This window comes from Micromonospora andamanensis, from assembly GCF_016863495.1.
GTDB classification, from domain to species: Bacteria; Actinomycetota; Actinomycetes; order Mycobacteriales; family Micromonosporaceae; genus Micromonospora; species Micromonospora andamanensis.
The window spans coordinates 1-52,648 of record NZ_BOOZ01000050.1; the positions used below are offsets into that span (position 1 = coordinate 1).

Consider the following 52,648-nt stretch of genomic DNA (forward strand, 5'->3'; position numbering starts at 1 on the left):
CCTTCTGGTCGCCGAGAAGTGACTTATGCCCGATTCGCGGGGTCAGGAAGTGCAAGATCGCGGGTTCAGGCGAGAGCGCGCCAGAGGAGGTAGGTGCCGATGACGGTGCCGAAGACGACGATGATGGTCTTCAGGACCGCCGAGGGGAGCCGGCGGACCAGGCGGGCACCGACGTACCCACCGATCAGCGTGGCCGGGGCGACCACCGCGACGCCGGCCCAGTTCACCGGGCCGGCGATGGCGAAGACGACAACCGTGGTCAGGCCGATCACGGCGGAGAGCAGATTCTTGATCGCGCTGACCCGGGCCAGTGTCGCGTCCAGCACCAGGGCCAGGCCGGCGACCAGCATCACCCCGACGGCGGCACCGAAGTAACCGCCGTACACCGCAGCCAACGCCACCACCACCTGGACCGTCACGGCCCGGCGGCGCGGCCCCAGATCACGCGGATGGCCGACCAGCCGGCGCAGCGGATCCTGGAACGCCAGCAGCGCGGTCGCCCCCAGCACCAGGAAGGGTACGACCAACTCGAACGCCCGCGCCGGGGTGACCAGCAGCAGCCCGGCACCGGCCAACGCGCCGACCACTGTGGTGGGCACCAACGCGGCGAGCAACCGTGACCGGGGCAGATCCATCCGACTGCCCGCCACGGCGGCGAGGTACCCCGGGGCGACCGACAGCGAGTTGGTGACGTTCGCCGGCACCGGCGGCAACCCGATCGCGAGCAACGCCGGAAACGTGATGAGCGAACCACCGCCGGCCACCGCGTTCACCGTGCCGGCGGCGAGACCGGCGGCGAGCAGCAACGCGGCTTCGGCGATTTCCACGATCCGCAGGCTAGCCGTCCGCGACACGCGCCGCCGTCCGACCCCGGTGCGATGTCCCGCACACCGCTCCGGTCGGAGCTATTCCCCGACCGGGCCGCCGGCCAGCTCAGCCACGATGTCGAGGTGCCCGAGGTGCCGGGCGTACTCCTGCACCAGGTGGAACATGACCCGTTCCAGCGTCGCCGGATCCGCGCCCTCCCACCGTGGCCCCGGCGCCCCGCGCGCGGCCAGGTCGGCACCCTCGACCACCGCCCGGGTGTGGGCACCCTGCGCCCGCAGCGCGGCCGTCAGCTCCGCGAAGCTCTCCTCCGGCGCGACGTACCACCGACCGTCCCGCCAGTCGCCCCACGGGTCGGCGACGGCGCGCCCCTGGAAACCCCACTCGATCCAGCGCAACTCCACATGGCGCAGGTGCTTGAGCAACTCCAGCGGGGTCCAGCCGGACGGCAGCCGACTGGCCCGCCGCTCCTGCTCCGCCAACCCGTCGACCTTCACCAGGACGCTCTCCCGAAAATAATCGAGATAGCGCAGAAACACCTCGGCCCGCCCGTCGGCCGGCGCTGTCGGTTCGGGAAATGGCGGCATCGTCACCGCGCCATTATCCGTACCCCCGCCTTCACGCCGGCCAACCGCCCACACCCACCCCTGCAAGGTGTGCCGCGCTCGCCCCTGCATGGTGTGCCGCGTGATCCGTGGCAGTGCAGGTGGCCGACACGCCGGCCAGCTCCCACCTTTACTGCCACGGTTCACCGGCCGCCGGTCGACCCGGCCAGTCGGCGGGGTCAGGGCCGCCAGCAGATGACCCGCGCGAGCCAGGTACCCGCCCGCACTGGTTGCGGGCGCGGCAATAGGCGCGGCCCCGGTGTCGTTAGGATGGGTGCGCGACGGACGAGTCGACCGGGCGGTCGCGTCGGTGGGCTCCGGCCCGCCGCCGAGGAACGTCCGGACTCCACAGGGCAGGGTGGTTGCTAACGGCAACCCGGGGCGACCCGCGGGACAGTGCCACAGAAAACAGACCGCCGGCCCCATCGGGGACGGTAAGGGTGAAACGGTGGGGTAAGAGCCCACCAGCATCCCGGGTGACCGGGATGGCTCGGTAAACCCCACCCGGAGCAAGGCCAAGAAAGGGCCGTCATCGCAGGATGACGCCCGCGCAGACGCTTGAGGGCGGCCCGCCCGATGTCTGCGGGTAGGCCGCATGAGCCTGCCGGCAACGGCAGGCCGAGATGGATGGCCGCCGCCGGCCCGCGCCCCAGGCGCGCGCCGCGCACAGAATCCGGCGTACAGGTCGACTCGTCCGTCGCCCACCAGCTCAGAGCTTGGATCACGGCTCTGAGCTGGTCCTATGTCCGGGTGTCGATGGTCGTTCATGGTCAACCTTGGTCGGCGTTTGACGCCCCGACGACGCCCTGACGCCCTGGAGACGCCCTGAGCGCGGGCTCAGTTGACCTTGCGTCGGGCAAGCGGGCCGTCCCGCCGTGAGGGTCTTTGCGGGGTTGCGGTGGGGTTCCAGTGCGCGGAGCCGCCGGCGGCTGAGGGTCGGGCACGTCCTGGCGGTGGAGCTGGTGCGGTGGCCCAGTGACCCGGTGGCAAGCCAGTCCCGGTTTTGGACTGGCGCGGCAGCCGGAAGCCCCGGCGACGACGGAGGCCCGGGCGACGGCTTCCGTCGTGGCCTCTGTGGTCCAATCCGTGGATGGGGTGGGACGAGCGCGTGCCGGAGCTGCTGGCGCATCTGGGGGATCTGGGACTGATCGGGCTCGTCAAGATTGACGGCGAGCGGGAGCACAAGCCCTGGACGGTGGTGATCTCGGGCCAGCGGCTCGGTGTCGCGGCGATCAGGGTCGACGGCAACAGTCTGGACTACTGCCTGGGCCATGTGGTCGCCGCGCTTCGTGAACGTCTTCCGGGTGAGTTCGTTCTGGAGTGATGTCACTGCGGTGTGTGGGGCGGGTCCCGGCGGCTGTCGGTGGCTCACCGCCCCGGCGCCGTAGGCGGCCGGGGCGGCTTGCCGCCGGCCGGGCTTGCCGCCCCGCACCGCGCGGAGCGCGGTGCCTTGATCCTAGAAAGACCTATTCGGCAGTCGTTCGTCTAGGTTCCTTGAGCTACGACACATGACTGTCGCCAATCCGACGCATTGCGACGCGGGCTTAGGTCGATGTCGCTCGCGTTCCTCGCTACGGTCTTGCGAACATGTTTCTCGGGGACGCCGTAGTCACCGAGAGCGAAGGTCTACGTCTAGATGGACACGTGCCCCCGTGGAGGCGAAGATCAATACTGCAGATCGCGCTGCTCCTAAGTTCACGTCAGCTGATGTCGAGCGTGCTCGACGTGATGGATATGTGCGCTTCTCCGGGTGGGGATTGAAGAGCCTTCCCGCAGCCATCAGTGAGCTTGGTGACCTCGAAAGGCTGTATCTTATCCATAACCGGCTAGAGTCGTTGCCCTCCGGCATCGGGCACCTCATCAACCTTACGGAACTAGACGTCAGAAGCAACATGCTGACGTCTCTACCCAAAGAGATTGGTGAGCTGCGTAAGCTGGAAGAACTCTACCTGGACGATAACAAGATCAGCGTGCTTCCGCCTGAAATCGGGCTTCTCTCGGAGCTTCGTGAACTTGACCTAGACGGTAACCAAATAGAGGTATTACCTGAAGAGTTGTTTCGGTTGCGCAACTTGGAACAGTTGGACCTGCGCAACAACCGACTAAGACACCTTCCCCCGCAGATTGGTCAACTGACCAACTTGCGACGCCTGTACCTCAGTAACAACGCTTTACGGGAATTGCCGGCAGAGATCGGTCTTCTAGCGAAGCTTGACAAGCTTGAGTTGGACGGAAACCTACTAACTGAGTTACCGCGCGAAATCTCGCAACTACTCGGTCGATCGATCTCTTTCTCGATAGCAAGGAATCCACTCGTTGACCCTTTGCCAGATTTGGTGTCGCGTGGGTTGGACGCGCTAGATGCGTATCTTCGCAGCCTCGAAGACGCGGTTCCGCACTACGAGGCGAAAGTGCTTATCGTGGGCGAAGGGGAGGTTGGTAAAACCTCACTCGTGGCTGCTCTGAAGGATGAGGAATTCATTCGGAACCGCAGCACCACGCATGGCCTAGAGATCCATCCGTTCCTTCTCGGTCATCCGGATCTTGATTGCGAGATGATCGTGCGCGCGTGGGATTTTGGTGGGCAAGAGGTTTACCGGATAACCCACCAGTTCTTTTTTAGTCGCCGTGCTTTGTATATCTTGGTGTGGAATGCCCGCAAGGGGCAGGAGCAGAGTGAGGTTGAGGGCTGGCTAAGCCGCGTTCGACTACGTGTTGGTCGTGAGGCGCGCGCAATCTTGGTGCCCACTCACTGCGATGAACGGAACCCGGAGATCGATTTAGAACAACTCAAGCAGATGTTCCCAAACATGATATCCGCTCAAATTCCAGTGGACAATGAAAGCGGGCTAGGGATTTCAGACCTGCGGGCTGAAATTGCTAAGGAGGCTGCTGCGCTTCCCCAGATGGGGAGAATGCTCAGTCCACGTTGGATTGCCGCCCGTGACGACGTTCTCGCACGCTATAAGAGTGAACCACAAATTGCATGGACCGATTTTGTTGAAGCATGTGAGGCGCAGCAGCTCGATGGAGAGGAGACAATTACTCTTGCGGAGCTTCTGCACGATCTGGGCCACATTATCTACTACGGTGATGATGAAGGGCTTCGGGATATCGTCGTTCTGAACCCGGAATGGCTCACGAAAGCGATTGCTTACGTACTAGAGGATGCGCCTACGAGATCCGCTAACGGAGTGCTAGACCATGCTCGTCTCCGGACGATATGGCAGGATCGCAGTGAGGGAGACGTCTATCCTGCGAAGCATCACCCGTACTTTTTGCGCCTAATGGAGAAGTTCGATATCTCCTACCGTCTCGACGATCGTGAAAAGAAGAGCCTGATTGCCCAGCTTGTTCCTCACTCGCGGCCAGTGTTGCCTTGGACATTCCGAACGCCGACGTCGCCAACGGTCCGAGTTGTGACATTGATCTGCAAGCTACAAGATTCAGCCCCAGGGATTGTGGCTTGGCTTACTGTGCGGCATCACTCGGCCTCGGTTGATAAGCATTGGCGAAACGGGGTTTTCCTTCGACACCCGATACAGGCGTATGCCTCTGAAGCGCTTATTGAGCTTCAGCAAGAAGGACGTCTGGTTATGCAAGTTCGTGCCCCGTCGCCGGACCTGTTTTTTAACGTATTAAGAGACAGTCTTGAACACCTGCTGCGGAGTCGATGGCCGGGTCTTCATTACCAGTTCCTAGTCCCCTGCCCGACACCTGGCTGTACAGGTGAGTTTCCACTGACTGGGCTGCTCAGGCGAAGGGAGCAGGGCCGAGTAAGTCGTGACTGCTTGGAATGTGACCACGATCATGACATTTCGGTACTGCTAACTGGTTTCAATTCCGGTCAAGTGGAGATCCGGTCTCATTTGGAGGCATTGCACGAGGAGTTGGGTGCGATCCATGCGAGTGTCGGGAGAATGGAGGGAACCGTTCAGCGAGTAGAGGCGTTCGCGGCACAGAGTGCCGACTCTTTGAGGAGAGTTCTCAAGGTTGTTTCGGCTGAAGTGATCGATTGCCCTCGGATGTTTACGCTGGCGCTGCCCCCTCGGAAAGCAGGACCCGTCACTCCGGCCGCCATACTTCGGGAGCGAGCATTTGCGTTCCAGCTGGTTTACCTGACTCTGTGGTGTGAGCATCCAGGGGAGTGGCATCCGTGGAAACCCGCCACGTATGAACTCAAGCAGGAAAGAGATTGGCTCGTCAAGATCGCCCCGTATGCCAACTTTGTGCTGAAGACGCTGCGCCTAGCGGTTCCAATTGTCGGAGCTGTTGCGGGAGTCACCCTTTCTAAGCAGGCGGTAGATGACATTGCAAAGCGGGTTGAGTTGATGAAAGTGCTTGCCGAGAAACTGCCGGCTGCGGTGGAGCGGCAAGAGCGCTTCGAAGAATTGCCAAAGAACGAGCTAACGAAGCCTGAGGGGCAGGCGCTTCGGGGGCTGAGATCATTGCTTTTCAAGTACGATGAAAATCGGTCTTTCGGGGATTTGCGCCGGGTCCAGGCGCCCTCAGGCGAGCTGCTCTGGGTCTGCCCTGACCACTACCATGAGTATGATCCGGGCCTTCCGGAATTGCCTGTCCCGTCTGTGCATCCGGAGGAATCGATGGCCGTGGTTATTGAGGGCGAAGCGTCGAGGCTATCGAAGGAAATGTTGCACCAGCGAGTATCTGCTGAATCTGAAGAACTGCCTCCGGCAGGTCTTGCACTTCGTCCAGCAGTGCCTGAAGATGCTTAGCTCCTAGCGGATGCGAATGGGCTCCAACAGGACTTGTGATTACTGCGAATGATCGCTAAGCGCTACAGCCTGATCTTTGTCGAGACGTGATAGGTGCTTTAGCCTGTTTGCGGTATCGCCTTAATAAGTTTGGGAGGCGTGTCGTGCCGATTAGGGAGTGGCGGGAAGTATTCGGTAGGCTCTAATGACCATGTCGACTTGGTCTCCGCGCTGAACCACTGTCTCCCGCTCAATCAGCGTTGTTCCAACCTTGATTTGAAACAGGGTTGCTAGCTGCTCATCGGCAGGAATTCTTCGGAGTCTAACTGTCGGCCCCTGCGTAAGGTGCAGGCTCTTTTGGGTGGCATACGTGCCTCTCCCATGCTCTGTGGCGGCGTAACCCGCGTCTCGCAGGGCGGCAATTGCCTTGCGGATCGTGCCGCGGGCTACCTGAAACTCGGCGGTGAGGACGCTCTCAGTTGGTAGTAGGGCACCGAGCGGGATGACACCGTTTTCGATGCGTTCCTTCAGTTCATCGGCGATGACGCGGTAGCGGGGCTGTCCGTAGTGCGGGGTGGGCACTCGTTCACCGTACCTGGCACTTGTCTTACCAAGTGTCAACCAGGTGCGTCGTTTTGGTGTGTAGACAACTCGTCCACTTGTAGGTACGTTTCCGAGTGTGCGGCCGCGATGACGGCTTGTATCAAGGGTGGTGCGGCGTCAGCCTGGTCGTGCGTGAGGCGCGGCGTCCTGGTGGGCCGGTTGCGGTGGCCGCGCGTTCAAGGTGGCTCGGTGTTACCCGACCCGTCCGGTGTCGGACGGTGCGCCGTGCCCTCTGTCGGGCCGGTGGCCGGCTGATTCCCCCTGGTCGGCCGCCGGCTCTCCTATCCCTGGAGGTGCGATGCCTGGCTCTCATCGTCGACGTCCCTGGTTCAAGTTCTGGCGGTCTCGCAGACAGTCGGACCAGGCAGGACCCGCAGCCGGGAGCCGATCCGGCGATTCCGTCCCTGCACGCAACGCTGTTCCGTTGCGCTGGTCGTTGGAGCGGACTCGTGAGTTGCCGGCGCTGCCTCATGCGCCGCTGTTGACCCGGGGCCAAATCTTCCGGGGCAACGGTGGGCGGTGGCCCCGATGAGTCAGACGAGCAGCCGTCCCGCCGTCGCGAGCCATCCTGCGTGGTGCGCTCCGGATCGTTGCGGTCATCTGGTGCCGCCGGTGCTGGCGCACATGGCGCGACGCCATCGGGGCGTGTTGCTGCGGGTGGGTGAGGTCCGGTCGTCCGGGCTGGTCGTGTCGTACCTGATTGGCTCCGACGACGAATCGCCGACGGTCGTGGTGCACGCCTCCTGCCGGGCCGGCGCCGGCTGGGCCGAACTCACCCTCCCGCAAACGAAGCACCTGGTCGACCAGCTCGGCTCGCTTCTGACGCAAGCCGCCGGCTCAGGGGAGGGTGAGCATGGGCGACAGTGACGAGCCGACCAACATCCACACGGCCAACACTGCCGATGAGGCGTCGTGTCCTGACTGGTGTCGGGGCTGCGGGCCGAATGATCCGATGCATCGCCGGCTGCTGGCCACGATCGGCAGCGAGGGCGGTGGCTGGGTGAGCGTGCAACTGCTCCTGGACCGGCTCCGGCGCCGCGACCCGGTCGTGAAGGTCGACGCGACCCGCTCCGGGGCGACGCAGTCGGTGCTGTTGTCGCGGGTGCAGGTCGATCGGCTGATCTACGAACTGACCTACGCCCGGTGGCGGGTGATGACCAAGGGACAACCGTTGGAGGGACACTATGACCGCCACTGACCGCAGCTCCCGCCGTACTCCGGTTCCCGCGCATCGACCGCGACGGCCGGTGGTGGCGGTGGATCCGGTGCCGGAGCGGCCGGCGGGTGGGACCACCTGGCAGTCGTTGGAACGTCTAGGGGGTACGGTGACCGGTGTGCATGGCCGGGACTGGCGCCCTCGTTACCTGCAACTCGCTGAAGAGTTGCGGGTCAAGATCACGAGCGGGGAACTCGCCCCCGGCACGCTGATGCCGTCCGAGACGGAGTTGGCCGACACGTCAGGCCTGTCACGCACCAGCGTCCGCAACGCCATCCGTCAGCTCCGTGAATGGGGCCTGGTCCGCGCGGAGCAGGGGCGCGGTACCTACGTGCGGGCACCCCGCCAGCGGGTACGGCGCCGTAACGCGGAGCGGTACCAGTGGGAGAAGGACCGCGTCCTGCTCGACCAGGACGAGCGGCTCAAGACCGGCGCGACCGAGCATGACACCGGCCTGACCGTCGATGATCTCAAGTTCCACGCCGAGTACGCCCGCGTGGAAGCCGATGCAGACATGGCGGCGGCGCTGCACGTTGAGCCGGGTACGCCGCTGCTGCGCCGGGTCTACTGGACCTCGTCGCGACATGAGAATGCGCCATTGACCATGTCGTACTCGTACCTGCCCTATGACCTGGTGGCCGCGAACCCGGACCTGCTCGACCAGAACAATGAGCCCTGGCCCGGCGGCTCACAGCACCAGCTCTATACGGTCGGCGTCGAGCTGGACCGCATCGACGAAGAGGTTCGGGCGCGTCCGCCGTCGCCGGATGAGGCCGAACTGCTCGACATCGACCCTGGCGTCTCGGTGCTGACCGTGCGCAAGACCTCCATCGACACCGCCGGCCGGGTCGTCGAGGTGGCCGACGTGGTGATGCCGGGGGACCGGACGGAACTGGTCTACTCCCACAAACTGCAACGGTGGAAAACGTGACGCAGCTTGTCTCGGTCATCACCCCGGTCCACGCCCCGAGTGTCGAGTACCTGGCCGGCGCGTACGACTCGTTGGTCAAGCAGGACATGCCCGACGGGTGGGGCTGGCAATGGCTCGTCCAGGAAGACGGGCAGACCGGAACACTGGCCCAGGTGCTGCCGGACGACCCTCGCATCAGCATCGGTGGCGGTCGTCCCGGCGGCCCCGGTGTCGCCCGCACCCTCGCCCTGTCCCGCGTCACCGGCGACCTGGTGAAGGTGCTCGACGCGGACGACCAACTCATGGCCGGCGCTCTCGCCCGGGACATCGCCGCCTTTGACGCCCACCCGCAGATCGGATGGACGACTTCGCGGGTCCTGGACCTGATGCCCGACGGGTCAACCGTCGGATGGGACATGGACCCGGACGGCGGACCCATTAGCCGCGGTGCTGTCCTGGCCTTCTGGCAAGCCAACGGCTACCGCGCCCAGGTCCACCCCGCCACCCTCTGCATTCGCCGCAATCTGCTCCTGGCCCTCGGCGGCTGGATGGCCCTGCCCGCCTCCGAGGACACCGGCCTACTCCTGGCCGCCAGCGCGGTCAGCGAGGGCTACTTCACCCGTGAGCACGGATTGCTCTACCGCAAATGGCCCGGCCAGGTCACCAGCCAAGCCGCCCACCGCGAACCCGTCGAGTACGAAGGCCGCATGAAGATCATCGAGGCCAGAGCCGTAGCCCTGGCCGCGATGCTTCCGAACGGACTGCCGGTCACTCCTGCGGCGTAGCCTCATGCCCCGGCATCCCATGGGTACGCCGCCGCTCCTTCATCTCCGCCTCATAGATGTGCCGCCGACCGCCAGCCAACGTCTCCCGCGCGTAACGCTCGACCTCCTGAAACGCGGCGTAGTAGCCATCATCGAACTCCTCCATGATCTGGAAGGTCCACCGGCCTGGTAGGACGTTCCGGCCCAGCAACTCCCGCTCCACCCGGTCGGCTACCTCGTCGTGCCCTGCCTGTCGCAACAGCTCGACCACCCGATCAAGGGCAAGGTCCGCGCCACCGACGAGTTGGTGGGCGGAGTAGAAGTGACCGCGTACGCGGTGGATAGTCTCTAGCGCCTTGCTCAACTCGCCCAGGGCCTCAACGGTCCTGTCATCGACGCCGGCTGGACGAGCGTGGGTTGGGTCTACGCCTGATTGGTCTGTCTGCATGCTATGCCACTCCTCGTGCTAACGAATCTCGGCACCAAGATCAACATGTCTTGCCTTGTTGAAGGCTATTGCCCGGAGAGTCAAGGACCGACACGCCCAGCAAAGAAAGCGAGTCCTTCTCGGTGATAGGTAATCCAGGGTGGCTGTTGCAATTTATGACGCCTCTGCGAGTATGATTCTTTCCGGTTGGACTCCGGCCGACTTTCCGATGCGCAACCAGTTCCACCACCTCCGGGTGGCGGATGACATGTGTCGCGAGAGGAAGGTGGAGTGTGGCCAGACATCCCAAGAGGCCGAAGCCGCGTAGGCGGGGAGATCGGGGCCGAGAAAGCGACGCGCGCCGACGTCGCCGGGTGGTGGAGCGGTTGGGCTGGCTCTTCAAGCTCGCCGCGCCGACTCTGGCGTCGCTGGTCTTGGCGTTGCTGAGGGATGGGGACGGGGGCCAACCTACCTGACTCAGGTGGGCCAGCCCCCCCACGGGCTCCCGCCTTCGCTTCCGACGGCACGGCGGGGGCCCGTTCCTCCATGACGGTCAACTAGCTGTTGCTGTTGACCGTCAAGTCATCCAAACGGTTCCCTGCGCTAGGCACCTAGCGCAGCTCAAGCAGTCCTGCGCTCGGTGCTCGACCAACCTCAACGTTACAAACCTTAGTTCGCACTTTACACGGCCTGCTGAACTTGCAGTATCTACTGAACCTCTTTTGCGGAATTCTTCTGTAGGACCTTCTTACGGGACTTCTTCACCGGGCTCTTCACCGGGCTCTTCTACGGGACTCTTCTACGGGACTCTTCTGCGGAACTCTTCGGGGAATTCTCTGGACCTCTTCCGGCGCTCGACTGAGGTTCCGCCCTTCCGGTCTAGGCCCTCCAAGTTGACGCAAATGCTGACAAGCCGGATCAAAAATGATGTCCTGGCCCGGGTGGTGGCCCTGTCTGGCTTGGTCTTTTCGAAAGCCGCTGGCGAACTTGTTGACTTGTCTGCCAAGTGCCGTCTACCTTGGACCGCAACTTGGCAGACAAGTCAACAAGTTGGAGGGTGAGCGATGGCTCTGCGTGGCGGTACGAGGTTCGCCGTGCGGTTCGAGGACGTGTTCCCGGCGGGGTGCGCGTTGGTGCCCGAGTCGCTGGGTGAGGTTGAGGACTACGACGAGAAGACGGGTCGGCGGTCCCCGGCGAAGGACAAGGTGACCGGTCAGCGGGTGTGGCAGGTCCGGGTGATGGACCTTGACCCTGAGCTGGGCAAGCGGTCCCGGGAGACGACGGTGAAGATCTCGGCTGACTATCAGCCGGTGCCGCCGTCGGGTGCGCCGTTCGAGGCGGTGGAGTTCGACGGGATGACCGTGACGCCGTACGTGGCGAACAACGGTCGGATGGCGTATTCGCTGCGGGCGACCGGGCTGCGCGCTCCGGTGGTCGGCGGCAAGAAGGCGGCGACGTAGCCGCATCTGGTGGGGGCGGGGCTGTCTGGTCTTGGCGGACGGCAGCCCCGCCCCCTGGTGTCTCTTCCCCTGCTCTGTCGAGAGAGGTCGTGACGTGTCCAAGGGTATGCCCGCGTCTACGCGGGGGCTGGTAGCGGTCGTGCGGGGTGTTCGATGATCCGCCGGCCGCGTGGTGAGGTCGTGATGACCACGGCCGGGGACCTGATGGTGATCCGTCCTCGGCGGCTTGAGCTGCCGCTGTGGCTGATCGCGCTCGGGATGCTGCTGCGATGGCTGTTCCGGGCTGCTGTCTGGTGTGTGCGGCATCCGGTGATCGTGGGCCTGGTCGTGGCCGGCGGGTGGCTCTACGCCGAGTTCGGCCGGGCCGGGCTGATCGTGCCGCTGGTCCTGGCTGGCCTGGTGTCGGCGGTGTGGCGGTGGAAGCACGAAAAATCGTGGTGGACCTGGTTGGCGGGGCCGGTGCTGGGCTGGTTCCGTCAGGTGTTCGTCTACCGGCGGGCGTGGCGGGAAGCCATGACGCTGTGCGGCCTGACCCGTACGTATGACCATCGGCCGGTCATGCCGCAGCTGCTGCGGGTGCGCTCGGATCAGGCGTTGGACGTGCTGACGGTTCGCATGGTGCGCGGGCAGACGCCGGAGGAGTTCCAGAAGGTCACGGCCAATTTGGCGTACGCCTTCGGTCGCCGCCACGCCCGCGTCTACTCCGAGCGTCCCGGCGATCCGCCGCCCCGGACCGGCTATTGGGCGCTCGTCCTCGGCGCCATCGACCGGGTGCGGTACCGGGATCGGCCGTCGCTGGTGTACCTGGTCGTAGTCCGTACCGATGCGCTGCGCACAGTGGTCAAGCCGTTCGACGTACCTGCGGTGCCGGACCTCACCGCGCTGCCCCTGGCCCGGCGGGAAGACCTGCGGCACTGGTCGCTGCACCTGCTCGCCACCCATGTCCTGATCGGTGGGGCGACCCGCTCCGGTAAGGGCTCGGTGCTGTGGTCCCTGGTCCGCTCCCTGGCAGGTGGGATCTCGTCGGGGCTGGTGCGGCTGTGGGTGATCGACCCCAAGGGCGGCATGGAGTTCGCCATGGGCCGACCGCTGTTCGCCCGGTTCGCCGGCAAGTCCTTCGAGGCCATGGCCGACCTCCTCGACGAGGCCGTCACCGTGCTGCGCGAGCGGCAGACCCGGCTTGCCGGCACGGTTCGGGTGCACACGCCGACCGAGGCTGACCCCCTGGTCGTGGTCGTCATCGACGAGATGGCCGCCCTCACCGCCTACCTGCAAGACGTCGAGCTGCGCAAGCGCATCGCCTCGTCGCTGGGGCTGCTGCTGTCTCAGGGGGCCGGCGTCGGCGTTCTCGTGGTGGCGGCGTTGCAGGATCCGCGCAAGGAGGTGCTGCCGTTTCGGGATCTGTTCCCGACCCGCATCGCGCTCGGCCTGACCGAGGCCGCTCAGGTCGACCTCGTCCTTGGCGACGGTGCCCGCAACCGGGGTGCCCTGGCCGATCAGATGCCCCGCTGGGCCAAGGGCGTCGGGTACGTGATCCTCGACGGCACCCCCGAACCCGCCCGGGTCCGCTTCTCCCACATCACCGACGACGACATCCGCCAGCTCGCCGCCGACTATCCGGCGCCGGCTGACGCGGCGGACATCCTCGCCCAGGTTGGCCGGGAAACCGCCCCCGAACCCACCCACCGTCCGCCGCTGCCCCGCCCACGCGGGCCGCTGCTGCCGGACTCCCTGCTCAACATCCTGCGCGACACCGACGGGGGTGAGCCGCGGTGACCACCCCGACCTTCTATCGGCTCCGCGCCCCGCACCCCGACGGCACGGCCAGCACCGCCGTGTCCGTCCGCGTCGACCGCGAGCGGCCCGACCCGTACCCGGTCTATCTCGCCGTCGGTGGCGGCCGGCGTCGCATGCACCTCACCCCTGACGAGGCGTGGGCGCTGTGGCGCTGCCTGTCCGAAGCCGTCGCCTCCCTCGGCGAACCGCCCGAGCACATCCGTACCCGCGTCGCCCCGGCCCGGAGGTAACCGATGTCCCTCAAACGCTTCTTCCTCGGCACCCACCGGATCAAGCCGCTGCACATCGAACTGGACGGCAGCCCGGACCGGCTCGCCGCCGCCCTGCACGGCCTCGCGCACATGGTCAACCGCCGCCGCGACCTCGACGGCCAGAGCATCCGCATCACCCTCACCGTCCGCGACACCGGGGGCCGCCGGTGACCCGCGACCGCATCGAATCCGCCGTACGCCTGCTCATCCTGCTCGCCATCGGCACCATGGCCGGCGCCGCCGCGTTCACCCACGTCCATGACCTGTCCGTCGCCCACGGCCAACCACACTGGATCGGCTGGGCCAACGCCGTAGCCGTCGAACTCATGGCCATCTACCTCGGCCTCGAAATCCGCGCCCGCCGCCGCAACGGTCGACCCGTCGGCTTCGTCGGCGTCCTCCTGATCGCCTTCGCCCTGCTCTCTCTCGCCGCCCAGGTCGCGGAGGCCGAACCGTCCGTGTGGGGCTGGATCGTCGCCGCCGTGCCGTCGCTGGCCTTCCTCGCCCTGGTCAAGGTCGTCCTGTCCAGCGCACCCGCCACCGCGCCGGCACCGGAGCCGAACCAACCGCAAGCCGACCGGTACGGCGAACCCGAGCGGGCCGAGCCTGTTCCGCCTGCTGACGTGATGCCGCCGGCATCAGTCTCGGTGCTGCCACCGCGCGGCGTAGTCCAGCCCGACCGGCGTCAGGTGGTGGGGATCATCCGATGACCGCCCCCACCCTGCCCGGACTCGAACCCGCCCCGACCCCGGCTGCCACTCCTCGGCCGGGGTCGCGGGCGGCCCGCATGGCACTACCGCGCTCGGTCGACGTGCTCAAGGAAATCGCCGCCGAGTACGGCGTCTGCGTCCGGCCCCTGGCCATGCGCCGCACCGACTTGAACACCGGCCTGACCGAGGTCATCGACCTGCCCTGCGGCGCGACCCGGGAGGACAAGTGCGGGCCGTGCGCGAAGAAGAACCGCCGGCTGCGACAGGCGCAGATCCGCGAGGGCTGGCACCGCGACGACGAACCGCTACCGCCACCCGAGCCGGCGACCGAGGAACAGAAGGCGCTGATCCTGCTACGCGGGCATCTGGAGTTCTCCCGCGATGAGGCATCTCGGGCCAGCCAGTGGGACCAGGTCGCCGACCTCGACGAGGCGATCCGTGAAGTGGAAGAGGCGATCACGGCCGAAGGGCTCCGGGGCCGGGTCGCGCCGCCGCACTCGACCGGCGACGAGGACCAGGGCGACGACGACACCGGCCGGCGGCGCAAGCGCTCGACCCGCCGTCGCCAGGATGCCCCGGACCTACCTCGGCGCAAGGTCGAGCGGCGCACGGTCGGCAAGACCTACACCGCTCCCGACGGCGCCACCTACCGGCCGTCGATGTGGCTCACGCTCACCCTCGACTCCTACGGCCCGGTCCGCCCCGACGGCACGCCGCTCAACTCCGACCGGTACGACTATCGCCGGGCGGCGTGGGACGCGGTGCATTTCCCTCGGCTGCTCGATCGGTTCTGGCAGAACCTGCGTCGCTGTGAGGGTTGGAACGTCCAGTACGCCGGCTGCGTCGAGCCGCAACGCCGTCTCGCTCCTCACGCGCACTTCGCCATCCGGGGCACCATCCCCCGCGACGTGCTCCGCACCGTGGCAGCGGCCACCTATCACCAGGTGTGGTGGCCGGCGGTCGACGTCCAGCGGTACACCCTCGACCGGCTCCCGGTCTGGGACGAGCAGGCTTCGGCATGGGCCGACCCGGACACCCGCGCGCCGTTGACCACCTGGACGGAAGCGCTCGACGCCATCGACGACGACCCCGACGCGGAACCGGTGCACGTCGTGCGCTTCGGCTCCCAGGTCGACGCACGCGGCGTCATGCCCGGCACCGAAGACGCCGAACGGACCATCCGCTACGTCACGAAGTACATCACCAAGCACACGGGAGACGTCCACAAGGCGACCACCGACCGGCAACGCAAGCACCTCGACCGGCTCTGGCACGAACTCCAGATCACCCCCTGCACCGACCGGTGCGCGAACTGGCTGCTCTACGGCATCCAACCGAAGCGGGCGCACGCGAAACTCAAGCCCGGCCGCTGCAAGGGCAAGGTCCACCAGCGGGACACCCTCGGCATCGGCGGGCGGCGCATCCTCATCTCCCGCGACTGGTCCGGCAAGACCCTTTCCGACCACAAGCACGATGTCCGGGCGTGGGTGCGGGCGCTGCTCGGCGTGAGCGTCGGCCTGGAGGGCGTCGACGACCAGGGCGCCGCCGTCGAACCGGTCCGCTACGCCTGGGAACTCGCCCGACCCGACGATCCCGATGTCGGCCCCATGGCGCATCGGCTGCTGCGGGCTATCGGCGAACGTGCCCGCTGGCGCTCCGAACTCCTAGCCGCCAAGGATCGCGCCGCGCAGCTCCCTGACTCCTCATCGACGACGGAGACCGATGGCACGACGGGGGAGGGGCAGTAATGGCGGCGAACGATGGGCTCTGGACGATCCGGGACGTGGCGGCGTACCTGCGGGTGCCGCCCGAGACGCTGTACCGCTGGCGCAAAGTCAAGTACGGTCCGCCGGCGGCTCGGGTCGGCCGACACCTGCGGTACGAGCCGGAAGCGGTCCGCTCCTGGGTACGTGAGCAGGCGGCGGCCTGATGGGACACGTGGAGGATCGCTGGTACAAGACGCTGCGTCACCCGGGCGGGCAACGGGAGCGGGTCAAGACGGACCTGTTCGGCAAGGGTCTGCGTTACCGGGTTCGCTACATCGGGCCGGACGGCAAGGAGCGCAAGAAGTCGTTCCCGGACCGGGCCAAGCGAGAGGCTGAGGCGTTCCTTGTCTCGACCGAGTCGGACAAGCTGCGCGGCTCGTATGTCGACCCGGTCGCCGGTCGGATGGCCTTCGCGGAGTACGCGGAGACCTGGCTTCGCACGCGCTCGTTCGACGAGTCGACCCGGGAGAGCACGGAGTTTCGGGTACGCAAGCACCTGCTGCCGTTCTTCGGTTCCAAGAAGCTGGCCGAGATCAAGCCGGGGCACATCCGGGCATGGGATGCGGACATGGTCGGCAAGCTGGCCCCGGCGACCCGGGCCGTGGTCTTCGCCCACCTACGGACCATCCTCGGCGCGGCCGTCGACGACGAACGGATTGCCAAGAATCCGTGTTCGGCAAAGTCGGTCAAGCCTCCGCGACCGGTGCAGCGGCGGGTGGTGCCGTGGCGGTACGAACAGGTTTCGGCAATCCGCGGTGGCCTCGCCCAGCGGTACCGCCCGATGGTCGACTTGGGGGCCGGCTGCGGTCTGCGGCAGGGGGAGATCCTCGGCCTCGGGGTCGACGACATCGACTTTGACGGCGGTTGGGTGCACGTCTGCCGTCAGGTCAAGCTCGTCCGGTCCCGGCTCGTCTTCGGGCTGCCCAAGAACGACCGGGACCGCCGGATACCGCTGCCCGACTCCGTCGCCCAGGTGCTGAAGCAGCACGTCGACGACTTCGCCCCGGTGTCGCTCACCCTGCCGTGGGAAGACCCGGCCACCGACGAGCGGGTCACGGTCCCGCTGCTGTTCACCACCACCCGGCGCGGCGCGATCAACCGGCGCACCTTCGACAACAAGAGCTGGCGCCCCGCTGTCGTGGTGGCCGGCATCACGCCGACCCGCGCCACCGGGATGCACGCCCTACGCCACTTCTACGCCTCGTCGCTGCTCGACGCGGGGGAGAGCATCAAGGCCCTCGCGTCGTACCTCGGCCACGCCGACCCCGGTTTCACCCTCCGCGTCTACACGCACCTGATGCCGGCGAGCGAGGAACGCACCCGCAACGCGATCGACAACCTGTTTAGCCCCGACGAAAAGCCCTGACGCCCTGGCGACGCCCTGAGCGGGTGCCAGTCGAACGAAACGCCTGCTCAGGGCGCGAGTGAACTTCACAATCCGGCGTACAGGTCGACTCGTCCGTCGCCCACCAGCTCAGAGCCACGATCAGGGCTCTGACCTGGTCCTATGTTCGGGTGTCGATGGTCGTTCATGGTCAACATTGGGCGGCGTTTGACGCCCTGACGACGCCCTGACGCCCTGAGCGCCCGGCTCAGTTGACCTCTTCTCGGGTCGGGCTCGCTTTACCGCCGTGGCCCGTCTCCAGGCCTGTGTTCGATGGTTCCGGGGTGGGGCCGGCGGCTGTGGGGGAGGGGCGGGCACGTCCTGGCGGTGGAGCTGATGCCGTGACTCTGCGACACGGTGGCAAGCCAGTCCCGGGGTTGGACTGGCGCGGCAGCCGGAAGCCCCGACGCACGACCAGGCCGACCCGCTGGCTTCCGTAGCGGCCTCGATGATCCCATTCGTGGATGAGGTGGGATGAGTGCGTGCCGGCTCGGGCGAACCATGGCTGCGCGCGTGACCGCGCTGCCGGATCTTGCCCCGACCGCCGAACGGTGCCAGGCTCCTCAGATGACCTTGCTCAAGCTGATCGAGACGACTTCGGGGCAGTATTCGCTGCTGCTGGAGGCGGGGACCACGCCGGTCGACGACCTGATCGGGGAGCTTGGTCACGAGCCCAACGGGTACTTCTGGGAGGGCGTCGCACAGGTTCTCGTGAGCACCGAGGTTCCGACGCTCGAAGGCAGGTTCGCATACGACCCCGAGGCTGGCATGTTCTGTGCCTACGGGACCGATCTGAGCGCGCTGGAAGATCTGGCAGCCCGGATGAACGTGGTCGCGACCGACGGCGAACGCTTGCGGCGGCTGGTCTCGGAGGCCGAGGCGAGCGGCTTTGAGTTCGACGACTGACAGACAGCTCAGCCGGCGGCGTGCCACGCATCCGCAGAGCCCGAACACCCTGGCGACGCCCTGAGCCTGATGATCCGGGGTACATGTCGACTCGTGCAGGTGGCGGCATGACCGACAACCGTGCTGTCCGGGAACACCCTAGGGTGGCACCATGTCGGCGGAGCGTGAAGTGATCGACCTGGATGGGCACGACCGGCAGCCGACGGCGGCCGGCCGGGCTGCTCCCGACCGCCTCCTGTCCAGACGGCAGATGACTGTCCGGCTCGTAGCTGCCTTCGTGGTTGGCGCGGTGCTTGGTGGCTTGGGTGTGAGCGAACTACGGGATTCGCGGGAGGAGCGGGAGCGACATGCTTCGGTCGCGCTCGTGGCGGTCCCCCTGTCCATGTCCGGCGGGGGTTCGGACGTCTCGGGTGTTCTTCAGCTGGACGGGCAACTGGCAGTGACAAACGCCGGCCAGGCGCCGATCACGGTTCGTGCGGCGACCGGGCAGGGACCGGGTGCCCAGGTCCGTGACACCGGCGCGTCCCGGTTGCTGGGCCCCGGTGACACCGGCCCGATCGATGTCGAGCTGCGCTTCGAGTGCGCGACCGCGTTCGACAGTGGGCTCCTGCCCATGCGGTTCTCGGTTGAGACCGACGACCGCCAGGTCATCGAGATCGACTACCCCGTGGCTCTGGGGGGCGGCGTATGGCAGGTCAGGGCTGAGCAGGCGTGCGCGCGCACGTCCGTGGGATGAGAAGGCGCGGCTGAGCCGCGTCGGCATCCTCGACCGAGGCCAGGCGGGACGCCGCGGGCGATGGCGACTCACGTGCCGGGTGGGAACCATTGTCGAGACGATGCGGGCAGCAGCAACAGGCCGACAACGGCAGCGAAGGCCAGCATCCGTACCACCGACAGTGGGCGGATGTCGGGGAGTTCCACGAGGCCGTACGCGATGTTGAAGGCGGCGAAGCCGGCCGTCAGGACGCGGGCCCGTCCGACCTGGTGCCACAGACCGTACGCGAAGGCCAGGGAGAGAAGGATCAGTCCCACGGCGAAGATTGTCGCCCTCGGCTCGGTGGCACTGGGCGCGGTGCTCGCCTTGATCTGGGCGGCCTGGATGCCCATGCCCAGCAGGAAGCTGATCGCGGCGGCGACGACCGGGACGGGAACGGGTCGTCGATCCTGATCGATCATCGGCACATGGTAGGTGTGGTCTGCTCGGGTCGACCACGTGTGATCGACGGATCGGGTGGCGCTGCTGACGACCGGCGGCCGGACGCGCAGGTGACGGCGTACGGGGCAGCGGTGCCGGGCGGGCTGCCGATAGGGTCCGGGCATGGTGGAGAGCCGCCCCGACCATGTGGTCACTGCGATGATGGCGAGCACCGGCGACGAACGCACAGTGCTGGACGCGTTTCTCGATTTTCACCGCGCCGTGATGCTGGGGAAGCTGCGGGGCGTCTCCGACGCCGACGCCGCCCGCCGGCTGGTGCCGTCGGCGACCACCCTTGCCGGCCTGGTGAAGCACTTGACGGTTGTGGAGCGGAACTGGTTCCGGTGTCTGTTCGCGCCGGGACCGGAGGACGTCTATCTCACCTCCGAGGAGGACGCGGAGGCCAGCTTCGCGTTGACCGAAGGGGACACCGTCGAGCGGTTGTCGGCGGCGTACGAGGCGGAGTGCGCCAGGTCCCGGGAGGTGGCGGCCCGGTTCGGGCTCGACCACGTGGTGCCCCACCCGCAGCTCGGGGAGGTTTCCTTGCGCTGGGTCCTGGTGCATCTGATCGAGGAGACGGCCCGGCACGCCGGCCACGCCGATATCCTTCGGGAGTTGACCGACGGCTCGACCGGCGCCATCTGACCGAGGTTCACCTGTGACCCGCGATCAGGCGGGTGCGAGGAGCTTGGCGAGGCGTTCGGCTACCGGTGGGGCGTGCAGGTGCAGGCGGGCCACGTTTATCGCGTCGGCGCCGACCACCGAGAGCAGCGCGCGCGGGCCGACGGCGTACACGGCGAAGTAGCCGGCCTCGTTGCGGACGGTGGACTGACGGAATTCGCCCTGGCCGAGGCGGAGGCTGACCTGGCGGCCGAGGCCGAAGGTCGCCGCCGCCATCGCGGCCAGGTCGTCGGGGTCCAGGCCGTCGGGTACGTCGTGGGTGATGAGCAGGCCGTCGACTCCGCCGAGGACACTTCCCTGCACCCCGGGGATCTGGAGGCGCAACTCGTGCAGTTCGGTGCCGATCGCCGGGTACGGCAGCGACGGGTCACCGGCCAGCGACGGTGGGAGCCGCACCGGGGGCGGGAGGGTCGGCTGCTGTGCCGTACGGCGGGGGAGGAAGGTGTCGCCGGTGCTCACAGTTCCAGTTGCTCCTCGATGGTGCGCAGCTGGTGCCGGGCGAGCGCCAGGTTGGACCGGGTCTTGCTGAGCATCAGGTAGAGGAACAGGCCCTTGCCGTTGGGGCCGGTGAGCGGCCTGATGATGTGGTACTGGCCGCCGAGGGTGATGAGCATGTCCTCGATGTCGTCGTTCAGCTTGAGCATCTCGATGGTGCGCATCTTGGCGCGTACCACGTCGGTGTTGCCGGCGGCGGCGACGCTGAGGTCGATCTCCGGAGTGCCACCGGCGACGCCGAGTGTCATGCCGCTTGTGTAGTCGACGAGCGCGGCGCCGATCGCGCCGTCTATCGTCATGGCGTCCTTCAGGGCGGTGTCGAGGTTTGCCATCTGCCTCTCCAGGTTCTGCTGACGGAGCTGTATGTCCGTGCCCGGGCCCGAGCGCCCGGTGAGGAAATCTCGGATGAGACTCGCACACGCCACCTCCGATCCGCATCTTGTGCAGCGCGAACGGGCTGAGCGGGCCACGGTGGGTGACCAGCGGGGCGGCCGAGAATCGCCGCAGCGGCTGATGCCAGCGGCACGAGTTCGTCTGCTACCTGGGCGGATGCTTGTCCGACTCCGCACCAAAGGCGGGCGTGTCGGCGAGGTCGGCGAGGATGCGTCGCTGGAAGGCGCGGGCCGCCGCCCCGGTGGGTGGCGGCCCGCCGTCTCGGGCGGCGATCGACAGCTCGACCAACTCGATTGTGCCGGTGTCGGCCAACGGGCCGGCCTCGTCCAACAGCCGCCGGCCGGCGGCCACCTTGGGCAGCCACACCCCGGTGCGCAGCCGCACCCAGGAGCGGCAGGCGCCGAGCACGGCGTCCTCCGCCCCGGGCGCGGGCACCTCGCCGGCGGGCGCCGGTCGCGCCAACCACCAGCGCAGCGCATCCAGGATCAGCCGGCGCAGGTCGTCGTGGGCAAGGTCGGCGAAGGCGTCGGCGGCGGGCGGACCGAGCAGGGCCTGCCCGCTCTGGTGCAGGATGCTGCGGTCCAGGCCGTACCAGAACAGACCGTCCGCGCTCGGACGCTGCGCGGGGCCGTACGACACCCGGAAATCCATGCGTGCGCCGGTGTTCAGCTCGACCTCGAAACCCGGCTCCGGGGTGCCGGACCGGGCCACCTCCCGTCGGTACACGACAAGTTCCAGGCCGCGCGCCGGGCAGGGCAGTGCCTCGTGCCGCAGGCGGGCCACCAACTCCTCGGCGACCCCGTGCCCCAGCGGGGCGGCGCAGATAAGCGCCACGTCCACGTCGCTGCGTCCGGGTTGGTACGCGGCCAGACCCACCGAGCCCGCCGCGTAGGCGCCGCACAACTCGGCACCGAGCACCTCGTCGGCGACCGAGACCAGGTCGGCCAGGTACCGCCGCAGCGGGTCAGGTGTACTCCAGCTCACCGGGCTCGCCCCACAGCGTCCCGGCCGGTAGGAAGAACGCCGGGGTCTCCCCACCGAGGGCGTGCCGGATGACCAACCGGGCGTGCTCGTCGAGCTGCGGGAGCTGCCCCGGCGGGAACCACCGGACGTCAAGCGACTCGTCGTCGTTGACCCGTGCCTCGCCGCCCAGGAGCCGACAGTGGAAACCGAGGTTGAGGTACTCGCATCGGTCGCCGTTCGGGTACGTGCGCGGGTGCGACACCGCGCTGCTGAGCCGCAGCGGTTCGACAGCCAGGCCGGTCTCCTCGAGCACCTCGCGCACGACTGCGGTGGCCGGCTGCTCGCCGGGCTCGACGAAGCCGCTCACCACCGACCAGCGACCGTCGTCAGCCCGCTGGACGAGCAGTAGCTCGCCCGCGTCATTGCGGACGATCGCGCTCACGCTCGGTAGCCAGAGCAGGTCGTGGCCAACGTGCTTGCGCATCCGCAGGATGTAGTCCGGTACGCCCATCCGGTGACCTTAGCCAATCTGCTGATCCGAGCCGGCACCCGGGCCGGCGACGTCGATTTTCGCAGTTCAGGCCCGCAGGCCAGGGAGCACGTCTACTGTGGAAGGGCCTGGTGACTTGCCGTGTTCCGGTGGCGGTCGGTCGTTTCCCGGTGCACAGTGATGCCATGAGCGACAGCGGACGTGGACGTTACTACTGGTGTACGCGACACCACCGGGTCGAGTCCGGTGCCGACGTGTGCCCCGCGCGGCACGTTCTCGGGCCGTACGACTCGGCCGCCGACGCGGAGAACGCCCTGCAACAGGTGCGGGAACGCAACGAGGCGTGGGAGGCCGAGGACGCTCGCTGGACCGGGGAGGACAGGTAGACGGCGTGGGATGCCTCCCGCGCCGAGGCACTGCGTGCGCCGCGAGGGCGGCAGCACGTCCCCATGAAGGGAACCGAGATGGCCGAAGCGCAACAGGCCACCCGCCCGGCCGCGAAGCGTACTCCCGCGAGGAAGACCGCCGCGACGGAACGCACCGCGGGCCTCGCCCGTACCCCGTCCACCCGACGCGCGTCCGGCACCGCGCCGGCCGCCGGTAGGGCGACCGGGCGGACTCCGGCGGCGAAGAGCGCCGCCACCGCGTCCCCGACCAGGGCGGCCTCGTTGGCGCGGAAGACCGCCGCGGCCAAGAAGGCGGCCCCCGCGAAGAAGACGGTGTCGGCGAAGGCCGCACCGACGAAGACGCCCGCCCCGAGGAGCACCTCGACGTCGGCGCGTACCGCGACCGGCCCCGGCAGGACCGCCACCGCGACGAAGCGGGCCACCGCGAAGAAGGCGACGTCCGCCGCCCGCAGCACGACGGCGAAGGCCGCCACGAAGAAGGCAGCCGCGAAGAAGGTGGCCCCGGCGCGCAAGACGGCGCCCGCGAAGAAGACGGCCTCGGCGCGGACCACAGCGGCGAAGAAGGCGGCTCCGGCGCGCAGGACGGCGCCCGCGAAGAAGACCGCGTCGGCGAGGAAGGTGACGTCCGCGCGCACCACGGCGGCGAAGGCGCCCGCGAAGAAGGCGACGTCGGCGAGAAAGGCGGCACCGGCGCGCAAGACCGCGCCCGCGAAGAAGGCGACGGGTACCCGGAGCACCTCGGCGGCGCGGAAGGCGCCGGCGAAGACCGCGACGTCGGCGGTGAAGAAGGCGACGGCGCGCAAGAGCACGTCGACGACGGCGCGTAGGACGGCGGCGAAGAAGTCGCCCGCGAAGACGGTCGCCGCCAAGAAGGCACCGGCCCGGAAGACCACGACTGCGGCGACCCGCACGGCGGCGGCGAAGAAAGCGCCGGCCAAGAAGGCTCCCGCGACGAGGACCGCCGCGAAGAACGCACCTGCGAAGAAGGCAGCCGCGAAGAGGGCTCCCGCGACGAAGACCGCCGCGAAGAAGGCACCCGCGAGGACGGCAGCGGCGAAGAAGGGCGGGCGCGCCACGTCCGGCGGGCGGAGCGGCACCGCGCGCAAGGCGGCCGGCTGACCCGGCGTACGCCGACGACCCGTCGCTCGGAGGAGGGCGCCGCGTGTCCGGCGCTGTCAGGATTGGCACATGGTCATCCGACGTGTCCTGGCACCGCGCATCGACTTCGGGGCGCTGCGCCGAGAACTGGGCCTGCCCGAGGTCTACCCGGAGGCGGCGCAGCGGGAGGCCGACGAGGCAGCCGCAGCGCCGCCCCGACCGGCCGCCGACCACACGGACGTTCCGCTGGTCACGATCGACCCGCCCGGCTCCCGGGACCTGGACCAGGCGATGCACCTCAGCCGCCGCCCCGGCGGCGGCTACCGGGTGCGGTACGCGATAGCCGATGTCGCCGCCCACGTACGCCCGGGCGGGGTGCTGGAGGACGAGACCTGGCGTCGGGGGCAGACGGTCTACCTGCCCGACGGCAACGTGCCGCTGCACCCGCCCTCCCTCGGCGAGGGCGCGGCCAGCCTGCTGCCCGACGTGGACCGGGCGGCGGTGCTGTGGACCATCGACCTGGACGCCGACGGTGGCACCACAGCCGTGGTGGTGCAGCGCGCCCTGGTCCGCAGCCGGGCCCAACTGGCATACCCGCAGGTGCAGGCCGACGCCGACGCGGGCCGGCTACCCGAGCCGATCGCCCTGCTGCCGGAGATCGGGGCGCTGCTCACCGCCGGAGGGCTGCGCCGGGGAGCGGTGAACCTGCCGATCCCCGAACAGGACGTCGAGGCCGACGGTGACGGGTGGCGGCTCGTCCTGCGGGCACCGGTGCCGATGGAGGAGCACAACGCGCAGATCTCCCTGCTCACCGGGATGGCCGCCGCCGACCTGATGCTGGCCGGTGGGATCGGCCTGCTGCGCACCATGCCCGCGCCGAAGCCCGAGGCGGTGCAGCGGCTGCGGGCCGCCGCCACCCCGCTGGGCGTGCACTGGCCGGACGACATGAGCGTGGGCGAGCTGCTGCTCCGGCTGGATCCGGCCCAGCCCCGAGCCGCCGCGTTCATCGACCAGGCGGCCGAGCTGATGCGGTCGGCCGCGTACACCCCGTTCGACGGCGAGCAGCCCGAGCAGCCGGCGCACGGCGGGGTCGCGGCCGCGTACGCCCATGTCACGGCGCCGCTGCGACGACTCGCCGACAGGTACGCGACGGAGATCTGCCTGGCCCTGCACGACGGCCGTGAGGTGCCCGACTGGGCCCGCGCGGCGCTGCCCCGGCTGCCCTCGGTGATGGCGGCCACCGACCGTGCCGCGTCCGCCGCGAGCCGGGGCGCCATCGACCTGGCCGAGGCGGTGCTGCTGGCCCACCGGGTGGGCGAGACCTTCGACGCCGCCGTGCTCGACGTCGACGCGCCGTCGAACGGCAAGGCCCGCCCGGGCCGCCCGCCCGGCGGCACCGTCGCCCTGGACGACCCGCCGGTACGCGCCCGCTGCCTCGGTGAGCTGCCGCTCGGCACCCGGGTCCGGGTCCGACTGGTCGCCGCTGATCCGGCCACCCGCTCGGTCGCCTTCGAACTGGCCTGACAGTTCGGCGTCCCGTCCCGGTTGCGACGGCGCTGCCGGTTCACGTGACGACCGTGCTGCCGCTGCGACGTCCCGTCGTGACCGCCGCAGCGGGCATTGTCACAGCGTCGGGCGCTGCTGCCGGGCCAGCGGATTTGCGAGGATGACGACCATGGCATACGACCCGAGCACCCTGCCCGACGTTTCCGGGCTCACCATCGGCATCATCGGTGGCACCGGCGACCAGGGCCGTGGGCTCGCCTACCGGTTCGCCCGGGCCGGCCTGACGGTGCTCATCGGTTCCCGTTCCGCGCAGCGGGCCGCCGAGTCGGCCGCCGAGATCGCCGCGCTGCCCGGCGTGCCGGCCGGTGGCAGCGTCACCGGCGCCGACAACGACGAGGTGGCACGGCGCAGCGACGTGGTGATCATCGCGGTGCCGTGGGACGGGCACGCCGCCACCGTCGGCGCGCTCGCCGAACCTCTCGCCGGCAAGATCGTCGTGGACTGCGTCAACCCGCTCGGCTTCGACAAGCAGGGCCCGTACGCGCTGCCGGTGCCGGAGGGCAGCGCCGTCCAGCAGGCCGCCGCGTTGCTGCCCGACTCCCGGGTCTGCGCCGCGTTCAACCACGTAAGCGCTCCGCTGCTGGCCGACCCCGAGATCGACCGCATCGAGCTGGACGTGCTGATCTGCACCGAGGAGCGGGAGCTGGTCGGCATCGTCGGCGCGCTCGCCGCCCACATCCCCGGCATGCGTGGGATCTACGCCGGACGGCTGCGCAACGCCCACCAGATCGAGGCGTTCACCGCCAACCTGATCGCCATCAACAAGCGCTACAAGGCGCACGCGGGAGTCCGCGTCACCGACCTCTGAGCCCGCGTACCCCGCTCGTCGCCGTCGACGCAACGCCACCGGGCCTGCCGGCCATAGTGTGATGTGACGATCCAGATGGAGCCGACCGACCAGGAGTTGTGGTCGGCGACGGTGGCCGGCGACGAGGTGCGGTTCGCGCAGCTGTTCGACAGATACGCGCGGACCGTCTACAACCATGCGTTCCGGCTCACCGGGTCCTGGTCGCTGGCCGAGGACGTCACCCAGTCGGCCTTCCTGGTCGCCTGGCGCCGTCGCGACGACGCCCGCCTGGTCGACGGCTCGATACTGCCCTGGCTGCTCGTCATCACCACGAACACCGCGCGCGGTGAGACCCGCTCGGCGCGGCGGTGGCGCGCGCTGCTGCGGCGGATACCGCTTGAGCGCGGTACGGAACGAGACGTCGCTGAGGACGCGGCCGGGCGGGTGGACGACGAGCGGCGGATGCGGCTGATCCTGGCGGCGGTGCGCCGGCTGCCCCGCGCCGAGCGGGAAGCCGTCGCCCTGTGCCTGTGGTCCGGTGTGTCCTACGCCGACGCGGCGGTCGCGCTCGACATCAGCGAAGGCTCGGTTCGCTCCCGGGTCAGCCGGGCGCGTGCCCGGTTGGCCAGCCAACTTCTCGACAACCCGGAGGACCGATGAACGAGCTGCTCGACCCGCCCGCCGAACGTGACCTGCCGGCCGGGCGGGCGGTCCGGATGCGGGCCCGACTCATGACGGAGATGCGGGCGGTGCCCGGCCCTGCGCCGGTCCGTCGCCGCATCGCCGTCGCGCTCGTCGCCGCCGCGATGGTCGTCACGGTCGCAGTGGTCACCTGGCCCGATCCGGATCGGGGGACCCAGCTTCTGGCCTTCGGGCCGGACGAACTGTCACCCACGCTGCGGCAGTCCGCCGAGCGGTGCCTGGCCCTCGGTGACGAGCCGGGCCGGGCATCGGCGACCGTCGCCGACCTGGCGGTCGCCGTGGAACAGGGCGACCACGCCGCGTTGATGTTCCTCACCGACGACCACTACGTCGCATGTGATCTGTGGGATCCGGCCCACCAGTCGTGGTCCGGTGGCACGGCGACCTCCGTCGACGATCCGACCTGGCGGAAGGCGTGGCTGCCCGGTCCCGTCCAACGGCTCCTGCTCACCTCGACCGACCCCGACGGCGGCGAGGTGGTGGCGATCGGGCGGGTGAGCGCCCGGGTGCACCGGGTGGTGTTGCAGCAGGCCGACGGGACGATCACGCCGGCCCGGGTCGCGGGTGGCGCGTTCGGCCTCGTCGGCGCGGGCGTCAGCGAGGACGGGGGGGCGGAGCTGGTCGCCTACGACAGGGCCGGCGTCGAGATCGACAGGCGACCACTGTTCACCCCGTTCGACAAGCTCGGTCGTTGCTACGTCGACCCGGCCGGCGCGGTCGTCTACGGCGACCCCGGCCCCACCTGCCAGCCCGCCGAGCCGTGGCACCGTCGGTGACGGCACCAACCAGGAGCGGATCGGTGGCAGAAAAGGTGTTAGCCGGCCGGCGTGTCCGCTACCGCAACTGCCACTGATCCTTCGTGAGGGCGTCCAGGCGGTCAGAAGGTGACGTTGACGCCTGCCGACTTGCAGGCCGTGCTCAGGGAAGCGCCGGCCTTCTCGAAGGCCGGGTTGTCCGCGGCGGTCGCCGGATCCGCGGCGTTGGCGGCCTTGCCGGCCTCCGCACCGAACTTCTCCAACGCGGCAACCACCTTGCTGTCGGTGGCGCCAGTGGCCGCCACCCGGGTCACCTCGTTCTGCAACCCGGACAGGATCTTCTGGAACAGTGCCGGCGACGGCTCGCTCCCGGAACCCAGCGCGGACACGAGATTCCGCTTCATTTCCTCACTCGCCTTCTTCGCCGACTGGCAGAGCTGCTTGTCGCTCACCGCGTCCGCCGCGTCGGCGCTGGGCGGTGCCGGGGTGGGCGAGGCGGAGGTGGCGGTGGCGGACGGTACGACGGCCGACGGTGAAGCTCCGGCGCTCGGGGTCGCCTCCTCGCCACCGCAGGCGGTAAGCGTCAGCAACGAGGCGCAGGCCAGGACAAAAAAAGAAGCACGAACTCGGTTCACGAGCGTGAACCGTAGCGGCTTTCGGGAAAACTCGCTCGCCCTGTCCGGCGTCCAGCCGCAGCGCGACGCGTACCCGCCGCCGCGCGGGTTGCTCGCGGCGGCGGGTACGAGGTGGGGTCAGAAGGTGTGTTCCGGGGCGGGGAACTGGCCGGAGCGGACCTCGTCGGCGAAGCGGCGGGTGGCCTCGTCGAGCGTGTCGGCCAGCGCGGCGTAGCGCTTCACGAAGCGTGGCGCCTTGCCGGTGCGCAGGCCCGCCATGTCCTGCCAGACGAGCACCTGGGCGTCGGTTTCCGGGCCGGCGCCGATGCCCACGGTGGGGATCGGCAACTCGGCTGTGACCCGCTTGGCGACCTCGCCGGGCACCATTTCGAGCACCACCGCGAAGGCGCCCGCCGCGGCGACCGCCCGCGCGTCGGCAAGTACCTCGTCGGCGGTCTCCCCACGGCCCTGCACCCGGTAGCCACCGATCGTGTGCTCACGCTGCGGGGTGAAGCCGATGTGCGCCATCACCGGGATGCCGGCACCGACGATCGCCTCGATCTGCGCGGCGTAGCGCTGGCCGCCCTCCAGTTTCACCGCGTGGCAACCGCCCTCCTTCATGAACCGGACGGCCGTCCGCAGCGCCTGGGTCGGACCCTCCTCGTACGACCCGAAGGGCAGGTCACCGACGACAAGGGTCTGGCGGGTGGCCCGGACGACCGCCCGGACCAGCGGCAGCAGGTCCTCGGCGGTCACCGGCAGGGTCGTCTCGTAGCCGAACACGTTGTTCGCCGCCGAATCGCCCACCAGCAGCACCGGGATCCCGGCGGCGTCGAAGATCGAGGCCGTGTACTGGTCGTACGAGGTGAGCATCGACCATTTCTCGCCGCGCTCCTTGGCGGCGAGCAGGTCGCGGGTACGGACGCGACGGGTGGCCGGGCCGCCGTAGAGGGCTGTCACCTCGGCCGGAGTGGATTCCACCATGACGTTCTCCTTCCTCGAGGCCGCGTACGCGGTCCCCGGGTTCTGCCGCGATCGTCGCACCGTGCGGGCGGTCGGCGGCAGGGCGCAGTGGAGGATGTCACTCCGGCCCGACGTCACGAGCCAGCAGCTCGTGACGCCCGGTCAGCCGTCCTCGCGCCACCGGTTGGTGATCGGCAGCCGCCGGTCCCGCCCGAACGCCTTCATCGAGATCTTCGTACCCGGCGCGGACTGGCGGCGCTTGTACTCGGCGGTATCCACCAACCGCAGCACCTTGTCCACCACTGCCGGGTCATGGCCGTCGGCGACGAGGCCGTCGCGGCCCAGGTCGCCGTCGATGTAGCCGATGAGGATCGGATCGAGTACGTCGTAGTCGGGCAGCGAGTCGCTGTCGAGCTGACCCGGGCTCAGCTCGGCGCTCGGCGGCTTGCCTATCGAGTTCTCCGGGATCGGCGGCGTCAGGCCCAGCCGGGCCGCCTCGGCGTTGCGCCACTTGGCCAGCCGCCAGACCAGGGTCTTCCACACGTCCTTGATCGGGTTGAAGCCGCCTACCGAGTCGCCGTACAGGGTCGAGTAGCCGACCGCCAGCTCGCTCTTGTTGCCGGTGGTCAGCACCAGGTGGCCCTCCTGGTTCGACAACGCCATCAGGATGACGCCGCGCACCCGGGCCTGAAGGTTCTCCACCGCCACCCCGGACAGCGACAGGTTCGCCAGGAAGGTGTCCACCATCGGCTGGATCGGTTCCACCCGGTAGTCAAGGCCGGTCCGCTTGGCCAGATCGGCCGCGTCGGAGCGGCTGTGCTCCGAGGAGTGCTGACTGGGCAGGGAGACCCCGACCACCCGGTCGCCGCCGAGGGCGTCCACCGCGATGGCCGCCACCACCGCCGAGTCGATGCCGCCGGAGAGCCCGAGGACCACCGAGGGGAAGCGGTTCTTCTCGACGTAGTCCCGCAGGCCGAGCACCAGCGCCTGCCACACCTCGGCCTCGTCGGCCACCGGCTCGATGAGCCCGCCGGTCGCCGCCGGGCCGGTGGGCGAGGGCGGGATCCCGTCGACGGTACGCCGCACCACCCGCAGCCCGTCGGCCGTCTCCTCGCCGTCGCCGACCCCAGCGTCGGCGGCGGGCAGGTCGACGTCGTGTACGAGCAGGTGGGTGACGAACTGCGGGGCCCGGGTCAGCACCGTCCCGTCCGCCGCGACGATCATCGAGTCGCCCTCGAAGACCAGCTCGTCCTGACCGCCGATCATGTTGACGTACGCGATCGTGGCACCGGCCTCGGCGGCCCGCCGGCGGACCAGCGGCATTCGCAGGTCGTCCTTGTTCAGCTCGTACGGCGAGCCGTTGATGTTGACCACGAGCCCCACGCCGGCCCGCCGGGCGGCGGCGAACGGTCCGCCGGCCTGCCACAGGTCCTCGCAGATGGTGAGTGCCACGTCCACCCCACCGAGCCGGACCACTGTGAGCATGTCGCCGGGCACGAAGTAGCGGTCCTCGTCGAAGACGCCGTAGTTGGGCAGGTGGTGCTTGAAGTAGGTGGCGACCACGTCGCCGCGGTGCAGCAGCGCGGCGGCGTTGCGGGCCCCCCGACCCGGCTCGGCGTCCGCGCTCACCTGCGGCGGCCCGTCCGCGTCGAGGTAACCCACCACGACCGGCAGCTCACCCAGGCCGTCGGCGGCCAGATCGGCGGCGAGCCGGCCGAGCGCCGCCTGGGAGGCGGCCACGAAGGAGCGCCGGAAGACCAGGTCCTCCACCGGGTACCCGGTCAGCATCATCTCCGGGAACAGGACGAGCTGGGCGCCGGAGGCGGCGGCCCGGCGGGTCCACGCGCGGACGAGACCGGCGTTGCCGGTGAGGTCACCGACACTGGGGTTGACCTGGCACAGCGCGAGACGCAGGGTGGGCATGTCCTCATCTTGCCCCAGCGATCCGAGGTCGACATGTCGGCGTGGGGCAGTACCACCGGGCCGGACCGCCGGTCGGGACTGGACGGGACGCAACGGCCGGGGTTCGGTTAACGTCTGCGTAATCGGGTCGGTGGAGACTGGTCGGTCAGGTCGGGCAGAGTCCGACCCAAGGCGGACATAGCGTGTCGCGGAAGGTTGGGGAAGTGGACCGTCAGCAGGAGTTCGTCCTCCGTACGCTGGAAGAGCGGGACATCCGTTTCGTCCGGCTGTGGTTCACCGACGTGCTGGGCACGCTCAAGAGCGTGTCCGTCGCCCCGGCCGAACTTGAAGCCGCCTTCGAGGAAGGCATCGGTTTCGACGGCTCGGCCATCGAGGGGTTCGCCCGGGTCTTCGAGTCGGACATGGTCGCCATGCCGGACCCGACCACCTTCCAGGTCTTCCCGTTCGAGGGCGGGGTCAGCGGCGAGAGCGCCCGGATGTTCTGCGACATCCTGCTGCCCGACGGCGGCCCCTCCTGGGCCGACCCGCGCCACGTGCTGCGTCGGGCGCTGTCCCGGGCGGCCGAGAAGGGCTTCACCTTCTACACCCACCCGGAGATCGAGTTCTTCCTGCTGGAGAACGGGCCGATGGACGGCACCGTGCCGATCCCGGTGGACACCGGCGGCTACTTCGAGCACACCACCCACGCGGTGGCGCGGGACTTCCGCCGCCAGGCGGTGCTGTCGCTGGAGCGGATCGGCATCTCGGTGGAGTTCAGCCACCACGAGGTCGCCCCCGGCCAGCAGGAGATCGACCTGCGCTACGCCGACGCGCTCACCACCGCCGACAACATCATGACCTTCCGGCACGTGGTGAAGGAGGTGGCGCTCTCCACAGGCGTGCAGGCCACCTTCATGCCGAAGCCCTTCACCGACCAGCCGGGCAGCGGGATGCACACCCACCTGTCGCTGTTCGAGGGGGAGCGCAACGCCTTCCACGACGCCAGTGACCCGATGAAGCTGTCCAAGGTGGCCCGGGCGTTCATCGCCGGGCTGCTGGCCCACGCCCGGGAATACACGGCCGTCACCAACCAGTGGGTCAACTCGTACAAGCGGCTGTTCCCGCAGGCGCTGCCGGACCGGGTCACCGAGAGTCCGGCGTACGTCTGCTGGGGGCATCTGAACCGCTCCGCGCTGGTCCGGGTTCCCGCGTACGGCAAGCCGAACTCGGCCCGGGTGGAAATCCGTTCGCCCGACTCGGCCGCCAACCCGTACCTCGCCTTCGCGGTGCTGCTCGGCGCCGGGATGAAGGGCATCGAGGAGGGGTACGAGCTGCCGCCGGGCGCCGAGGACGACGTGTGGGCGCTGACCAGCGCCGAGCGGCGGGCGATGGGGTACGAGCCGCTGCCGGAGAACCTGTCCGAGGCGATCGACGTGATGGCGGGTTCGGAACTGGTCGCCGAGGTGCTCGGCGAGCACGTCTTCGACTTCTTCCTGCGCAACAAGCGGGCCGAGTGGGAGCAGTACCGCCGCGAGGTCACCCCGTACGAGCGCCAGCACTACCTGTCGCTGTAGCCGCTGCTCCGGGCCGCCCTGCCTGTCGCTGCCGCCGCTGCTGTGGGCGGGTGCGTGGGGGACGGGCCCGCCGCCGGGCAGCCGGGCCGTTGCCAGGTGCCGCTATCGTCTCGATCACCGTGCCGGCGTCCGTCGGCCGGAGACTCGTCGGGAGGCAGTCGGTGCTGGAGGACCTGCTCAGCGGAGCCTGGCAGAGCGTGGTGTTCGGGGTAGTCGGAGTGGGCCTGATGGCCGCCGGCTTCGTCCTGGTCGACCTGCTCACCCCGGGCAAACTGCGGGACCTGATCTGGGTACGGCGCAACGCCAACGCCGGCCTGCTGCTCGCCGCGAACCAGCTCGGCGTCGCCGGGATCGTCTTCACCGCGATCCTGACCAGCTACAGCGACTTCGCCAAGGGGCTGGCCTCGACGGTGATCTTCGGGCTGATCGGTCTCGGCATCATGGCGCTTGCCTTCTTCGTGCTGGACCTGATCACGCCGGGCAAGCTCGGGGAGGTCGTCTGTTCCGACGAGCCGCACCCGGTGGCCCGGGTCAGCGCCGCCAGCCACTTCGGTGCCGCGCTCATCGTCTGCGCCTGCATCGCCTGACCGCTCTCCGGCCCGAATCTGCCTGACGGCTCACCGGCCCGAATCTGCCTGCCGGCGACCCGGTCGGGCCTGCTGCGCCGTTGACGGTCGCCGGATGCGGCAAGTCGGGCCTTCCCGGGCTTCGCAGACCGCGACTTGCCGCATGTCGTGAGTCTGCGAGCCGGGCCGAGCTGGGCGGAAGGTGACGCGCGGGTGCACCCGGTAGGCGGCCCCGCAGGAGTGGAGCGGGGCCGCCTACCACCTGGTGCGCGTGCGGCCGCCGAGGTGTCACTTGCCGGCGGACTCGCCCGCGTCGCCACGAGCGCCCGGGCCGCCCCAGCCGCCGAACACACCGGCCTCGACGGCTGCGGTGATGGCGTCGGCCTGCTCCTGGGTCAGCTTGCCGTCCTCGACCGCCTGCGCGAGCCGCTCGGCCAGCGCCTCCTTGCGCTCCTCGGCCGACGGCGGCGTCCGCCGCTCACCTTCGGCGGCACCATCGCCGCCCTTACGGCCCTCGGCGGCACCATCGCCGCGCCACGGGAACCCCCGGTGGCCCTCGCGGTCCGTGCGGCCCTGCGGCTGGTGCTGCTCGCGCAGCTTCTCCAGCGCCTCGGTCACCTTCTCGGTCGGCACGCCCAGTTGCTCGGCCAGCGCCTCGGCGAACTGCGCGTGCCGCGCGGCCCGCTGCTCCTGGCGGTCACCCTGCGGTTCGCTGCTCGCGCTGGCGCTCGGGGTGGTCTTGTCGTCGGCGAGCGCCACGGTGGGAGCGGCGATCCCCACGCCGAGCACGCCCGCCGCGGCCAGGCCGGCCAGCAGGTGCTTCTTCGAAATCGTGCGGGACATCGTTCCTCCAACTCGTCGGTGATGCGATGACGTCACCGACAGTGACGAGCCTGGCTGGGCGCGAACCATGGCGAAGCTGTCAGCGAGCTGGCAATCCCATTCTCGAAAGCGAACAATCCCGACAAAAGGATCAGCGGACGGCGGCGACCGCCGTGAGGGTGCCGGCGTCGGCGTCGAGCGTCGTCCGGGTACCTACCGGAACGGTGAGCTGACCGGGACCGTGACCGATCGGCAGGCCACCGAGCACCGGTACACCCAGATCGCCGAGGCGCTCGACGAGCACGTCGGCCACCGTGGTGTCCCAGCCGTCGGCGCAGTCGGTGAACTGCCCCACCGCCACCCCGGCCAGCCCGTCCAGCGCGCCGGCCCGGCGGAGCTGGGTCAGCATCCGGTCGACCTTGTACGGCGGTTCCTGCACGTCCTCCAGCAGCAGCACCGCGCCGGTCAGGTCGGGCATGTCCGGGGTACCGAGGGAGGCCACCACCAGGCAGAGGTTGCCGCCCAGCAGCCGGCCGGTGGCCCGTCCCGGGACGCGTACGCCGAAGGTCTCCTCGCCCTCGACGGCGCGCACGGTGACCGGCTCGGTGCTTGTCATCGCCGCGTGCAGGGACTCGGCCGAGGCCAGCGGGGTGCGCTCGTCGCGCCAGGCCGCCCCGGGACCGTGCACCCCGGCCAGCCGGGCGCCGCGCCAGAGCGCCAGCTGCAACGCGGTGATGTCGGAGAACCCGGCAACCACCTTCGGGTCACGGCGTACCGCCGCCATGTCGATGGCGTCCACCACCCGCTGCGCGCCATAACCGCCCCGGGTGCAGATCACCCCGCGCACCTGCGGATCGGCGAACGCGGTGTTCAGGTCGGCCGCCCGCAGCGCGTCCGTCCCCGCCAGGTAACCCTGCCGGGCGTACGCGTTGGGCGCGAGGACCGGCCGCAGTCCCCAGCCGGTGAGCAGTTCCACGCCCCGGGCCACCCGCTCCGGACTGGTCGGTCCGGACGGTGACACAAGCATCACCGTGTCGCCGGGGCGCAGGGCGGGTGGGCGTACGACGTCGTCGGGCGCGCTGCGGTCGGACACAGCGGCAGAGCCTACTGCGCTGGCCGGGAAGGGTTCACCGGATCGCCCGTGACCGCGCCGACGCGCTGGACAGCGCACCGATCCCTCGCGCTGATCGGATCGGCGAGACCGGATAGCCTCGACGATGTGGCAACCGCGTTGGTGATCGAGAACGACCCGACCGACGACCCGCGCCGGCTGGGGGAGTGGCTTACCGAGGCCGGGCTGGAGCTGTCGGTGGTGCGCCCGCACGCGGGTGACGCCCTCCCCGCCGACCTGGACGGGTACGTCGCCCTGGTGGTGCTCGGCGGCGACCAGCAGGCCTACCCGCTCACCGACGGCGCGCCGGGGGCGTCCTGGTTCCCGGCCGTGGAGAAGCTGCTCCGCAAGGCGGTGCGGCACCGGCTGCCGACCCTGGGTGTCTGCCTCGGCGCGCAGTTGCTGGCCACCGCCCACGCCGGCACCGTCGTCCGCAGCCCGTCCGGGCCGGAGGTCGGGCCCGCCGTGGTCGGTAAGCGCGACGCGGCCGAGTCCGATCCGCTCTTCCGGTACGTCCCGCTGATCCCCGACGTGTTGCAGTGGCACGCCGACGAGATCACCGAGCTGCCGGTCGGTGCCACCCTGCTGGCCGCCTCCACCCGCTATCCGCACCAGGCGTTCCGGCTCGGTGACCGGGCCTGGGGGTTGCAGTTCCACATCGAGTGCGACACCGCGATGATCGCCGACTGGGCCGCCGACTCGGTGCTGCTGGCCGAGCTGGGCTACGACCCGCAGCTGGTGATCTCCGCCTGCGACGCGGTGATGGTCGATGTCGAGGAGGTCTGGCAGCCGTTCGCGGCGCGGTTCGCCGCGCTCGCTCTCGGTGAGCTGGACGACGGGTCACGTCGTAGCCTGCCCCTGCTCGGGCACTGATGGGCCGGCCGACGAGCGCCACGGGCCGGCTCGCCCGCTACGGCTTCGGCGTCACCGACGACGACGCGCGGGCCCGCGCCGCCGACCTGCTCGGGCCGGACGGGCTCGACCTGTGGCGGCCACGGACGCAGGAACCGACAGGCGAGCAGGCCCAGGAGTTGCTCACCGCGCTGTCCCGGGCCGCCGACCCGGATCTGGCGCTGCGCCAGCTGCATCGGCTGGTCGAGGCGGAGCACCGGGCGACAACGGCGCCGAACGGCACCGGTGCAGCGGTGCGGCAGCGGGGCACCGGGCCCGGTCGCCACACGGCGACCCCCGCCGATGCCACCCAGGGCGAGGACGCTGCCGGCAGTGGTACGGCCGGCGGCATCGGCGCGGGCTCGGTGCTGCTCGCCGCGCTGCACGACGATCCGGGTCTGCGTCGCCGGCTGCTCGCCGTGCTGGGTGCCTCCTCGGCGCTCGGCGATCACCTGGTGGCCAACCCCGACCAGTGGCCGGTGCTGCGTACCGAACCGGACGGCCTCGCCCCGACCGCCGACGGCCGGCTCGACCTCTCCGGCGAGGGCAACCCGGTAGCGGTGCTGCGGCGGGCGTACCGGCTGGCGCTGCTGCGGGTCGCGGCGGCCGACCTCACCGGCGGACGCGGCCTGGAACAGTCGATGGCCGCGCTCTCTGCGCTTGCCGACGCCACGCTGTCGGCCGCCTACCAGATCGCCGTGGCGGAGCTGCCCGAGGGCACCCGGGAACCGCGCCTGGCCGTGGTCGCGATGGGCAAGTGCGGCGGTGGCGAGCTGAACTACGTCTCCGACGTCGACGTGATCTTCGTGGCGGCCGAGGACGACGACCTGACCACCGCCACCACCGTGGCCACCCGGCTGATCCACATCTGCGGCCTGGTCGCCTGGCCTGTCGACGCGGCCCTGCGCCCGGAGGGCAACCGGGGGCCGCTGGTGCGGACCCTCGCCAGCCACCTGGCCTACTACCGGCGCTGGGCCCGGACGTGGGAGTTCCAGGCGTTGCTCAAGGCCCGCCCGGCCGCCGGTGACCTGGCGCTCGGCCAGGAGTGGATCGACGCGTTGGCGCCGCTGCTCTGGCAGGCCGCCGAGCGCCCCGAGGCGGTCGAGGACGTCCGGGCGATGCGGCGCAAGATCATCGACCACATCCCGCCGAAGGAGCTGGAACGCGAGATCAAACGCGGTCCCGGCGGGCTGCGTGACATCGAGTTCGCGGTGCAACTGCTGCAACTGGTGCACGGCCGGGGCGACGAGACGTTGCGGGCGCCCGGCACCATCCCCGCCCTGCGCGCGCTTGTCACCGGCGGCTACGTCGGTCGGGCCGACGGCGAGGCGCTGCTGCGCGGCTACCGCTTCCTGCGCAGCGTCGAGCACCGACTGCAACTTCAGGGCCTCCGCCGGACGCACACGGTACCGACCGAGCCGGGCGCGTTGCGCTGGCTCGCCGCCGCGCTCGGCTACACCGCCACCCCCGGGCGCAGCGCCGTCGAGGAGTTCCGCGCCGAGTGGGTCACCCACGCCTCAGAGGTACGCCGACTGCACGCCAAGCTGCTCTACCGGCCGCTGCTGGAGTCGGTGGCCCGGGTACCGGCCGACGGGCTGCGGCTGACCCCGCAGGCGGCCCGCAACCGGCTGGAGATCCTCGGCTTCGCCGACCCGGCCGGGGCGCTGCGTCACCTCCAGGCCCTCACCGGCGGGGTGAGCCGCACCGCAGCCATCCAGCGCACCCTGCTGCCGGTGCTGCTCAGCGAGTTCGCCGACGCTCCCGAGCCGGACCGGGGGCTGCTCAACTACCGACAGGTCTCCGACTCCCTCGGCAGCACCCCCTGGTACCTGCGGCTGCTGCGCGACTCCGGGCCGGTGGCCCGCCGGCTGGCCCGGGTGCTCTCCTCCTCCCGGTACGTCGCGGACCTGCTGACCCGGGAACCGGAGGCGCTGCGCCTGCTGGCCGAGGAGAGCGAGCTGAGCCCCCGCCCGCGCGAGGTGCTCGTCGACGGTCTCACCGCCGCCGCGGCCCGGCACAGCGACCCGGTCGAGGCGACCCGGGCGGTACGCGCGCTGCGCCGCCGGGAACTGCTCCGCCTCGCCTGCGCCGACGTGCTCAGCCGGGCCGGCTCGATCGCCCCGGCCCGCCCGGACGGCGGCCGGACGACACCCGCCCTGGCCGACGTCACAGCTGTCGGCACGGCGCTCTCCGACGTCACCGACGCCACCCTCGCCGCCGCGCTGCGGACCGCCCGGGCCGCCCAGCCGGACCTGCCGGGACTCACCTTCGCGGTTATCGGGGTGGGTCGCCTCGGCGGATACGAGTCGAACTACCTCTCCGACGCCGACGTGCTCTTCGTCTACGAACCCCCGGACGGGGCCAGCGAGAGCGCGGCGAGCGCCGCCGCGCACGCCATCGCCGAGGAACTGCGGCGGCTGCTCGGCATGCCCGCACCGGACCCGCCCCTCGGTGTCGACGCCGACCTGCGTCCCGAGGGCCGACAGGGGCCGCTGGTCCGCAGCCTCGCCGCCTACCAGCAGTACTACGCCCGCTGGTCGCGGGTGTGGGAGGCACAGGCGCTGCTGCGCGCCCGCTGCGTCTGCGGCGACGCCGAGCTGGGCACCCGGTTCGAGCGGATGATCGACCCGATCCGGTACCCGGCCGACGGGCTGACCCGGGAACAGATCATCGAGATCCGCCGGATCAAGGTGCGGGTGGAGACCGAGCGGCTGCCCCGGGGCGCCGACCCGGCCACCCACACCAAACTGGGCCGGGGCGGCCTGGCCGACGTGGAGTGGGCGGTGCAACTGCTCCAGCTCCGGCACGCGGGCGCGTACCCGCAGCTACGCGGCACGCGTACCCTCGACGCGCTTGCCGCCGCTCGGGACGCGGGCCTCGTCGATCCGGCGGACGCCGAGGCGATGGTGGCCGGCTGGACCCTCGCCGCGCAGGTCCGCAACGCGCTGATGCTGGTCCGGGGCCGCGCCGGCGACCAGTTGCCCCGGCACGGCGTGGAACTGGCAGGCGTGGTCCGGCTGCTCGGCCACGAGGACCCGGGCGAGTTCCTCGACGAGTACCTGCGCACCGGCCGCCGCTCCCGCGCCGCCACTGAACGCGTGCTGGAGATGTAGCGCGGCCACCCGCCACCACTGCCGGTCACTGACCGTGGTAGGACTGCTCGGTGCCGACATCGACCCACGCTGCCGCTCCGGACGGGCGGGCCGCCGACGCTGCGCCAGGTACCGGTGCACCCCGGCCGGCGCACCCCGTCCTCGGTGCGCTCGTGGTGTCGCTGCTGTTGGCTGTCGCGTTCCTGCTGGCCCCGCCGATGGGCACCGATCTCTCGGCGCAGGTGGCCCGCGCGGGTTTCGCCGAACGCAACGGTCTCGCCCCGCTGGACTTCTCCTGGTACGGCGGGGTCAACCAGTTCGGCTACAGCCTCTACACGCAGACGCTCGGCGCGCTGATCGGGGTGCGTACGGTCGGCGCGGTCGCCGCTGTCGTCTCCGCCGTGGCGCTGGCCTGGCTGCTGACGCTTACCGGCGCCCGCCGCCCGCTGCTCGGTGGTCTGCTGGGCGCGGTCGTCCTGGTCGGCAACCTGGCCAGTGGTCGGATCACCTTCGCCGTCGGCCTGATGTGGGCGCTGCTCGCGCTCTGCGCGGTCGCCGTGCCCCGAGGGGCGCGTTGGTGGCGGCTGTCGGCGGCCGGTGCGGCGGCGGTGCTCGCGACTGCCGCCAGCCCGGTGGCCGGACTCTTCCTCGGTGTCGCTGGCGGCACCCTGCTGATCCTCGACATCCGGCGACACCGACGACCCGGCGCCGCCGCCCTGGTGCTCTGCCTGGTGCCGCTGGTGACGGTGGCGCCGATGGCGGTGCTCTTCGGCAACGGTGGCTGGCAGCCGTTCAGCGCCGAATCACTGCGGATCAACCTCGCCCTGGCCGTGGTGGTGCTCGCGCTCGTGCCCGTCCGGGCGCTGCGGGTCGGTGCCGCGCTGACCGGGTTGCTCCTCATCGCGGCCTACTACCTGCCCAGCCCGGTCGGCTCGAACGCGTTGCGCCTGCCGATGCTCTTCGCCCTGCCGCTCGTCGCGGCGTACGTCGGGCTGGGCCGACGATGGCTGGTCGCGCTGCTCGTCGCGCTGTTCTGGTGGCAGTCCCCGGTGATGACGAACGACATCGTCCGCCGTGGCCCGGCACCGGCGTACGCCGCCTTCCACGAACCGCTGCTCGACGAGCTGGAACGGCGGGCACCTGTGGGGCGGATCGAGGTGGTGCCGCTGCGGGATCACTGGGAGAGCGCGTTCGTGGCCGCCGCCGTACCCCTGGCCCGGGGCTGGGAGCGGCAGGCCGACGTGGGACGCAACGCCCTCTTCTACGACGGCAGCCTCGACACCGACAGGTACGGCGAATGGCTGCGCCGGAACGCCGTCAGCTACGTCGCCGTCGCGCCGGACGCGGCGCTGGACCGGTACGGCCAGGCCGAGGCGACACTCATCCTGGCCGGCCAGCCGTACCTGCGGGAGGTCGGTCGCCCCGGGCAGTGGCGGCTGTACCAGGTGCTCGACCCGGAACCGCTTGTCTCCGGTCCCGCCCGGCTCGTCGGATCCGACGACGCTGGTGTCCGGTTCACCGTCGACGCGCCGGCCGACGTGCTGGTCCGGGTCCGGTGGTCCCGCTGGCTGTCGCTGGCGGCCGGAGCGGGCTGCCTGAGCCCCGGCGCGGACGGGTGGGCCACGGTTCGGGCCCGCACCGCCGGCACCTTCGAGATCACCAGCAACCTGCGGCCGTCCGGCCACTGCCCGTCCGGCTGAGCCCGGCCCGGCACCGCCCAGCTGTCCGGCTTGGTTGGGCCGGTCTGGCACTGTCCGGCCGGCCGCTGACGATGCCCACCTCCGGACCGCGCGCGCGGTACTGGCAGCATGGCGGACGTGCCCCATCACCTCGTTCGCTGGACCGGACTGGCCGGATCGATCATGCTCTCCGTGGCGGCGTTCCTCGGGGGCGCCCTGCCCGACGGGGACCTGCGACCGAACCCGGTCAAGATCTGGCTGGGGCCGAACGGGCCGCTGATCATCGGTCTGTGGTTGTTCGGTACCGCCGCCATGGCGGTGGCCTGGTGGACGCTGCGGGACCGGGTGCCGTCGGCCCGGTGGGCCCTGGTCACCGCCGGGCTGTGGGTGCTGCCGTTCCTGTTCACCCCGCCGCTGGGCAGCCGGGACGCCTACGCGTACGCCTGCCAGGGGGCGAGCTACGCCAACGGCATCAGCCCGTACGAGTACGGCGTCTCCACGCTGCCCTGTCCGTGGCTGGACACCATGTCCTACATCTGGCGGGACACTCCCGCGCCGTACGGTCCGCTGTTCGTGGTGCTCTCCGGCGCGGTGGTCGCCGCGACAGGTTCCCTGATCGGCAGCATCGCGCTGTTCCGGGTACTGGCCGTGGCCGGTGTGGCGCTTACCGCCGCCTGCCTGCCGGTGCTGGCCCGTCGCTGCGGCGTACCTGTCGAGCGCGCCCTCTGGCTCACCCTGGCCAGCCCGCTGGTCGGGGTGCACCTGATCTCCGGCGTGCACAACGACGCCCTGATGGTCGGGCTGCTGGTGGCCGGGCTGGCCGTGGTGGTCAGCCGCCCGGGGCGGCCCTGGCCGCTGCTGGCCGGCGGCGTCGTGCTCGGCCTGGCCGCCGGGATCAAGGTGACCGCGCTGGTGGTGGTGCCGTTCGCGGCGCTCGCCGCGATCACCGGCGGCTTCTCGCTGCGCGCGCTGCTGCGCCACGGTACGCCCGTGGTCGGCGGTACCGTGGCCACGCTGTTCGGGGTGACCCTCGCCGCCGGGCTGGACCTCGGCTGGATCACCGGGCTGTCCCACGGCAACGAGGTGGTCGCCTGGACCTCCCCGCCGACCGCCGTCGGGCAGACCGTCAACTACCTGGCGCTGCCGTTCGGCCAGCACATCGACGCGCTGCCGGTGACCCGGGCCATCGCGGTGCTGGTGCTGGCGGCAGTGCTGGTGTGGCTGTGGTTCCGGGCCCGCCACCGCGAACCGCTCTGGCACGCCGCGCTGGCGTTGACCGCGACCGTGGCGCTCGCCCCGCTGTTCCACCCCTGGTACTGGTTCTGGCCGCTGGCGCTGCTCGCCGCCACCGCGCAGCGCACCTGGTGGTTCAGCGCGGTGACCGTCTACGCCGCGTTCCTGGTGCTGGCCGACGGCACCGGGCTGCCCCGGTACACCAAGACGGTGGGTGCGCCGCTGATGACGCTGTTCGTGATCGTGGTGGCGGTCCGCTTGGTACGGTCGGCGAAGGAGGCCCGGACGGCGGCCCGGCAACCGGTGCCTGTCGAGTAGGCCGGTTCCGGCGGGGCGTCCCTGGACACCGCACTGGAGGAGAGGTACGGCCGGTGACCGATCCCGGCGCCCGTTCCCACCTCGGTCCCCGCTCCGCGTCCGGCGCCCGCAGCGTTCCGGGGCTCGGCGATGCCCGGCCCGCGGGCCACCGCGACCTGCTGGCCCGGTACGTCGGACTGGTCGGGGCGCTGCTGCTGGCGGTCGCCGGATATCTCGGCGGTGCGCTGCCCGACGCCACCACCGCACCCGACGGCGGCCCGCTGACCGTCACGCTGTGGCTGCTCGGCACGGTCGCCACGGTCGGCTCCTGGTGGGCGTTGCGCGCCGGTGCCCCGTCGACCAGGTGGGCGTACGTGACAGTCGGCTGGTGGACGCTGCCGCTGCTGGTGACCGCTCCGCTGGGTAGCCGGGACGTCTACTCGTACGCCTGCCAGGGTTGGATCTACGCCGACGGTGGTGATCCGTACGTCACCGGGGTGGCCGCGGCCGGATGCCCCTGGGTCGAGGCGGTCGCGCCGGTCTGGCGGGACACCCCGGCACCGTACGGGCCGTTCTTCGTGCTGCTCGCCGCCCTGACAGTGGTGCTCGGCGGCGGACTTGTCGGCACGCTGGTACTGCTGCGGGTACTGGCCCTCGCGGGCGTGCTGGCGGCGGCGGCCTGCCTGCCCGGCCTGGCCCGGGCAGCCGGCGTCCCGCCCCGGCGAGCGACCTGGCTGCTGCTGGCCTGCCCGCTGGTCGGGGTGCACCTGGTGGCCGGGGCACACAACGACGCGGTGATGCTCGGCCTGCTCCTGCCCGCCCTGCTGATGCTGGTCCACGGTCCGGGGCGGCGTGGGCTCTGGGTGCTGCTGGTGGCCGGGACGTTGTTCGGACTGGCGGTGTCGGTGAAGGCCACCGCCGTGGTGGTGCTGCCGTTCGCGGCGCTGGCCGCCGTACGGGGTCGACCCGTCGTGCGGAAACTGCTGCGTGACGGGGGCCTGCTGGCGGTCGGGGTCTTCGGTGGGCTGCTGGTCCCCTCGCTGCTGACCGGTCTCGGGTTCGGCTGGCTCGGTGGGCTGGGCCGCAGCGGCGACACCGTGCAGTGGACCTCGCCGTCGACAGCCGTCGGCATGCTCGTCGACTACGTCGGTGAGCTGCTCGGCCGGCAACCCGACGCGGTCCCGGTGACCCGCATCGCCGGACTCCTCCTCCTGGCAGCCTTCCTCCCCCTCCTCTGGTCCCACACCCTCTCCACCCTCCGCCATCCCCACCCCCACTCCTACCCCTACCCAGCCGCGTTGATCATGAAGTTACTGCCATGGGCAAGCGCTTGCCCGGGCAATAACTTCATGATCAACGCGGCCTCTCGTGGGGGTGGGGTGGTGTTGGGGGGTGCGGGGGTGGCGTTGGGGGCGACTGTGGTGCTCGCGCCGGTGTTTCACCCGTGGTACGCCACCTGGCCGCTGGCGCTGCTCGCGGTGGCGGCCAGCCGGACCGGCTGGTTCGCGCTGCCGTGTGCGCTGGCCTCGTTCCTCGCCCTGCCGGACGGCACCAGCCTGGCCCGGCTGACCAAGGCCCCGGGCGCGATCGTGATGACGACCCTGGTCCTCGCCGCAGTCATCCGATTCCTGTCCGCCCACCGCTCACCGAGAACGCCCCCACCCCACTGATCCCGAATCCGCGCTGGCGCACGCCCGAATTGTGGCAGCAAAGGTGCCCGACACGCCGCTGCGACAGCACCGGAACTGCCACGGATGCCGGTCGCCGTGGAGCCCGGCACGGTGGGGCCCGGCATGGTGGGGCCCGGCATGGTGGGGCCCGGCATGGTGGGGCCCGGCATGGTGGGGAGCCCGGCACGGTGAGGTCGGGTGCGGTGGGGTCGGGTGCGGTAGGGGCTGGGTCAGCGGCGGGTGCCGCAGGTGGGGCAGGGTGCGCTGGGGCTGCCGCCGAGGCGACGGCGCAGAGCCACGGCGGCCGGCAGCACGGCCGGCCCGAGCAGCCCGACGGTGAGGGCGGCGCCGACAAGGGTCGGGTAGGTCGGACGCGGTGCACCACCGAGACCGTCCACCGCCCCGGCCAGGATGTGCACGCTGAGCAGGCCGATCGGGGTGAGCAGGACGACCACCGCCCAGCCGCCCCGCCAGTCCCGTCGCATGGCCAACCCGACCGCGAGCAGCACCCCGACCCCCAACAGCACCATCCCGGTCGCCGGCAGCACCTGTTCGGCGCTCCACCGATAGGCGTCCCAGTAGTACGCGTGCCCGAACACGTACCCACCCACCGCTGCCACGATCGGCAGGGCCCGAGCCGGCAACGGCAGGTGGCTGTCGACGGCGAGCGCCAGCACACCGAGGGCGACCTGTGGCACAAGCACCAGCAGCGGCGGCCGGGGCAGGCCGGCGACCGGGCTCACCAGGAGAACCGCCACGGTGGCCAGCACCGCCCCGGCGACGGCCACCCGGGTGGCCCGGCCCGGTGCGACGAGCACGAGGACCGCCACGACCAGCCATGCCAGCCACGCGACGATGCCTGTCGACGTGAACGGGCCGAACACCGGCACGCCCGCCTCGGCGGGTGGCGGATACTGCTCGACGAGTGCCCAGAAGCCGGCCAGGAAGGCGGCGGTGGTCAGCGCGAGCAGCGCCGCGAGGCGTACCCCGGGGGCCAGGTCGTTGGCGCCGGCGGCCCGCAGCCGCTGGCGGAGACCTCCACGCACGAGGTCGGCGGCGTCCGCGACGGAGGGCCAGCGTCGTCGCGGGTCCGCCAGGTCGAGGTACGTCCCGACGATCTCGTCGCCCCGGTCGTGGCGATAGTCCATCGGGTACGCCCGCAGCAGGTGCCGGTAGCGACGCTCAAGCGTGCTCATGCCGGCCCTCCGCTTCGCTGCGTGCCGGCCTGAGGCTCAAGTGGACTGCGTTGATGATTCGCTCGCTGACACTCGCTCATGCCAGACCTCCGGCGGTACGCGGTGCGAGCGGCTGCACCGAGCGGGCGCGGAGTCGGGCGGTGGCGGCCTCGACGTTGCGGCGCAGCCGTTCGGTCTCGGCGGCGAGCGTCGCGTCACCGGTGGGGGAGAGGCGGTAGTAGCGGCGCAGCCGCCCGTCGACTGTCTCCTCCCGGTCGAGTTCGACCAGGCCGGCGTCGGTGAGCCGGTCCAACGCGCCGTAGAGGGTGCCGGGGCGCAGCGACAGCCGCCCGTCGGAGAGGGCCGCGACCTCGCCGATGATCGCGTAGCCGTGCATCGGCTCGCGGGCGAGCGCGGTCAGGATGAGGAAGGTGGGTTCGCGTAGCGGAGTGTCCACCCGCTGAATATATCGGACGCGAAGATATTGCGGGGGCCGACATGCCACGGGCCGGCCCCGCGAAGTGCGGAGCCGGCCCGGATGGCGCTGAGCGATCAGCAGTCGAAGTACATCGCGAACTCGTGCGGGGTCGGGCGCAGCCGCACCGGGTCGACCTCGTTGGCCCGCTTCCAGTCGATCCAGGTGGAGATCAGGTCGGGGGTGAAGACACCGCCGTCGAGCAGGTAGTCGTGGTCGGCCTCGAGCGAGTCGAGCACGGCCGGCAGCGAGCCCGGCACCTGCTTGACGTCGCCCCACTCCTCCGGCGGGAGGTCGTAGAGGTCCTTGTCGATAGGCGCCGGCGGCTCGATCTTGCTCTTGATGCCGTCCAGGCCGGCCATCAGCATCGCCGAGAAGGCGAGGTAGACGTTCGCCGACGGGTCCGGCACCCGGAACTCGACCCGCTTGGCCTTGGCGTTGCTGCCGGTGACCGGGATGCGGGTGCAGGCGGAGCGGTTGCGCTGCGAGTAGACCAGGTTGACCGGCGCCTCGTAGCCGGGCACCAGGCGGCGGTACGAGTTGACGGTCGGGTTGGTGAAGGCCAGCAGCGACGGGGCGTGGTGCAGCAGACCACCGATGTACCAGCGGGCCATGTCGGACAGGCCGGCGTACCCGGTCTCGTCGTAGAACAGCGGCTCGCCGCCCAGCCAGAGGCTCTGGTGGGTGTGCATGCCGGAGCCGTTGTCGCCGAAGAGCGGCTTCGGCATGAAGGTGGCGGTCTTGCCGGCGGCCCAGGCGGTGTTCTTCACGATGTACTTGAAGAGCTGGAGCTGGTCACCGGCGTGCAGCAGGGTGGAGAACTTGTAGTTGATCTCCGCCTGGCCGGCGGTGCCGACCTCGTGGTGCGAGCGCTCCACGGTGAAACCGGTGTCGATGAGCCGGCGGACGATCTGGTCGCGCAGGTCGGCGTAGTGGTCGACCGGCGGCACCGGGAAGTAACCACCCTTGTACGCGGTCTTGTAACCGCGGTTGCCGCCCTCCTCCTCACGACCGGTGTTCCAGGCGCCCTCGATCGAGTCGATGTAGTAGAAGGCCTGGTGGGCGGAGGTCTCGTGGCGGATCGAGTCGAAGATGTAGAACTCCGCCTCGGGGCCGAAGTAGGCGGTGTCCGCGATGCCGCTGGCAGCGAGGTACGCCTCGGCCTTCTTCGCCACGTTGCGCGGGTCACGCGAGTACGCCTCGCGGGTGAACGGGTCGTGGATGAAGAAGTTCAGCGCGAGGGTCTTCTGCGCGCGGAAGGGGTCGATGAAGGCGGTCGCGACGTCCGGGAGCAGGAGCATGTCCGACTCATGGATCGCCTGGAAGCCGCGGATCGACGACCCGTCGAAAGCGAGACCGTCAGTGAAGAAGTTGTCGTCGACGGACTCCACCGGCAGGTTGAAATGCTGCATCACGCCGGGCAGGTCACAGAAACGAACGTCGACGAACTTCACGTCCTCGTTCTTGAGGTATCGCAGGAGTTCCTCGGGATTGGCGAACACTCGTCCTCCTGGCACGTCCACGGGTAGCTAGGCTCCTGGCGACGCTATGGCCGTGCGGTTGCCCGGCCATGTCTCCAGTGTTTCTGCCGTGTTACGTCCCTCGCGTTGGGTCACCCCGGTGCCTGACCCGGACACCTCACACCCGAGGAACGGGTCCGGCTGTGCCAGTGTAGTGAAACTTGATGAGGTTGGTCCTTTTTGGCGCCACGCGTCGGCCCGGCCCCGACACCCGTGCCGATCCGCCCGGCGTCCGTTCCGGTCGGCCCCGACGGCCGGGTCCGGCTCGGTTCGGCGCCAGCTTCCGCTTCCGGTACGCGTACGCTTCCCGCCGGGCGTCGGGCCTGCACCGGGTCGGTTCCGGCGCTGACTAGGCTCGTGCGGGTGACCACCCAGCCGCGTCCCTCGCCGCCCCCCGCCACGGACCCCGACTTCGTCCCGGCCGACCTGGGTCGCCGGTTCGGGGCGCTGGTCATCGACTGGATTCTCTGCCTACTCGCGTCCGGGTTGTTCGCCAGCCCGGCCCGGGACGCCTGGGCACCGGTGCTGGTGCTGATCCTGCTGTACGGCGTCTTCCTGGGCCTGTTCGCCCAGACCCCCGGCATGTACCTGACCCGGATCCGGTGCGTCGACTGGACCGACGGCGGCCGGATCGGTCTGCTCCGGGCACTGCTGCGTGGGGTGCTGCTGGCCCTGGTCGTCCCCGCCCTGCTGATGGACCAGCACCGGCGCGGCCTGCACGACCGCCTCACCGGCTCCGTCGTCACCCCCGCGCAACGGTGATCCGTCCCACTCTCGCGCTGGCGCGCTGACCCGCGAAACGCATGAACCCGCGCAGCGGTGATCCGTTCCGCTCGCGCGGACCCGCGAAAGGCATCACCCCCGCGCATCGCCGATCAGGGGTGCTGATCGGCGGCGCACGGGGGTGCGGGTCTGCCGTGGAACAGGGCGGCTGGTCAGCGACCGCGCGACTGGCGGAACGCGCCGCGCGGCGGGCGCAGGTTCTTGGGTATGGCCCCCTTGGGCATCTGCGGGCGGGCGGTAAGAGCCTTGAGCCGCTTGTCCAGGGAGTTGACGTCCTTGCCGCTGAGATTGCGGGGCAGCCGCATCAGCGTCATCCGCAGCTTACGGATCGGCAGCTCGCCCTCGTCCTGCCCGATGACGTAGTCGTAGAGCGGGGCGTTGCCGATCACCTTGGCGAGTCGACGCTTTTCCTGGCCGAGCAGCCCGCGGACCCGCTGCGGGTTGCCCTCGGCCAGCAGGATCACGCCGGGACGGCCGATGACCAGGTGCACCATGTCCATCTGGGTGGTCGAGCTGACCGCCGGGGAGACCCGCCAGTCACCGCGCATGTTCTCCATGATCTGCGCGGCGGCGCCCGGCTGCCCCTCGGCCGCGTTCATCATCGCCCGGTTCGACCGGAGGTTGAGCACGATCAACAGGCAGAGCAGGGCGAACAGGATGCCCAGCGGCAACCAGAGCCAGCCCCAGAGCGCGACCGCGACAACGGTCAGCGCGAGCGGGATCAGCACCGCACCGGTCGCCAGCGGGGCGAACCACTTGTCCTGCTTGGCGGTGAACCGGAACACCAACCCGATCTGCTTCAGCCGCTGGCCGAACGAGACCTTCTCCTGGGGCTTTGCCATGGCGTCGAGTCTAGTGGTCGCCCGCCGCACCGTTGATCCGCGGCCGGCTGAGTACCTTACGACCCCGCTACGCCGCCAACGACCCGGCGTAAGGAGGGCGAGCGGGCACAGATCAGGCACTCTGCCCATGCCCCGGCGGCACCTTCGCGAGCAGAGTCAATGTCACCAGTTGACGACGATCGCAGGGAGCCCGACATGTTCGGTCACGACGCCAACCTCATGCTCACCCTCTACCGTACGCACTCCGCCGAGCTGCGGGCCGAGGCCGCCCGGGACCGGCTGGCCCGGTCGCTGCCGCACCGCTCGGCACGCGGCTGGCTGAACCGCAGGCATCACCGCACGGGTACCGACGAGGCCCGTCACTGAGCGCGCCGGGATGGAGAACCAGCCGCCCCGCGCCCGCCCCGACACCAGCACAGGTGCCGGGGCCGGCGCGGTTACGGCCATCGACGGCGACACCAGCACCGGCCCGGACGTCAGCGGAGGCACAGTCACCAGCAGGATCGTCAGAACCGGTTCGGTCGCGGACACCGCTACAGGCGCCGGCAGCGGCCCGACGGACGGGAGCCGAGAGAACGGCCGGCAGGGCGGCGAGGCTCGGCGTGGCATGCTCGGTGCCGTGACCGTCCGCCCCACCAGTACCGTCCTCGTCGGCCGCCAGCGTGAGATGACCCGGCTACGCGAGGCGGTCGCCCGCGTCCGCGCCGGGGAGCCGGTCACCCTCCTGGTCGGCGGCGAGGCCGGGGTGGGTAAGACCCGCCTGCTGGAGGAGTTCGGGCGCTCCGTCGGCGACAACGCCCGCCTGCTGGTCGGGCAGTGCCTCGAACTCGGTGAGGCCGGCCTGCCGTTCGCCCCGTTCGCCGCGGTTCTGCGGGCGGTGCTGCGCCGCGACGGGACCGGCGTCCTCGACGGGTACGACGGCGAGTTCGCCCGCCTGCTGCCGGAGCTGGCCCGACCGGCCGGCGTCACCGCGCCCGCCGCCGCACCACCCTCGGACGCCCCCCGTGGCTACCTGTTCGACCTGGTCGCCCAGCTCTTCGGCCGGCTCGCCGCCGACCAGCCACTGATAGTGGCGATTGAGGATCTGCACTGGGCGGACCGGTCGACCCGCGATCTGATCGGCTTCCTGGTGCGGGCGGGCCACCCCGGCCCGCTGCTGCTGGTCTGCACCTATCGCACCGACGAACTGCACCGGGGCCACCCGCTGCGGCCCTTCCTGGCCGAGCTGGACCGGGCCCGGGGTGTCGAGCGGGTCGAGCTGTCCCGGCTGGAGCGGGACGGCACCGGGGCGGTCCTCGCCGGCCTACTCGGTGCCGAGCCGGCCGCCCGGGCGGTCGACGACATCCACGACCGTACCCAGGGCAACCCCCTGTTCATCGAGGAACTGGCCGCCGCCGGCAGCCCGATCGGCTGCGCCGCGCTGCCGGACACGCTGCGCGATCTCCTGCTGGCCCGGGTGGACCGGCTGCCCGAGCCCGCCCAGCGGGTACTGCGGATCGCCGCCGCCGGTGGCAACCGCCTGTCCCACCAGTTGCTCGCCGAGGTCGCCGGCCTGCCCGAGGCGGAGCTGGACGACGCCCTGCGGGCCGCAGTCGCCGCTCAGCTGCTGGTCGCCGACCCGGACGGCGACTACGAGTTCCGGCACGCCCTGGTCCGCGAGGCGGTCCACGACGAGCTGCTGCCCGGTGAGCACGCCCGGCTGCACGCCCGGTTCGCCGCCGCCATCGAGGCTCAGCCGTACCTGGTCGCCGCCGGCCGGGCCCCGGCCGAGATCGCCCACCACTGGCACGCAGCCCACGATCATCCCCGAGCCCTGGTGACCGCCCGGGTGGCCGCCTGCGCCGCCGCCGACAGGTACGCGTACGCGGAGCAGACCCGGCTGCTGGAACGGGTACTGGAATTGTGGGAGCTGGTGCCCGACGCGGCCGACCGGCTCGGCATGGATCACCTCGCGGTGCTGGAGGAGACACTCAGCGCGGCGACCACCGCCGGGGACTACAAGCGCGCGCTGACCCTGACCCGGGCCGCGTTGGCCGAGGTGGACTCCGGGGCGCAGCCGCTGCGTGCGGCACGGCTGCTGGACCGGCGCGGCCGGATGCTGGCCATGCTCGGCAAGAGCGACGGCGCGACCGAGCTGCGGGAGGCGTACCGGCTGGTTTCCGGGGTGACGGACGGTCCGGAGCGGCTGCTGCTGCTCGCCGACCTCGCTGATCATCTGGCCCGCATCGACCATGCCGACGCGGCCCGGATCGCCGCCGAGGTGGTGACCGCGGCGCAGACCGGTGGCACCGACTGCGCACTGCTGCCGGTGCAGCTCGCGGTGCTCAGTCGCCGGGAGGGCGCGGCGGATCTCGGGCTGGCCGAGCTACGCCGCTGTGAGGCGCTGGCCCGCGCCGCCGGGGAGGTGCCGGCGCTGGTCAGCGCACTTGTGCACATCTCCGACGTGCTCTTCGAGTTGGGCCGGTACGACGAGTCGGCGCAGGCCGCCGCCGACGGGATGAACGAGGCGCGTCGGGTCGGCATCAGTCGCTCCACCGGGGCGTACCTGCTCTCCAACCGGGCGGAGGCGCTGCTGGCGCTGGGCCGCTGGTCGGAGGCCGACCAGGTGTGTGCCGAGGCGGCCCGGCTCGACCCGCCGGGTGTCTCCGGGCTGCACTGGCTGCAACTGCGGGCCGTCCTGCGGTTGGCGCAGGGGCATCCCCGCGCCGACGAGACGGTCGGCCGGGCGTTGGGTTTCCTCACCAAGCCGTACCTGCATCCGCACAACCGGCTGCCGTTGCACCAGTTGCGCCTGGAGGCGGCGCTGGTGGCCGACGACCGGTTCGAGGCGGTCCGGGCGGCGCAGGCGAGCCTGGCCGATCCCGCGATCGTCGACTACCCCCGCTACGGCTGGCCGGTGCTTGCCGCGACGGCGCGGGCCGCCCGGCACACTGGCGACGAGGAGATGGCCGCCGAGGTGGCCACGCTGGCTGGCGGCGTCGCGGCCCGGTTCCCCGCCGAGCGGGCGTACGCCGCCGAGGTCATCGCGACGGCCGGTGCCGGGCCCCTCGCCGCCTGGCAGACGGCGGTGGCGGCCTGGCGGACCGCCGGTCAGCCCGGGGAACTGGCGCGGGTGCTGCTGGGGTACGCCGAGGCGGCGGCGGGCGCGGGGGAGCGGGACGAGGTCGGCGCGGCGGTGAGCGAGGCCGCCGCGCTGGCCGACGGGCTCGGCGCGATCCGGCTCGCCGAGCGGGCGGCCACCCTGGCCCGCCGGGTGGGCCTGCGTGGTGCGGGCCGGGGTCGCCCCGGCGCGGATCTGCTCACCGAGCGGGAACGCGAGGTGCTGCGCCTGGTCGCCGCGGGACACAGCAACAGCCGCATCGCCGAGCAACTGTTCATCTCGCCCAAGACGGCGAGCGTGCACGTCTCCCGGATCATCGCCAAACTGGACGTGACGAACCGCGTCGAAGCCGCCGCCATCGCCCACCGCCTCAACCTCCTCACCGACCACCCCTGACCCAGCCTGCGCCGATCATGCAGTTGTGGTCGTGGACATATGCCGCATAAAGCGGCAGAACAACAACCACAA

The 52,648-nt window shown here is 70.4% G+C and carries 50 protein-coding genes and 1 other RNA gene; 32 read left to right on the forward strand and 19 right to left on the reverse strand.

Going from position 1 to position 52,648, the window contains the following annotated elements:
* Nucleotides 1-65: 65 nt before the first annotated feature.
* Nucleotides 66-827 carry a sulfite exporter TauE/SafE family protein gene (locus Van01_RS27805; protein WP_204013732.1) on the reverse strand — a complete coding sequence of 254 codons (762 nt, stop codon included), beginning with the start codon at nt 825-827 and terminating at the stop codon, nt 66-68.
* Between the two features lie 78 nt (nt 828-905).
* A complete protein-coding gene (locus Van01_RS27810; RefSeq protein WP_239099355.1) occupies nt 906-1,412 on the reverse strand; it encodes a DinB family protein in 507 nt (168 codons plus the stop codon).
* 304 nt (nt 1,413-1,716) lie between these two features.
* Here Van01_RS27810 and rnpB point away from each other — a divergent pair.
* The 3 genes from rnpB to Van01_RS27825 all read left to right on the forward strand — a co-directional run bounded on the left by rnpB (nt 1,717) and on the right by Van01_RS27825 (nt 6,166).
* An RNA gene (gene rnpB / locus Van01_RS27815) (RNase P RNA component class A) lies at nt 1,717-2,127 on the forward strand.
* Between the two features lie 393 nt (nt 2,128-2,520).
* Complete coding sequence (locus Van01_RS27820) at nt 2,521-2,754, forward strand: hypothetical protein (protein ID WP_204013738.1); 234 nt, start codon at nt 2,521-2,523, stop codon at nt 2,752-2,754.
* 328 nt (nt 2,755-3,082) lie between these two features.
* Nucleotides 3,083-6,166: a COR domain-containing protein gene (locus tag Van01_RS27825; RefSeq protein WP_204013741.1), complete on the forward strand. Its 3,084-nt coding sequence runs from the start codon at nt 3,083-3,085 to the stop codon at nt 6,164-6,166.
* A 150-nt stretch (nt 6,167-6,316) separates the two neighbouring features.
* Here the strand turns inward: Van01_RS27825 and Van01_RS27830 are convergent, their stop codons facing one another.
* On the reverse strand, nt 6,317-6,727 hold the full coding sequence (locus Van01_RS27830) for a GntR family transcriptional regulator (RefSeq protein ID WP_204013744.1): 411 nt from the start codon (nt 6,725-6,727) through the stop codon (nt 6,317-6,319).
* Between the two features lie 624 nt (nt 6,728-7,351).
* Between Van01_RS27830 and Van01_RS27835 the strand changes: the two genes are divergently transcribed.
* From Van01_RS27835 to Van01_RS27850, 4 genes are all read left to right on the forward strand, one after another.
* Complete coding sequence (locus Van01_RS27835) at nt 7,352-7,615, forward strand: hypothetical protein (protein WP_239099349.1); 264 nt, start codon at nt 7,352-7,354, stop codon at nt 7,613-7,615.
* A complete protein-coding gene (locus tag Van01_RS27840; RefSeq protein WP_239099350.1) occupies nt 7,602-7,946 on the forward strand; it encodes a hypothetical protein in 345 nt (114 codons plus the stop codon). The genes Van01_RS27835 and Van01_RS27840 overlap by 14 nt, the downstream gene beginning before the upstream one ends.
* Nucleotides 7,947-8,073: 127 nt before the next feature.
* On the forward strand, nt 8,074-8,895 hold the full coding sequence (locus Van01_RS27845) for a GntR family transcriptional regulator (protein ID WP_204013747.1): 822 nt from the start codon (nt 8,074-8,076) through the stop codon (nt 8,893-8,895).
* Nucleotides 8,883-9,659 carry a glycosyltransferase family 2 protein gene (locus tag Van01_RS27850; protein WP_239099351.1) on the forward strand — a complete coding sequence of 259 codons (777 nt, stop codon included), beginning with the start codon at nt 8,883-8,885 and terminating at the stop codon, nt 9,657-9,659. The genes Van01_RS27845 and Van01_RS27850 overlap by 13 nt, the downstream gene beginning before the upstream one ends.
* Here Van01_RS27850 and Van01_RS27855 read toward each other — a convergent pair.
* The gene (locus Van01_RS27855; protein WP_204013750.1) at nt 9,643-10,086 is read right to left on the reverse strand and encodes a hypothetical protein; all 444 of its coding nucleotides are present in this window, start codon (nt 10,084-10,086) and stop codon (nt 9,643-9,645) included. The genes Van01_RS27850 and Van01_RS27855 overlap by 17 nt on opposite strands.
* Nucleotides 10,087-11,129: 1,043 nt before the next feature.
* Here Van01_RS27855 and Van01_RS27860 point away from each other — a divergent pair.
* From Van01_RS27860 to Van01_RS27905, 10 genes are all read left to right on the forward strand, one after another.
* Complete coding sequence (locus Van01_RS27860; protein ID WP_204013753.1) at nt 11,130-11,525, forward strand: transcriptional regulator; 396 nt, start codon at nt 11,130-11,132, stop codon at nt 11,523-11,525.
* A 183-nt stretch (nt 11,526-11,708) separates the two neighbouring features.
* Nucleotides 11,709-13,301 carry an FtsK/SpoIIIE domain-containing protein gene (locus Van01_RS27865; RefSeq protein ID WP_204013755.1) on the forward strand — a complete coding sequence of 531 codons (1,593 nt, stop codon included), beginning with the start codon at nt 11,709-11,711 and terminating at the stop codon, nt 13,299-13,301.
* Nucleotides 13,298-13,552: a hypothetical protein gene (locus Van01_RS27870; protein WP_204013757.1), complete on the forward strand. Its 255-nt coding sequence runs from the start codon at nt 13,298-13,300 to the stop codon at nt 13,550-13,552. Before Van01_RS27865 ends, Van01_RS27870 begins: the two co-directional genes overlap by 4 nt.
* A gap of 3 nt (nt 13,553-13,555) precedes the next feature.
* Entirely contained in the window at nt 13,556-13,744 is a 189-nt protein-coding gene (locus Van01_RS27875; RefSeq protein ID WP_204013759.1) for a hypothetical protein, read from the forward strand.
* Nucleotides 13,741-14,283 carry a DUF2637 domain-containing protein gene (locus Van01_RS27880; RefSeq protein WP_239099352.1) on the forward strand — a complete coding sequence of 181 codons (543 nt, stop codon included), beginning with the start codon at nt 13,741-13,743 and terminating at the stop codon, nt 14,281-14,283. The genes Van01_RS27875 and Van01_RS27880 overlap by 4 nt, the downstream gene beginning before the upstream one ends.
* On the forward strand, nt 14,280-16,031 hold the full coding sequence (locus Van01_RS27885) for a replication initiator (protein WP_204013761.1): 1,752 nt from the start codon (nt 14,280-14,282) through the stop codon (nt 16,029-16,031). The genes Van01_RS27880 and Van01_RS27885 overlap by 4 nt, the downstream gene beginning before the upstream one ends.
* Nucleotides 16,031-16,213 carry a helix-turn-helix domain-containing protein gene (locus Van01_RS27890; RefSeq protein WP_204013763.1) on the forward strand — a complete coding sequence of 61 codons (183 nt, stop codon included), beginning with the start codon at nt 16,031-16,033 and terminating at the stop codon, nt 16,211-16,213. The genes Van01_RS27885 and Van01_RS27890 overlap by 1 nt, the downstream gene beginning before the upstream one ends.
* The gene (locus Van01_RS27895) at nt 16,213-17,415 is read left to right on the forward strand and encodes a tyrosine-type recombinase/integrase (protein WP_204013765.1); all 1,203 of its coding nucleotides are present in this window, start codon (nt 16,213-16,215) and stop codon (nt 17,413-17,415) included. The genes Van01_RS27890 and Van01_RS27895 overlap by 1 nt, the downstream gene beginning before the upstream one ends.
* A gap of 585 nt (nt 17,416-18,000) precedes the next feature.
* Nucleotides 18,001-18,339, forward strand: coding sequence for an immunity 51 family protein (locus Van01_RS27900; RefSeq protein WP_204013768.1), 339 nt, complete (start codon nt 18,001-18,003; stop codon nt 18,337-18,339).
* A gap of 277 nt (nt 18,340-18,616) precedes the next feature.
* Nucleotides 18,617-19,075 carry a hypothetical protein gene (locus tag Van01_RS27905; RefSeq protein ID WP_204013771.1) on the forward strand — a complete coding sequence of 153 codons (459 nt, stop codon included), beginning with the start codon at nt 18,617-18,619 and terminating at the stop codon, nt 19,073-19,075.
* 68 nt (nt 19,076-19,143) lie between these two features.
* Here Van01_RS27905 and Van01_RS27910 read toward each other — a convergent pair whose 3' ends face one another.
* Nucleotides 19,144-19,515 carry a hypothetical protein gene (locus Van01_RS27910; protein ID WP_204013774.1) on the reverse strand — a complete coding sequence of 124 codons (372 nt, stop codon included), beginning with the start codon at nt 19,513-19,515 and terminating at the stop codon, nt 19,144-19,146.
* Nucleotides 19,516-19,693: 178 nt separating this feature from the next.
* Here Van01_RS27910 and Van01_RS27915 point away from each other — a divergent pair, with 178 nt between their 5' ends.
* Nucleotides 19,694-20,179 (forward strand): DinB family protein, encoded by a 486-nt coding sequence (locus Van01_RS27915; RefSeq protein WP_204013851.1) that lies wholly within the window; start codon nt 19,694-19,696, stop codon nt 20,177-20,179.
* Between the two features lie 24 nt (nt 20,180-20,203).
* Here the strand turns inward: Van01_RS27915 and Van01_RS27920 are convergent, their stop codons facing one another.
* The 5 genes from Van01_RS27920 to Van01_RS33575 all read right to left on the reverse strand — a co-directional run bounded on the left by Van01_RS27920 (nt 20,204) and on the right by Van01_RS33575 (nt 24,060).
* A complete protein-coding gene (locus Van01_RS27920) occupies nt 20,204-20,674 on the reverse strand; it encodes a roadblock/LC7 domain-containing protein (RefSeq protein WP_204013783.1) in 471 nt (156 codons plus the stop codon).
* Nucleotides 20,671-21,042, reverse strand: coding sequence for a hypothetical protein (locus Van01_RS27925; RefSeq protein WP_204013786.1), 372 nt, complete (start codon nt 21,040-21,042; stop codon nt 20,671-20,673). Before Van01_RS27925 ends, Van01_RS27920 begins: the two co-directional genes overlap by 4 nt.
* 205 nt (nt 21,043-21,247) lie before the next feature.
* Complete coding sequence (locus Van01_RS27930) at nt 21,248-22,087, reverse strand: nucleotidyltransferase domain-containing protein (RefSeq protein ID WP_239099353.1); 840 nt, start codon at nt 22,085-22,087, stop codon at nt 21,248-21,250.
* Nucleotides 22,068-22,577, reverse strand: a complete 510-nt coding sequence (locus tag Van01_RS27935) for an NUDIX hydrolase (protein ID WP_204013790.1) — start codon at nt 22,575-22,577, stop codon at nt 22,068-22,070. Before Van01_RS27935 ends, Van01_RS27930 begins: the two co-directional genes overlap by 20 nt.
* 190 nt (nt 22,578-22,767) lie before the next feature.
* Nucleotides 22,768-24,060, reverse strand: coding sequence for a hypothetical protein (locus tag Van01_RS33575; RefSeq protein ID WP_275410411.1), 1,293 nt, complete (start codon nt 24,058-24,060; stop codon nt 22,768-22,770).
* Nucleotides 24,061-24,151: 91 nt separating this feature from the next.
* Here Van01_RS33575 and Van01_RS27950 point away from each other — a divergent pair, with 91 nt between their 5' ends.
* From Van01_RS27950 to Van01_RS27965, 4 genes are all read left to right on the forward strand, one after another.
* Nucleotides 24,152-25,585 carry an RNB domain-containing ribonuclease gene (locus tag Van01_RS27950; protein ID WP_204013793.1) on the forward strand — a complete coding sequence of 478 codons (1,434 nt, stop codon included), beginning with the start codon at nt 24,152-24,154 and terminating at the stop codon, nt 25,583-25,585.
* Between the two features lie 151 nt (nt 25,586-25,736).
* Nucleotides 25,737-26,435 carry an NADPH-dependent F420 reductase gene (gene npdG, locus Van01_RS27955; protein ID WP_204013856.1) on the forward strand — a complete coding sequence of 233 codons (699 nt, stop codon included), beginning with the start codon at nt 25,737-25,739 and terminating at the stop codon, nt 26,433-26,435.
* Nucleotides 26,436-26,498: 63 nt separating this feature from the next.
* The gene (locus Van01_RS27960) at nt 26,499-27,074 is read left to right on the forward strand and encodes an RNA polymerase sigma factor (protein WP_204013797.1); all 576 of its coding nucleotides are present in this window, start codon (nt 26,499-26,501) and stop codon (nt 27,072-27,074) included.
* Nucleotides 27,071-27,892, forward strand: coding sequence for a hypothetical protein (locus tag Van01_RS27965; protein ID WP_204013800.1), 822 nt, complete (start codon nt 27,071-27,073; stop codon nt 27,890-27,892). Before Van01_RS27960 ends, Van01_RS27965 begins: the two co-directional genes overlap by 4 nt.
* Before the next feature lie 101 nt (nt 27,893-27,993).
* On the opposite strand, the gene Van01_RS27970 is transcribed toward Van01_RS27965, so the two are convergent.
* From Van01_RS27970 to Van01_RS27980, 3 genes are all read right to left on the reverse strand, one after another.
* A complete protein-coding gene (locus tag Van01_RS27970; RefSeq protein WP_204013803.1) occupies nt 27,994-28,506 on the reverse strand; it encodes a hypothetical protein in 513 nt (170 codons plus the stop codon).
* A gap of 117 nt (nt 28,507-28,623) precedes the next feature.
* Nucleotides 28,624-29,469 carry a 3-methyl-2-oxobutanoate hydroxymethyltransferase gene (panB, locus tag Van01_RS27975; RefSeq protein WP_204013806.1) on the reverse strand — a complete coding sequence of 282 codons (846 nt, stop codon included), beginning with the start codon at nt 29,467-29,469 and terminating at the stop codon, nt 28,624-28,626.
* A gap of 141 nt (nt 29,470-29,610) precedes the next feature.
* Nucleotides 29,611-31,371, reverse strand: coding sequence for an NAD+ synthase (locus tag Van01_RS27980; protein ID WP_204013810.1), 1,761 nt, complete (start codon nt 31,369-31,371; stop codon nt 29,611-29,613).
* Nucleotides 31,372-31,574: 203 nt separating this feature from the next.
* Between Van01_RS27980 and glnA (Van01_RS27985) the strand changes: the two genes are divergently transcribed.
* Together glnA (Van01_RS27985) and Van01_RS27990 are read left to right on the forward strand one after the other, a co-directional pair.
* The gene (glnA, locus tag Van01_RS27985) at nt 31,575-32,924 is read left to right on the forward strand and encodes a type I glutamate--ammonia ligase (protein WP_204013813.1); all 1,350 of its coding nucleotides are present in this window, start codon (nt 31,575-31,577) and stop codon (nt 32,922-32,924) included.
* A gap of 161 nt (nt 32,925-33,085) precedes the next feature.
* On the forward strand, nt 33,086-33,511 hold the full coding sequence (locus Van01_RS27990; protein ID WP_093401266.1) for a DUF350 domain-containing protein: 426 nt from the start codon (nt 33,086-33,088) through the stop codon (nt 33,509-33,511).
* A gap of 267 nt (nt 33,512-33,778) precedes the next feature.
* On the opposite strand, the gene Van01_RS27995 is transcribed toward Van01_RS27990, so the two are convergent.
* Complete coding sequence (locus Van01_RS27995) at nt 33,779-34,333, reverse strand: hypothetical protein (protein ID WP_204013816.1); 555 nt, start codon at nt 34,331-34,333, stop codon at nt 33,779-33,781.
* A 130-nt stretch (nt 34,334-34,463) separates the two neighbouring features.
* Nucleotides 34,464-35,339, reverse strand: coding sequence for a S66 peptidase family protein (locus Van01_RS28000; RefSeq protein WP_204013860.1), 876 nt, complete (start codon nt 35,337-35,339; stop codon nt 34,464-34,466).
* Nucleotides 35,340-35,498: 159 nt separating this feature from the next.
* On the opposite strand from Van01_RS28000, the gene Van01_RS28005 reads away from it, so the two are divergent.
* From Van01_RS28005 to mptB (Van01_RS28025), 5 genes are all read left to right on the forward strand, one after another.
* Nucleotides 35,499-36,296, forward strand: a complete 798-nt coding sequence (locus Van01_RS28005; protein WP_239099356.1) for a type 1 glutamine amidotransferase — start codon at nt 35,499-35,501, stop codon at nt 36,294-36,296.
* The gene (locus Van01_RS28010; RefSeq protein ID WP_204013822.1) at nt 36,296-39,427 is read left to right on the forward strand and encodes a bifunctional [glutamine synthetase] adenylyltransferase/[glutamine synthetase]-adenylyl-L-tyrosine phosphorylase; all 3,132 of its coding nucleotides are present in this window, start codon (nt 36,296-36,298) and stop codon (nt 39,425-39,427) included. The genes Van01_RS28005 and Van01_RS28010 overlap by 1 nt, the downstream gene beginning before the upstream one ends.
* A gap of 50 nt (nt 39,428-39,477) precedes the next feature.
* Nucleotides 39,478-41,106, forward strand: coding sequence for a hypothetical protein (locus Van01_RS28015; RefSeq protein ID WP_204013825.1), 1,629 nt, complete (start codon nt 39,478-39,480; stop codon nt 41,104-41,106).
* A 117-nt stretch (nt 41,107-41,223) separates the two neighbouring features.
* Entirely contained in the window at nt 41,224-42,636 is a 1,413-nt protein-coding gene (gene mptB / locus Van01_RS28020; protein ID WP_204013827.1) for a polyprenol phosphomannose-dependent alpha 1,6 mannosyltransferase MptB, read from the forward strand.
* A gap of 155 nt (nt 42,637-42,791) precedes the next feature.
* Entirely contained in the window at nt 42,792-44,285 is a 1,494-nt protein-coding gene (gene mptB / locus Van01_RS28025; protein WP_204013863.1) for a polyprenol phosphomannose-dependent alpha 1,6 mannosyltransferase MptB, read from the forward strand.
* A 230-nt stretch (nt 44,286-44,515) separates the two neighbouring features.
* On the opposite strand, the gene Van01_RS28030 is transcribed toward mptB (Van01_RS28025), so the two are convergent.
* The 3 genes from Van01_RS28030 to glnA (Van01_RS28040) all read right to left on the reverse strand — a co-directional run bounded on the left by Van01_RS28030 (nt 44,516) and on the right by glnA (Van01_RS28040) (nt 47,437).
* Nucleotides 44,516-45,481 carry a hypothetical protein gene (locus Van01_RS28030; protein ID WP_204013830.1) on the reverse strand — a complete coding sequence of 322 codons (966 nt, stop codon included), beginning with the start codon at nt 45,479-45,481 and terminating at the stop codon, nt 44,516-44,518.
* Between the two features lie 76 nt (nt 45,482-45,557).
* Nucleotides 45,558-45,917 carry a PadR family transcriptional regulator gene (locus Van01_RS28035; protein ID WP_204013834.1) on the reverse strand — a complete coding sequence of 120 codons (360 nt, stop codon included), beginning with the start codon at nt 45,915-45,917 and terminating at the stop codon, nt 45,558-45,560.
* A gap of 95 nt (nt 45,918-46,012) precedes the next feature.
* Nucleotides 46,013-47,437, reverse strand: coding sequence for a type I glutamate--ammonia ligase (gene glnA, locus Van01_RS28040; protein ID WP_204013837.1), 1,425 nt, complete (start codon nt 47,435-47,437; stop codon nt 46,013-46,015).
* Nucleotides 47,438-47,818: 381 nt separating this feature from the next.
* Between glnA (Van01_RS28040) and Van01_RS28045 the strand changes: the two genes are divergently transcribed.
* Nucleotides 47,819-48,217 carry an RDD family protein gene (locus Van01_RS28045; RefSeq protein ID WP_204013840.1) on the forward strand — a complete coding sequence of 133 codons (399 nt, stop codon included), beginning with the start codon at nt 47,819-47,821 and terminating at the stop codon, nt 48,215-48,217.
* A 173-nt stretch (nt 48,218-48,390) separates the two neighbouring features.
* Here Van01_RS28045 and Van01_RS28050 read toward each other — a convergent pair whose 3' ends face one another.
* Entirely contained in the window at nt 48,391-49,080 is a 690-nt protein-coding gene (locus Van01_RS28050) for a DUF4191 domain-containing protein (RefSeq protein WP_099850809.1), read from the reverse strand.
* Between the two features lie 195 nt (nt 49,081-49,275).
* On the opposite strand from Van01_RS28050, the gene Van01_RS28055 reads away from it, so the two are divergent.
* A complete protein-coding gene (locus Van01_RS28055) occupies nt 49,276-49,446 on the forward strand; it encodes a hypothetical protein (RefSeq protein ID WP_199172285.1) in 171 nt (56 codons plus the stop codon).
* 10 nt (nt 49,447-49,456) lie between these two features.
* Entirely contained in the window at nt 49,457-52,576 is a 3,120-nt protein-coding gene (locus tag Van01_RS28060; protein ID WP_239099354.1) for an ATP-binding protein, read from the forward strand.
* Nucleotides 52,577-52,648: the final 72 nt, after the last annotated feature.

Excerpts from the sequence above, each read along its gene's own strand:
- Van01_RS28050 (WP_099850809.1), bottom strand. The coding sequence starts at position 49,080 with ATGGCAAAGCCCCAGGAGAAGGTCTCGTTCGGCCAGCGGCTGAAGCAG.
- Van01_RS27875 (WP_204013759.1), top strand. The coding sequence starts at position 13,556 with ATGTCCCTCAAACGCTTCTTCCTCGGCACCCACCGGATCAAGCCGCTG.
- Van01_RS28060 (WP_239099354.1), top strand. The coding sequence starts at position 49,457 with ATGGAGAACCAGCCGCCCCGCGCCCGCCCCGACACCAGCACAGGTGCC.
- Van01_RS28030 (WP_204013830.1), bottom strand. The coding sequence starts at position 45,481 with ATGAGCACGCTTGAGCGTCGCTACCGGCACCTGCTGCGGGCGTACCCG.
- Van01_RS27820 (WP_204013738.1), top strand. The coding sequence starts at position 2,521 with ATGGGGTGGGACGAGCGCGTGCCGGAGCTGCTGGCGCATCTGGGGGAT.
- Van01_RS27895 (WP_204013765.1), top strand. The coding sequence starts at position 16,213 with ATGGGACACGTGGAGGATCGCTGGTACAAGACGCTGCGTCACCCGGGC.
- Van01_RS28010 (WP_204013822.1), top strand. The coding sequence starts at position 36,296 with ATGGGCCGGCCGACGAGCGCCACGGGCCGGCTCGCCCGCTACGGCTTC.
- Van01_RS27965 (WP_204013800.1), top strand. The coding sequence starts at position 27,071 with ATGAACGAGCTGCTCGACCCGCCCGCCGAACGTGACCTGCCGGCCGGG.
- panB (WP_204013806.1), bottom strand. The coding sequence starts at position 29,469 with ATGGTGGAATCCACTCCGGCCGAGGTGACAGCCCTCTACGGCGGCCCG.
- Van01_RS27900 (WP_204013768.1), top strand. The coding sequence starts at position 18,001 with ATGACCTTGCTCAAGCTGATCGAGACGACTTCGGGGCAGTATTCGCTG.
- Van01_RS27980 (WP_204013810.1), bottom strand. The coding sequence starts at position 31,371 with ATGCCCACCCTGCGTCTCGCGCTGTGCCAGGTCAACCCCAGTGTCGGT.
- Van01_RS27855 (WP_204013750.1), bottom strand. The coding sequence starts at position 10,086 with ATGCAGACAGACCAATCAGGCGTAGACCCAACCCACGCTCGTCCAGCC.
- Van01_RS27935 (WP_204013790.1), bottom strand. The coding sequence starts at position 22,577 with ATGGGCGTACCGGACTACATCCTGCGGATGCGCAAGCACGTTGGCCAC.
- Van01_RS27885 (WP_204013761.1), top strand. The coding sequence starts at position 14,280 with ATGACCGCCCCCACCCTGCCCGGACTCGAACCCGCCCCGACCCCGGCT.
- Van01_RS28055 (WP_199172285.1), top strand. The coding sequence starts at position 49,276 with ATGTTCGGTCACGACGCCAACCTCATGCTCACCCTCTACCGTACGCAC.
- Van01_RS27810 (WP_239099355.1), bottom strand. The coding sequence starts at position 1,412 with ATGCCGCCATTTCCCGAACCGACAGCGCCGGCCGACGGGCGGGCCGAG.
- Van01_RS27915 (WP_204013851.1), top strand. The coding sequence starts at position 19,694 with ATGATGGCGAGCACCGGCGACGAACGCACAGTGCTGGACGCGTTTCTC.
- Van01_RS28000 (WP_204013860.1), bottom strand. The coding sequence starts at position 35,339 with ATGCTTGTGTCACCGTCCGGACCGACCAGTCCGGAGCGGGTGGCCCGG.
- Van01_RS27840 (WP_239099350.1), top strand. The coding sequence starts at position 7,602 with ATGGGCGACAGTGACGAGCCGACCAACATCCACACGGCCAACACTGCC.
- npdG (WP_204013856.1), top strand. The coding sequence starts at position 25,737 with ATGGCATACGACCCGAGCACCCTGCCCGACGTTTCCGGGCTCACCATC.
- Van01_RS27865 (WP_204013755.1), top strand. The coding sequence starts at position 11,709 with ATGACCACGGCCGGGGACCTGATGGTGATCCGTCCTCGGCGGCTTGAG.
- Van01_RS27925 (WP_204013786.1), bottom strand. The coding sequence starts at position 21,042 with ATGGCAAACCTCGACACCGCCCTGAAGGACGCCATGACGATAGACGGC.
- Van01_RS27890 (WP_204013763.1), top strand. The coding sequence starts at position 16,031 with ATGGCGGCGAACGATGGGCTCTGGACGATCCGGGACGTGGCGGCGTAC.
- Van01_RS27860 (WP_204013753.1), top strand. The coding sequence starts at position 11,130 with ATGGCTCTGCGTGGCGGTACGAGGTTCGCCGTGCGGTTCGAGGACGTG.
- Van01_RS27950 (WP_204013793.1), top strand. The coding sequence starts at position 24,152 with ATGGTCATCCGACGTGTCCTGGCACCGCGCATCGACTTCGGGGCGCTG.
- Van01_RS27910 (WP_204013774.1), bottom strand. The coding sequence starts at position 19,515 with ATGATCGATCAGGATCGACGACCCGTTCCCGTCCCGGTCGTCGCCGCC.
- Van01_RS27995 (WP_204013816.1), bottom strand. The coding sequence starts at position 34,333 with ATGTCCCGCACGATTTCGAAGAAGCACCTGCTGGCCGGCCTGGCCGCG.